Source organism: Sphingomonas endolithica, from assembly GCF_025231525.1.
GTDB classification, from domain to species: Bacteria; Pseudomonadota; Alphaproteobacteria; order Sphingomonadales; family Sphingomonadaceae; genus Sphingomonas; species Sphingomonas endolithica.
The window spans coordinates 1,168,866-1,226,536 of the sequence record NZ_CP103057.1 but is presented as its reverse complement, the minus strand read 5'-3'; the positions used below and the strand labels follow the sequence as shown (position 1 = coordinate 1,226,536).

51 protein-coding genes and 1 tRNA gene (2 of these 52 cut by a window edge) are annotated in these 57,671 nt (G+C 65.7%); 27 read left to right on the top strand and 25 right to left on the bottom strand.

The genetic code is table 11. From position 1 onward, the window contains the following. The 3 genes in view from NV382_RS05795 to NV382_RS05785 are tightly spaced (each overlapping or abutting the next) and all read left to right on the top strand, a layout consistent with a single transcriptional unit that may run on beyond the window. Positions 1 to 926, top strand: the final stretch of a protein-coding gene (locus NV382_RS05795; protein WP_260599566.1) for a TonB-dependent receptor. It extends 1,405 nt beyond the left edge of the window; the window shows 926 of its 2,331 coding nt (coding positions 1,406–2,331); its start codon lies off the left edge, out of view; the stop codon is at positions 924 to 926. Further along, positions 923 to 1,699 (top strand): PepSY-associated TM helix domain-containing protein, encoded by a 777-nt coding sequence (locus tag NV382_RS05790; RefSeq protein WP_260599565.1) that lies wholly within the window; start codon positions 923 to 925, stop codon positions 1,697 to 1,699. Before NV382_RS05795 ends, NV382_RS05790 begins: the two co-directional genes overlap by 4 nt. Then, positions 1,666 to 2,265, top strand: coding sequence for a PepSY domain-containing protein (locus tag NV382_RS05785; RefSeq protein ID WP_260599564.1), 600 nt, complete (start codon positions 1,666 to 1,668; stop codon positions 2,263 to 2,265). The genes NV382_RS05790 and NV382_RS05785 overlap by 34 nt, the downstream gene beginning before the upstream one ends. 485 nt (positions 2,266 to 2,750) lie before the next feature. On the opposite strand, the gene NV382_RS05780 is transcribed toward NV382_RS05785, so the two are convergent. From NV382_RS05780 to NV382_RS05765, 4 genes are all read right to left on the bottom strand, one after another. Beyond that, entirely contained in the window at positions 2,751 to 4,814 is a 2,064-nt protein-coding gene (locus NV382_RS05780) for a M13 family metallopeptidase (protein ID WP_260599563.1), read from the bottom strand. Positions 4,815 to 5,156: 342 nt separating this feature from the next. After that, on the bottom strand, positions 5,157 to 6,323 hold the full coding sequence (locus tag NV382_RS05775) for an endonuclease/exonuclease/phosphatase family protein (RefSeq protein WP_260599562.1): 1,167 nt from the start codon (positions 6,321 to 6,323) through the stop codon (positions 5,157 to 5,159). Between the two features lie 60 nt (positions 6,324 to 6,383). After that, a complete protein-coding gene (gene acs / locus NV382_RS05770; protein WP_260599561.1) occupies positions 6,384 to 8,327 on the bottom strand; it encodes an acetate--CoA ligase in 1,944 nt (647 codons plus the stop codon). Between the two features lie 117 nt (positions 8,328 to 8,444). Next, a complete protein-coding gene (locus tag NV382_RS05765; RefSeq protein ID WP_260599560.1) occupies positions 8,445 to 9,212 on the bottom strand; it encodes a sulfite exporter TauE/SafE family protein in 768 nt (255 codons plus the stop codon). Between the two features lie 161 nt (positions 9,213 to 9,373). Between NV382_RS05765 and epsC the strand changes: the two genes are divergently transcribed. Both epsC and NV382_RS05755 read left to right on the top strand, forming a co-directional pair. Further along, positions 9,374 to 10,048, top strand: coding sequence for a serine O-acetyltransferase EpsC (epsC, locus tag NV382_RS05760; protein ID WP_260600324.1), 675 nt, complete (start codon positions 9,374 to 9,376; stop codon positions 10,046 to 10,048). Continuing rightward, on the top strand, positions 10,048 to 10,392 hold the full coding sequence (locus tag NV382_RS05755) for a DUF2794 domain-containing protein (RefSeq protein WP_260599559.1): 345 nt from the start codon (positions 10,048 to 10,050) through the stop codon (positions 10,390 to 10,392). The genes epsC and NV382_RS05755 overlap by 1 nt, the downstream gene beginning before the upstream one ends. Positions 10,393 to 10,508: 116 nt before the next feature. Here the strand turns inward: NV382_RS05755 and NV382_RS05750 are convergent, their stop codons facing one another. The 10 genes from NV382_RS05750 to NV382_RS05705 form a co-directional block, all read right to left on the bottom strand. Next, positions 10,509 to 11,579 (bottom strand): hypothetical protein, encoded by a 1,071-nt coding sequence (locus NV382_RS05750; protein ID WP_260599558.1) that lies wholly within the window; start codon positions 11,577 to 11,579, stop codon positions 10,509 to 10,511. Positions 11,580 to 11,782: 203 nt separating this feature from the next. Then, positions 11,783 to 12,682, bottom strand: a complete 900-nt coding sequence (locus tag NV382_RS05745) for an SDR family NAD(P)-dependent oxidoreductase (protein WP_260599557.1) — start codon at positions 12,680 to 12,682, stop codon at positions 11,783 to 11,785. A 96-nt stretch (positions 12,683 to 12,778) separates the two neighbouring features. After that, positions 12,779 to 13,096: a hypothetical protein gene (locus NV382_RS05740; protein ID WP_260599556.1), complete on the bottom strand. Its 318-nt coding sequence runs from the start codon at positions 13,094 to 13,096 to the stop codon at positions 12,779 to 12,781. A 98-nt stretch (positions 13,097 to 13,194) separates the two neighbouring features. Continuing rightward, positions 13,195 to 13,887, bottom strand: coding sequence for a phosphate regulon transcriptional regulator PhoB (phoB, locus tag NV382_RS05735; RefSeq protein WP_260599555.1), 693 nt, complete (start codon positions 13,885 to 13,887; stop codon positions 13,195 to 13,197). 2 nt (positions 13,888 to 13,889) lie between these two features. Next, positions 13,890 to 14,582, bottom strand: coding sequence for a phosphate signaling complex protein PhoU (gene phoU / locus NV382_RS05730; RefSeq protein WP_260599554.1), 693 nt, complete (start codon positions 14,580 to 14,582; stop codon positions 13,890 to 13,892). A gap of 13 nt (positions 14,583 to 14,595) precedes the next feature. Then, positions 14,596 to 15,354 (bottom strand): phosphate ABC transporter ATP-binding protein PstB, encoded by a 759-nt coding sequence (gene pstB / locus NV382_RS05725; RefSeq protein WP_260599553.1) that lies wholly within the window; start codon positions 15,352 to 15,354, stop codon positions 14,596 to 14,598. Beyond that, complete coding sequence (pstA, locus tag NV382_RS05720) at positions 15,354 to 16,652, bottom strand: phosphate ABC transporter permease PstA (protein ID WP_260599552.1); 1,299 nt, start codon at positions 16,650 to 16,652, stop codon at positions 15,354 to 15,356. The genes pstB and pstA overlap by 1 nt, the downstream gene beginning before the upstream one ends. Next, positions 16,645 to 18,021, bottom strand: a complete 1,377-nt coding sequence (pstC, locus tag NV382_RS05715) for a phosphate ABC transporter permease subunit PstC (protein WP_260599551.1) — start codon at positions 18,019 to 18,021, stop codon at positions 16,645 to 16,647. Before pstC ends, pstA begins: the two co-directional genes overlap by 8 nt. A gap of 121 nt (positions 18,022 to 18,142) precedes the next feature. Further along, on the bottom strand, positions 18,143 to 19,198 hold the full coding sequence (locus NV382_RS05710) for a substrate-binding domain-containing protein (protein ID WP_260600323.1): 1,056 nt from the start codon (positions 19,196 to 19,198) through the stop codon (positions 18,143 to 18,145). 116 nt (positions 19,199 to 19,314) lie between these two features. After that, positions 19,315 to 20,553: an ATP-binding protein gene (locus NV382_RS05705; RefSeq protein ID WP_260599550.1), complete on the bottom strand. Its 1,239-nt coding sequence runs from the start codon at positions 20,551 to 20,553 to the stop codon at positions 19,315 to 19,317. Positions 20,554 to 20,648: 95 nt separating this feature from the next. On the opposite strand from NV382_RS05705, the gene NV382_RS05700 reads away from it, so the two are divergent. The 6 genes from NV382_RS05700 (at position 20,649) to NV382_RS05675 (ending at position 23,896) form a co-directional block, all read left to right on the top strand. Beyond that, positions 20,649 to 21,050, top strand: a complete 402-nt coding sequence (locus NV382_RS05700) for a hypothetical protein (RefSeq protein WP_260599549.1) — start codon at positions 20,649 to 20,651, stop codon at positions 21,048 to 21,050. 14 nt (positions 21,051 to 21,064) lie between these two features. Beyond that, complete coding sequence (locus NV382_RS05695) at positions 21,065 to 21,337, top strand: HPr-rel-A system PqqD family peptide chaperone (RefSeq protein WP_260599548.1); 273 nt, start codon at positions 21,065 to 21,067, stop codon at positions 21,335 to 21,337. Further along, positions 21,334 to 22,194, top strand: a complete 861-nt coding sequence (locus NV382_RS05690; protein WP_260599547.1) for an HprK-related kinase A — start codon at positions 21,334 to 21,336, stop codon at positions 22,192 to 22,194. Before NV382_RS05695 ends, NV382_RS05690 begins: the two co-directional genes overlap by 4 nt. Beyond that, positions 22,194 to 23,204 carry a nucleotidyltransferase domain-containing protein gene (locus NV382_RS05685; RefSeq protein WP_260599546.1) on the top strand — a complete coding sequence of 337 codons (1,011 nt, stop codon included), beginning with the start codon at positions 22,194 to 22,196 and terminating at the stop codon, positions 23,202 to 23,204. Before NV382_RS05690 ends, NV382_RS05685 begins: the two co-directional genes overlap by 1 nt. A gap of 116 nt (positions 23,205 to 23,320) precedes the next feature. Further along, positions 23,321 to 23,530, top strand: coding sequence for a hypothetical protein (locus NV382_RS05680; protein WP_260599545.1), 210 nt, complete (start codon positions 23,321 to 23,323; stop codon positions 23,528 to 23,530). A gap of 45 nt (positions 23,531 to 23,575) precedes the next feature. Then, complete coding sequence (locus NV382_RS05675) at positions 23,576 to 23,896, top strand: hypothetical protein (protein WP_260599544.1); 321 nt, start codon at positions 23,576 to 23,578, stop codon at positions 23,894 to 23,896. 138 nt (positions 23,897 to 24,034) lie between these two features. On the opposite strand, the gene NV382_RS05670 is transcribed toward NV382_RS05675, so the two are convergent. Continuing rightward, positions 24,035 to 24,715, bottom strand: coding sequence for an HAD-IA family hydrolase (locus tag NV382_RS05670; protein ID WP_260599543.1), 681 nt, complete (start codon positions 24,713 to 24,715; stop codon positions 24,035 to 24,037). Positions 24,716 to 24,776: 61 nt separating this feature from the next. On the opposite strand from NV382_RS05670, the gene glmU reads away from it, so the two are divergent. The 6 genes from glmU (at position 24,777) to NV382_RS05640 (ending at position 34,207) form a co-directional block, all read left to right on the top strand. Continuing rightward, positions 24,777 to 26,168 (top strand): bifunctional UDP-N-acetylglucosamine diphosphorylase/glucosamine-1-phosphate N-acetyltransferase GlmU, encoded by a 1,392-nt coding sequence (gene glmU / locus NV382_RS05665; RefSeq protein WP_260600322.1) that lies wholly within the window; start codon positions 24,777 to 24,779, stop codon positions 26,166 to 26,168. A 31-nt stretch (positions 26,169 to 26,199) separates the two neighbouring features. After that, positions 26,200 to 28,023 (top strand): glutamine--fructose-6-phosphate transaminase (isomerizing), encoded by a 1,824-nt coding sequence (glmS, locus tag NV382_RS05660; RefSeq protein ID WP_260599542.1) that lies wholly within the window; start codon positions 26,200 to 26,202, stop codon positions 28,021 to 28,023. A 246-nt stretch (positions 28,024 to 28,269) separates the two neighbouring features. Then, positions 28,270 to 30,198, top strand: a complete 1,929-nt coding sequence (locus tag NV382_RS05655) for an alpha/beta hydrolase family protein (RefSeq protein ID WP_260599541.1) — start codon at positions 28,270 to 28,272, stop codon at positions 30,196 to 30,198. Positions 30,199 to 30,306: 108 nt separating this feature from the next. Then, positions 30,307 to 31,050, top strand: a complete 744-nt coding sequence (gene otsB, locus NV382_RS05650; protein ID WP_260599540.1) for a trehalose-phosphatase — start codon at positions 30,307 to 30,309, stop codon at positions 31,048 to 31,050. Then, complete coding sequence (locus NV382_RS05645) at positions 31,047 to 32,843, top strand: glycoside hydrolase family 15 protein (protein ID WP_260599539.1); 1,797 nt, start codon at positions 31,047 to 31,049, stop codon at positions 32,841 to 32,843. Before otsB ends, NV382_RS05645 begins: the two co-directional genes overlap by 4 nt. Continuing rightward, a complete protein-coding gene (locus NV382_RS05640) occupies positions 32,840 to 34,207 on the top strand; it encodes an alpha,alpha-trehalose-phosphate synthase (UDP-forming) (protein ID WP_260599538.1) in 1,368 nt (455 codons plus the stop codon). Before NV382_RS05645 ends, NV382_RS05640 begins: the two co-directional genes overlap by 4 nt. A gap of 24 nt (positions 34,208 to 34,231) precedes the next feature. Here NV382_RS05640 and NV382_RS05635 read toward each other — a convergent pair whose 3' ends face one another. From NV382_RS05635 to uxuA, 4 genes are read right to left on the bottom strand one after another with little or no spacing between them, the layout of a single operon-like run. Continuing rightward, complete coding sequence (locus NV382_RS05635) at positions 34,232 to 35,536, bottom strand: MFS transporter (protein ID WP_260599537.1); 1,305 nt, start codon at positions 35,534 to 35,536, stop codon at positions 34,232 to 34,234. 31 nt (positions 35,537 to 35,567) lie between these two features. Then, positions 35,568 to 36,950, bottom strand: a complete 1,383-nt coding sequence (locus NV382_RS05630) for a mannitol dehydrogenase family protein (protein ID WP_260599536.1) — start codon at positions 36,948 to 36,950, stop codon at positions 35,568 to 35,570. Continuing rightward, positions 36,947 to 38,359 carry a glucuronate isomerase gene (gene uxaC, locus NV382_RS05625; protein ID WP_260599535.1) on the bottom strand — a complete coding sequence of 471 codons (1,413 nt, stop codon included), beginning with the start codon at positions 38,357 to 38,359 and terminating at the stop codon, positions 36,947 to 36,949. Before uxaC ends, NV382_RS05630 begins: the two co-directional genes overlap by 4 nt. Continuing rightward, entirely contained in the window at positions 38,356 to 39,522 is a 1,167-nt protein-coding gene (uxuA, locus tag NV382_RS05620) for a mannonate dehydratase (RefSeq protein ID WP_260599534.1), read from the bottom strand. The genes uxaC and uxuA overlap by 4 nt, the downstream gene beginning before the upstream one ends. Positions 39,523 to 39,645: 123 nt before the next feature. Between uxuA and NV382_RS05615 the strand changes: the two genes are divergently transcribed. Continuing rightward, on the top strand, positions 39,646 to 40,572 hold the full coding sequence (locus tag NV382_RS05615) for a sugar kinase (protein ID WP_418066762.1): 927 nt from the start codon (positions 39,646 to 39,648) through the stop codon (positions 40,570 to 40,572). Between the two features lie 172 nt (positions 40,573 to 40,744). Here NV382_RS05615 and NV382_RS05610 read toward each other — a convergent pair whose 3' ends face one another. Both NV382_RS05610 and NV382_RS05605 read right to left on the bottom strand, forming a co-directional pair. Then, a complete protein-coding gene (locus NV382_RS05610) occupies positions 40,745 to 43,744 on the bottom strand; it encodes a TonB-dependent receptor (RefSeq protein WP_260599532.1) in 3,000 nt (999 codons plus the stop codon). A 154-nt stretch (positions 43,745 to 43,898) separates the two neighbouring features. Continuing rightward, positions 43,899 to 44,645, bottom strand: a complete 747-nt coding sequence (locus NV382_RS05605; protein ID WP_260599531.1) for a FadR/GntR family transcriptional regulator — start codon at positions 44,643 to 44,645, stop codon at positions 43,899 to 43,901. 259 nt (positions 44,646 to 44,904) lie between these two features. On the opposite strand from NV382_RS05605, the gene NV382_RS05600 reads away from it, so the two are divergent. The 7 genes from NV382_RS05600 (at position 44,905) to NV382_RS05570 (ending at position 52,818) form a co-directional block, all read left to right on the top strand. Continuing rightward, on the top strand, positions 44,905 to 46,296 hold the full coding sequence (locus NV382_RS05600) for a 3-keto-disaccharide hydrolase (RefSeq protein ID WP_260599530.1): 1,392 nt from the start codon (positions 44,905 to 44,907) through the stop codon (positions 46,294 to 46,296). A gap of 14 nt (positions 46,297 to 46,310) precedes the next feature. Then, the gene (locus NV382_RS05595) at positions 46,311 to 47,621 is read left to right on the top strand and encodes a Gfo/Idh/MocA family protein (protein ID WP_260599529.1); all 1,311 of its coding nucleotides are present in this window, start codon (positions 46,311 to 46,313) and stop codon (positions 47,619 to 47,621) included. A 5-nt stretch (positions 47,622 to 47,626) separates the two neighbouring features. Beyond that, positions 47,627 to 48,481: an FAD:protein FMN transferase gene (locus NV382_RS05590; protein WP_260599528.1), complete on the top strand. Its 855-nt coding sequence runs from the start codon at positions 47,627 to 47,629 to the stop codon at positions 48,479 to 48,481. Next, positions 48,478 to 49,755 carry a Gfo/Idh/MocA family protein gene (locus tag NV382_RS05585; protein ID WP_260599527.1) on the top strand — a complete coding sequence of 426 codons (1,278 nt, stop codon included), beginning with the start codon at positions 48,478 to 48,480 and terminating at the stop codon, positions 49,753 to 49,755. The genes NV382_RS05590 and NV382_RS05585 overlap by 4 nt, the downstream gene beginning before the upstream one ends. A 13-nt stretch (positions 49,756 to 49,768) precedes the next feature. After that, positions 49,769 to 50,923, top strand: coding sequence for a Gfo/Idh/MocA family protein (locus NV382_RS05580; protein ID WP_260599526.1), 1,155 nt, complete (start codon positions 49,769 to 49,771; stop codon positions 50,921 to 50,923). Positions 50,924 to 51,078: 155 nt separating this feature from the next. Then, complete coding sequence (gene fghA, locus NV382_RS05575; protein ID WP_418066760.1) at positions 51,079 to 51,906, top strand: S-formylglutathione hydrolase; 828 nt, start codon at positions 51,079 to 51,081, stop codon at positions 51,904 to 51,906. A 24-nt stretch (positions 51,907 to 51,930) separates the two neighbouring features. Then, positions 51,931 to 52,818, top strand: coding sequence for an ROK family protein (locus NV382_RS05570; RefSeq protein ID WP_260599525.1), 888 nt, complete (start codon positions 51,931 to 51,933; stop codon positions 52,816 to 52,818). A 155-nt stretch (positions 52,819 to 52,973) separates the two neighbouring features. On the opposite strand, the gene dinB is transcribed toward NV382_RS05570, so the two are convergent. Beyond that, positions 52,974 to 54,074, bottom strand: a complete 1,101-nt coding sequence (gene dinB, locus NV382_RS05565) for a DNA polymerase IV (RefSeq protein WP_260599524.1) — start codon at positions 54,072 to 54,074, stop codon at positions 52,974 to 52,976. Between the two features lie 149 nt (positions 54,075 to 54,223). Between dinB and NV382_RS05560 the strand changes: the two genes are divergently transcribed. After that, positions 54,224 to 54,300, top strand: a tRNA-Pro gene (locus NV382_RS05560). Between the two features lie 67 nt (positions 54,301 to 54,367). Here NV382_RS05560 and NV382_RS05555 read toward each other — a convergent pair. Then, positions 54,368 to 54,772, bottom strand: coding sequence for a PRC-barrel domain-containing protein (locus NV382_RS05555; RefSeq protein WP_260599523.1), 405 nt, complete (start codon positions 54,770 to 54,772; stop codon positions 54,368 to 54,370). Between the two features lie 50 nt (positions 54,773 to 54,822). Then, on the bottom strand, positions 54,823 to 56,091 hold the full coding sequence (locus NV382_RS05550) for an MFS transporter (RefSeq protein WP_260600320.1): 1,269 nt from the start codon (positions 56,089 to 56,091) through the stop codon (positions 54,823 to 54,825). A gap of 110 nt (positions 56,092 to 56,201) precedes the next feature. Between NV382_RS05550 and NV382_RS05545 the strand changes: the two genes are divergently transcribed. Beyond that, positions 56,202 to 56,726, top strand: coding sequence for a hypothetical protein (locus NV382_RS05545; protein WP_260599522.1), 525 nt, complete (start codon positions 56,202 to 56,204; stop codon positions 56,724 to 56,726). A 659-nt stretch (positions 56,727 to 57,385) separates the two neighbouring features. On the opposite strand, the gene NV382_RS05540 is transcribed toward NV382_RS05545, so the two are convergent. Continuing rightward, positions 57,386 to 57,671, bottom strand: partial view of a polyhydroxyalkanoic acid system family protein gene (locus tag NV382_RS05540; RefSeq protein ID WP_260599521.1) — the 3' portion only. The gene runs 17 nt beyond the window's last position; 286 of the gene's 303 nt are visible here — the last part of the coding sequence; its start codon lies off the right edge, out of view — the gene reads right to left on this strand; its stop codon occupies positions 57,386 to 57,388.

The window sequence follows — 57,671 nt, the reverse complement described above, 5'->3', positions numbered from 1 at the left end:
CCGAAGATGCGATCGGCCTCGGCGCCGATACGCTGCTGACGATCGGGCTGCGCGCCGATTGGTGGCGCGCTTATGATGGCGGGCTGACGTCCCGCGCCACGACTGGCGCATCCGCCGGACAACTCGTCACGCAGCGTTATGTGGCGCGCACCGACAGTGCGATTAGCCCCAAGCTGGCGCTGAAGCATAGTTTCGAGAATGGTTGGGCGGCGGAATTGAGCCTGGCGCTCGCCACCCGCTTTCCCACCGTCGGCGAACTGTTCCAGGGATCGCTCAACGGCGACGGCACGTTCAATCGCGACAGCTTCGATCCGAACCTCAAGCCCGAGAAGAGCCGTGACGCGAACCTGCTGGTGCGCAAGCGCCTCGGCCCGGCGACGATGACGGGAAGCCTGTTCTACCAGCGGATCAGCGACGCGATCTTCAGCTATGTCGGCTTCAACCAGGCCGGGGTGTCGACATCCGCGTTCAAGAACATCGACGTTACGCGGCAATATGGCGCGGAGCTGATCGCCGAGGTGAAGGATTGGCCGTTCTCGGGGCTCGACGTCGACGCCAATGCCGCCTGGCTCGATGCGGTGACGGTGCGCAACGCCGATGACCGCGCGTCGGAAGGCGTGCAATTCCCGCGCATCCCGCGCTGGCGGCTGAACGGCAATCTGCGCTGGCGGCTGATGCCTGCGCTGCAGGCGGTGGTGGGCGTGCGCTATGCCAGCCGGCCCAACACCGATATCGACGGGCTGCAGCGCGGCGACGCTTACGGCTATACCTCCGAACTGTTCGCGCTGGACGTGAAGGCGAATGTGGATGTGGCGACAAACCTGCGGCTGTCTGCTGGCGTGAACAACCTGACTAACGATCGCGCGTGGGTGTTCCATCCTTATCCGCAGCGCACGTTCCTGATCGAGGCGGGAGTGAAGCTATGAGCGTCAAACCGGCGGGCACGCGTTGGTACAATGCGGTGTGGCGCTGGCATTTCTATGCCGCGATGCTGTGCGTGCCGTTCGTCCTTTGGCTGGCGACGACCGGCGCCATCTATACCTGGAAGCCGCAGATCGAGGCCTGGATCGACCGGCCGTACGATCATCTCGCGGTTGCAGCGCCGGTGGGGGCGGATGCGCAGGTCGCCGCTGCACTCCGTGCGGTGCCCGGATCGCGGCTGCACAAATACACGCTGCCGGAGGCGCCGGGGCAGGCGGTACGGATCATCGTCGCAACTGGTGGGGACGAGACGCTCGCCTATGTCGATCCCGCCACTGCCAAGGTGCTGAAGACGGTGCCGGTCGAATCGCAGTTGATGCGCGTGATCTTTCACCTGCACGGCGATCTGCTGGTCGGCGATCCCGGCAGCTATCTGGTCGAGCTTGCCGCCTGCTGGGCGGTGGTGATGATCCTGACCGGCCTGTATCTGTGGTGGCCGCGTGGCGGCACGGGGCTGGCCGGCATCGTCTATCCGCGGTTGCGCGGCGGGCGGCGGCTGTTCTGGCGCGATCTGCATGCGGTATCGGGCATCTGGGTGTCGCTGCTCGCGCTGGGGCTGATCCTGACCGGCCTGCCCTGGGCCAAGGCCTGGGGCAGCTATTTCGCGGCCGCGCGGCAGGTGACCGGCACCGCGGACGGCCCGGTCGACTGGCCGACCGGCCCGCGCCCGCCGGCGAGCGCGCGATGCTGGGCGACCATGCCGACCACAAAGGCATGACGATGGGGCACCAGGCGGCGGCACCGGGCGAACTCGACCGCGTGATCGCGCGCGTGGCACCGCTCGGCATCGCGCCGCCCGTGCTGATCGCGCCGCCAGCGGAGCAGGCGAGTGTGTGGACGGTCACCTCCGACGCCGCCGATCGCCCGCTGCGCACGCGGCTGACGGTGGATGGCGCGACCGGTCGCGTGCTGGAGCGCCGCGACTTCGACCAGCGCCACTGGGTCGACCGCGCCGTCGGCTACGGCATCGCCGCGCATGAGGGGGCGTTGTTCGGCCTGGCCAACCAGTTGCTCGGCACGGTGACGGCGTTGCTGCTGATCACGCTGGCGGTGTCGGGGACGGTGTTGTGGTGGCGGCGGCGGCCGGTGGGATTGCTGGGCGCGCCGATCCCGTTGACGCGGCCGCGCTTCGGGGCGGTGCTGATCGCGGCGGTGGTGGTGCTCGGCGTGCTGATGCCGTTCTTTGGGGCGAGCCTGATGGTGGTTTTATTGGTCGAGCGGTTCGTGCTGCGGCGGTCCTCTGCCGGACGCTGGCTGGGGCTGCGGCAGCTTAGCGGGCGATGACTTGGGGTAAACTTACCCTCCGGTTCGTCTTGAGTAGCCCCTTCGGCTGCCTGCAAGGGCAGGCGCTCAGGACAGGCATCGAGTGGCGCGAAGCGTGTATCGAGAGGGCGATCGAAGGACAGGCGGCACCGCGCTCCAAGGTGCTTCGATACGAGCCCTCGATACGGCCTTCGGCCTACTCGGTCTCTACTCAGCACGAACGGGTGGATGTGAAATCATGATGCTTTAGCCTGCACCATTGCTCCCCGGTGGAGGACGGGGCCCAGGCGGGCAGGTCGTGGTGACTGAGCACAGCGCGCGCCATCTGCGTTCCGCGACTGGGCCCCGGCCTTCGCAGGGGAACACAGGCGTTGGGCATTGGACAGGCCGGGGCGGGAGTGAATCCCGCCCCGTCGGCCGATCGCTCTCGCGTCGCCGGCCGGCCGTTCGGGTGGCCGCGCTTTGCGCGGCACTGGCGATTAGCTTTCGCTAATCGCCTCGCTCCGTTACCAAATGTGCACGCGCTCCGCCGGGGCCAGATACAGTTTGTCGCCCGGTTTCACGTCGAATGCCGTGTACCAGGCATCCACGTTCCGCACGATGCCGTTGACGCGGTAGAACGGTGGCGAATGCGGATCGCTCAGCAGGCGGGCTCGTGCCGCACCTTCGCGCAGCTTCGACTGCCATGCCTGGGCATAGGCCAGGAAGAAGCGCTGGTCGCCGGTCAGCCCGCCGATCACCGGTGCCTTGCCGTGCGCCGCCTGATATTGCTGGTACGCGGCATAGGCAGTCTCGACGCCACCTAGATCGCCGATATTCTCACCCAGCGTCAGTGCGCCCTTGATGTGCGTGCCGGGGATCGGCTCATACGCATCATATTGCTTCGACAGTGCCGCGGTGCGCTCGGTGAAGGTCTTGCGCGCTTCGGGCGTCCACCAATTCTCGAACTTGCCGGTCGGGCCGAACTGGCTGCCCTGATCGTCGAAGCCGTGGCCCATTTCATGGCCGATGATCGCGCCGATCGCGCCGTAATTGACCGCGGCATCCGCCTTGGGATCGAAATAGGGCGGTTGCAGGATCGCGGCGGGGAAGGTGATCTGGTTGGCGAGCGGGTTGTAATAGGCATTCACCGTCTGCGGCGTCATGTCCCACAGCGTGCGATCGACCGGCTTCTTCAGGCGCTCCAGATCCAGATTGTGCTGGAATTCGCCCGCACGCAGCGCATTGCCGACCTGATCGTTGCGGTCGATCTTCAGCGTCGAATAGTCGATATACTTGATCGGGTGGCCGATCCGCGGATCGAACGCGGCGAGCTTGGCCAGCGCCTGCGCCTTGGTTTTGGCATCCATCCAGCTGTTCGCCTCGATGCGCTGCTTGTACGCGGCGCGCAGATTGGCGATCAATTCGCTCATCTTCGCGTCGCTCTCCGGCGGATAGTGGCGCTTGACGTAAATCTCGCCGACCGATTCGCCCATCACGCCGTTGACGAGATTGATGCCGCGCTTCCACCGCGCGCGCTGCGATGGCTGGTCGTTCAGCGTCTTGCCGTAGAAAGCGAAGGTCGCATCGTCGAACGTCTTGGGCAAAACGGGCGCGGCCGAAACGGCGAGGCGGAACTTCATCCAGTCCTGCCAGGTCGACACCGGCGTCGCGGTGAAGATCTTGCCGAGCTCGGTCAGCGCGGTCGAATTGCTCATGATGACGATCGGATAAGCGCCATAGCCCGCGGTGTTCAGCAGCAGCGGCCAATCGAAATCCGGCGCCAGCGCCTTGCGCTGCTCGGCCGTCATCGGCTTCAGCATCGCCACCAGGTCACGTGACTGCTCGGGCGACCATTGCACCTTGGCCATTGCGGTTTCCAGCGCGATGATCTTGTCGGCACGCGCCGCTGCGTCGGGGATGCCCGACAGGGTCAGGATCTGCGTCACGTAAGCGCGATAGGCGGTGCGGAACGCGTCGTACTTGGCGCCGGGCAGGATGTAGTAATCGCGCCCGCCCATGCCCAGGCTGCCCTGGCCCGCAGCGACGGTGTAGCGCGTCGGATCCGACGGATCGGGCAACTGGCCGATCTCCACCGGGCTGGCATAGCCGACGGTCGAAAACAGTGCCTGCAGTTTGGCCTTGTCGTTCGCGGCGTCGATCTTGGCGAAATACGGTTTGAGCGGGATGGCACCCCGCTTGGCGATCGCCGCCTCGTCCATGAAGCCGGCATACAGATCGCCCAACTGCTTTGCGCCGGCGCCCGTCGTCGCCGGGTCGCGCGCCGCATCGGCGAGAATGTCGCGTACCTGCAATTCGGCCTGATCGACCAGGATCACGCCGGGGCCGGCCGACGTCCGGTCTGCCGCGATCTCGGTGCGCGCATCCCAGCCGCCGTTGGCGAAGGTCCAGAAATCGTCGCCCGGCTTCACGTCGGGCTTCTGCGCGGTGAGGTCGACACCGAACGTGCCGTATTTAGGCCCCGTCGCGGCGGCTGCGGTCGGCGCGGGGGCCTGCTGCGCCATGGCAGGCATGGTGACTACGAGAGCCGCAACCGCGGCAGACAGGTGTAAGGCCAGAGAAACGCGCATGAATTGCCCCCTATAGGTGTATTGCCGTAGCGTAAGAGTGTGACGGGCGTAGCGCAATCGACAATCAGGTGCTTACGCCGGAGTGCGTTTGCGTTTGCGTTGGCCAAGCCGGCACCCCGATTCGTTCGGCAACTATCCCTTTGAGACATGGATCGTCATCCCCGCGAAAGCGGGGATCCATAGTGGCGGGCCTGGCGGCTGAAATGCAGGCGTTCGAGTATATGGATCCCCGCCTGCGCGGGGATGACGGCGAATTACTTGTTCGAAGGCTACAACCGCCGAACAGGTCCGGCGTGACGGTCGTTGCGCTGAACTGCGGGTCACCGCCAACGGCGATCCGCCCTACGGCTTCGGCACGTCCGCCTTGCCGCCGGCGATCGCCCCCAGATACTGCTCGCTGAAATCGGTCGCGATCTCGATCCACAAGGGATGATGGTCGGACATCTGCCAGGTGCGCCATTTCTTGTAGATCGCCTCGGGCGTCTTGGCCTTGCTCTTGCTGTCCTTGTCGAGATCCTTCTTCGGCAGCACATCGGCGTAGAGTGCCAGATCGGCGTCGGTGAAGACGTCTTCGAAGATATCGACCATGCCGCCACCCAGCACCTTGAAACGGTCGTCCTTCATGCGCACGGCGATCTGGTCGTAGAAATGCTGGCCGAGCTTGCGCACCTTCTTGCCGTCTATCTCCGGCGGCACGACGAAGCCTTCGGATTTCAGCGCCTGCATGGTTTCGTGTTCGGGGCTGACGACGTTGAAGTCGCCGAGCACGATATAATTCTCGACCGTGCCGCGTTGCCGCTCCGCGGCGCGCGCGGAGGCGCGATCCTGGCGGTCGGCGAAGAATTTCACCAGCGACGCGATCTCGCCGATGCGCCGCTTGAGCGCAGGGCCCGAGGCCGCGCCGTAATAGAGATGCGCGGTGCATAGGCTGAACTGGAACCAGCCGGACTGGAACGCGACCAGGAACGGGCTGCGCGCGAATTGCAGGTGTTTCTCTTCCTTGGTCACCGGCGTTGCCGCGGCCATGTCCTTGGGCGGCTTGATCGTCTTCTCGGCGACGATCAACTGCCCGTCGGGCAACACGATCTCGCCCGCGATTCTGCGGAAAAATACCTTTTCGGTGTTGTAGACAAAGGCCATGCGCTCGCCATTGCCGCCGTCGCCTTCGGTGATGTCGGTGGCGATATAGGTCCATTCTCGGCCCAGGATGCGCATTACCCGGTCGAGCGCCTCCATGTCCTCATTCACCTCCTGCACCGCGATCAGATCGAAGGCGGAGAGTATTTCGGCGATGTAATAGAAGCTTTCGGTGCGGCGCGGGCCGAAGCCGAACTTGTTCGAATCGAAATCGCGAATGTTCCACGTCGCCAGCAGCAGGGAGGCATCGCCCTTGCGCTGCCGCAGCGGCTCTAGCCTGGCGCGCATCTTGAGCAATCGGTCGGCACAATGCCGCGCGCCTGCTGCGTCATCGCCAAAGTCGCGCCTGATCCCCGCATACATGTTCGACATGACAGACCCCCGCCCAGTTCATTTCGACCTGCCGTTTACCACATCTTTGCCGCCAAGTATTCAGCCGACCACGCGGTTCTCGATCAAATCGTCGACCACCGCCGGATCGGCCAGCGTACTGGTGTCGCCCAGGCTGGATACATCACCCTCGGCGATCTTGCGCAGGATGCGGCGCATGATCTTGCCGCTGCGCGTCTTGGGCAGGCCGGGGGCGAACTGCAATTTGTCCGGTGCTGCGATCGGGCCGATCTCCTGTCGCACCCATTTGATCAGGTCGGCGCGCAGATCGTCCGATGCTGCGGCGCCCGAATTGAGCGTGACGTAGGCATAGATGCCCTGGCCCTTGATGTCGTGCGGCATGCCGACCACCGCCGCCTCCGCCACCTTGGGGTGCAGCACGAGCGCGGATTCCACCTCGGCGGTGCCCATGCGGTGCCCGGATACGTTGATCACGTCGTCCACCCGGCCCGTGATCCACCAATAGCCGTCCTCGTCGCGCCGTGCCCCGTCGCCGGTGAAATACTTGCCCTTGTAGGTGCTGAAATAGGTCTGGAAGAAGCGTTCGTGATCGCCCCACACGGTGCGCATCTGCCCCGGCCAGCTGCGCGCGATGACGAGGTTGCCCTCCGCCGGCCCGGTCAGCACCTGTCCTTCGGTATCGACCAGTTGCGGATCGACGCCCGGCATCGGCTTGGTCGCGCTGCCGGGCTTCAGGGCGGTGGCCCCGGGCAGCGGCGCGATCATCGTCCCGCCGGTCTCGGTCTGCCACCAGGTATCGATGATCGGGCAGCGGCCGCCGCCCACGACATCGTGATACCAGCGCCATGCCTCGGGGTTGATCGGCTCGCCCACGGTGCCGAGCAGCTTCAGCGAGCCGCGGTCGGTCGCATGCACGAAGGCGTCGCCTTCCTTCATCAGCGCACGCAGCGCGGTCGGCGCGGTGTACAAGGTGTGCACCTGGTGGCGGTCGACCACTTGCCAGATGCGGCTGGCGTCCGGCCAGGTCGGCAGGCCTTCGTACATCAATGTCGTCGCGCCGTTGGCGAGCGGCCCGTACAGGATATAGCTGTGCCCGGTCACCCAGCCGAGATCGGCGGCGCACCACCACACTTCGCCCGGGCGATAGTCGAACGTCAATTCGTGCGTCAGGCTGGCCCACAGCAGATAGCCGCCGCTGCTGTGCAGCACCCCCTTGGGCTTGCCGGTCGATCCAGAGGTGTAGAGGATGAACAGCGGGTCCTCTGCGCTCATCGGCTCGGGCGGGCAGGCGGCCTCCACCTGCGCCGCGGCCTCGTGATACCAGACATCGCGATCGGCCCGCATCGTCACGTCGCCGCCTGTCGCGCGCACGACGATCATCGTCTGCAGCGCCGGCGCGCGCTCGGCGGCGGCATCGGCATTGGCCTTGAGCGGAATGCGCTTGCCGCCGCGGCGGCCCTCGTCGGCGGTGATCAGGATCGCCGAGTCGCAATCGGTGATCCGCCCGGCGAGCGCCTCGGGCGAGAAACCGCCGAACACCACCGAATGAATCGCCCCGATCCTGGCACAAGCGAGCATCGCAAACGCCGCCTCGGGGATCATCGGCATGTAGATCGTGACCCGGTCGCCCTTCTTGGCCCCCTGCGCCTTCAGCACGTTGGCGAAGCGGCACACTTCGGCATGGAGTTCGCGGTAGGTGAAGCGGCGCGGCTGTTCGGAGGGTTCGTTCGGCTCCCAGATCAGCGCCACCGTGTCGGCGTTCTTGGCAAGGTGTCGGTCGAGGCAGTTGGCGGCGACGTTCAGCTTGCCGTCGGCGAACCAGTTGATGTGGAAATCCGCCTCGTCGAACGACCAGTCGCCGGCGATCTCGGGCCGCTTGATCCAGTCGAGCCGCCGCGCCTGCTCCAGCCAGAAGCTGCCGGGATCGGCGAGCGACCGGCCGTACAGCCGATCATAGCCCTGCGTGTCGAACCGGGCCTGCTTCGCCCAATCGGCGGGTACGGGGTAGACGTCCTGTTCGGCCACACATGCTCTCCTACAGCTTCCACTTTGCCGGTGGAGATGGGGGGCTGGCAAGTGCGGCGTAGCGCCGGGTGCGAACAGTTGGCAGCTGCCCAGCTACTACACGCAGCATCGCCCGCCTCAGAAGATCGCCTGGTACAGATTGAACAGGCTGGTCAGCGTCAGGATCACGCCGACCAGGAACATCAGCCGCTGCGCCGGGACGCGCTTGGCCAGGATCGCGCCGAACGGTGCGGCGATGACGCCGCCGATCAGCAGGCCGACGGTCGCCTTGGTGAACGCCTCCCAGCCGAGCTGCGTGATGAACGTCGCCGAGATCGTCGTGGTGAGGAAGAATTCCGCCGTGTTGACCGTGCCGACTGTCATCCGGGGCGAGGCGCCCTGCACCAGCAGGTTGGAGGTCACCACCGGCCCCCAGCCGCCGCCGCCGGCCGCATCCAGGAACCCGCCGACCAGCCCCAAGGGCTCGACGATCTTGGGCTGGCGTTCCTTGGGCGGGTAATGCGTCGATCGCCACAGCAGGTACAGGCCGATCGCGGCCAGATAGGCGAGGATGTACGGCTTGACCGTATCCGCCTTCAGGTTGGACAGCACATAGGCGCCGAGCACGCCGCCGATCACGCCCGGCACCATCAGCCGGAAGAACATCTTCCAATTGACGTTGCGATGGAGCGTGTGGCTGATGCCCGAGACCGCGGTGGTGAACGTCTCCACAGTATGCACGCCGGCCGATGCCAAGGCAGGGGGAACGCCCAGCCACAGCAGCAGGGTGTTCGAGATCACCCCGAAGGCCATACCCAGCGCGCCATCGACCATCTGCGCGGCAAAGCCGACGGCGATGAAAGGCAGCAGGGATTCCAGCGTCGCGACCGTCAGATACGAGCTCAAGGCAATCCCCACATCATCGTCCAGCCTGCCCGATTGCTTAATCCGTCAAAGCCTACAAGCAAGATAGGGTTTACGGCCAGAAACTTATGGGCGTGCTGGCGCTTTAATTCGGGACGCGGGACGCTTAGATAGTCTGCTGCGCAACAGGGGCGATGACGACAATGGGGCTGATCGCCTATCTCGATTCGATCAAGGCGCGCGATCCTGCGCCGCGGTCGCGACTCGAAATCCTCACCTATCCCGGCGTGTGGGCATTAGGGTATCACCGCATCGCGCACCGCTTGTTCAAGGCGCGGTTGTTCTTCCTGGCGCGCGCAGTGAACCATTTCTCACGCTTCCTGACCGCGATCGATATCCATCCCGGGGCGACGATCGGGCGCAACTTCTTCATCGATCACGGCTTCGTGGTGATCGGCGAAACGGCGTTGATCGGCGACAACGTCACGATCTATCAGTGCGTGACGCTGGGCGGCACCAGCCCCGACAACGGCATTGCCGGCAAGCGCCACCCGACCTTGTCGGACGGCGTGATCGTCGGCTCGGGCGCGCAGGTGCTGGGGCCGATCGTCGTCGGCAAGGGCGCGCGCATCGGCGCCAATGCCGTGGTGACGCGCGAGGTGCCGCAGGGTGCGGTGATGGTTGGTATCCCGGCGCGCGCCACGATGGTGGAGGGCGGCCGCAAGGCGCCGGACTTCCTCGCCTACGGCACACCGTGCAGCGAGATGTTCGATCCGGCGACGCAGAAGGTGGAACTGCTGCGCTGCGAACTGGAGACGATGCGCAAGCGGCTCGATGCCCTGCTCGCGGAAAACGAGGACCTGCGGGACCGCGCCTGATGGGAGTGGTAACACCCTTTCCGGTGCCACCGCGCGTCGGAGCGCAGGTCGGCTTCGAGCGTGCCGAACTGACGCGCATCCTCGATCTGTACGGACGCATGGTCGCGGCGGGCAATTGGCGCGATTACGCGATGGATCTGGGGCGTGACGCGGCGATCTTTTCCGCCTTCCGGCGCACCGCCGAGCGGCCCGAATTCCGGATCGAGAAGCGTCCCGCCTTGCGCAACCGCCAGGGCATGTGGGCGCTGATCGGCGAGGCGGGCGTGGTGCTGAAACGGGGCCACGATCTGGCCGCCGTGCTGGCGCCGGTCGAGCGCCGCTTGATGAAGCTGGTGTCGGACTGAGTATCTTCCCCTCCCTGAAAGGGAGGGGGCAGGAGTGGGGCGGTCCTTTCCGCAACATGGGTGGGTGCCAAACCCACCCACCCCCGACCCCTCCCTTTTCAGGAAGGGGAGAAGCATCAGGCGCTGGCCGGCACCATCGCCGACACCGGCGGCAATCGCTCCGCCACACTGCCCAGCGTGCCGACCACCCGCCGCCGCATCGGGTGCCAGAAGGCCGACAGCGTCAGCAAGGCCGATCCGATCACCAGCGCGGTGAATGCCCAGGCGAGTTCCACGGCGCCGGCCGTCTCGAACAGCGACGAGAGGGCGTACAGCACATAGGCCAGGCTGGAGACGAGCAGCGCCCGCCGGTCGACCGCCAGTGCGATGAAGCCGAAGGCGAGGTACAGCGCGATGACGATCAGCGCCATGCCGCCGCCGATCGGCCCATCGAACACGCCGAGCAGGTTGAACAATGCGTGTGCGATCATCGGCGCTGCGGCGAGATGCAACCAGAAGGCTACGTCCGATCGCCGCGTGCGCCGTTCGCGGTCGCTCATGTCCCAGCGCATGGCAAAGGCGAACATCGCGATCCCCGCCGCCAGCACCAGCCAGATGAATACCCGCTGCGCTTCCGGCACGAACCCCACGACCAGCGCCATGACCACGCCGACCACCGCCACGGCACCTGCCGCGACGGTGATCGGCACCATGAAGCGCCGCCAGTGTAGCCATGCCGCAGTCGCGGTGATCGCCGCGATCACTGCCACGATCGCGCTCAGCACGATTTCCGGTCGGCCCGGCGACACACTCTTGGCGAAGGTCTCCACCGCCTGCGCGTCGAGCGCGAGCAATCCGGCCAGCGCCGCGGCGACACCGCCGATAAAGCCGATCAGCAACACAATCGAGGGCAGCGCCATCCGCCGCTGGCGCGTGAAGAATTCCGCCAACCCCCAACTGACCACCGCCACGGCAACCCCGCCCATCGGCCGCGTGATCGACTGGCCGAGCCAGGCGACACCCAGCAGCACGGCGATCGCCGCGATCGAGACGAAGATGTCGTTGAACCCGGTCAGCAACCGGAAGCTTTCCTCGTCCACCGCCGGTGTGTGGCGGGTGGCGGCGATATGGTTGCGCAACGCCGCTGCCGCGTCGGGGCTGAGCGCCCCGGCCGTCACCGCGCCGTCTATGTCGCTTTCGCTATACATGGTCGATCCTCCTGTTGCCGGCAGGAGAATGACATGGGTGCGTTAGTTTGGCAATACACCTGATCCTCCGCTCGGGGAGGGGGACCGTTCGCGCCTTCACGCGAAGGGTGGAGGGGGGTGCCGGCTACGCAACTGTAGCGTTGCCGGCGAACCCCCTCCATCAGCCTGCGGCTGCCACCTCCCCCTGCCGGGGAGGAGCGAGATCAGCCGCCTTGCAGCTTCTTCAGGATGCTCATCGACTGTTCCGCTCCATTCTGCGGCACGAACTCGCCGGTGCGGTCGGTGATTTCGGCCCAATGCGCCGCGATTCCCTCGGGCGACAGGTCGTCGCCGCTCAGCAGCGCGCCCTGAGTCAGCGTGACGTACGCCGCCTGGAACACGCCGGCACCCGCGCCGATGATCATGTTGGTCGGTGCGTCTTCCGACACCAGATACAACGCCGCCGGGGCCACCTTGTCGGGCGAGAAAGCGGCGAACGCTTCGGCCGGGAAGATGTCCTCGGTCATGCGCGTGCCCGCGGTCGGGGCGATCGTGTTGACCTTGATGTTGTTCTTGGCGCCTTCGATCGCCAGCGTCTTGGTTAGACCCGCCAGGCCGAGCTTGGCCGCACCGTAATTCGCCTGGCCGAAATTGCCGTACAGGCCGGTCGAGGAGGAGGTCATCAGCAGGCGGCCATAATTCTGCGCGCGCATCGTGTCCCACACCGCCTTGGTGACGTTGGCCGAGCCGTTCAGGTGCACGTCGATGACGAACTTGAAATCGCCCGGCTCCATCTTGGTGAAGCTCTTGTCGCGCAGCACGCCGGCATTGTTGATGACGATATGAACGCCGCCCCAGGCCTCCTTGGCCCTGGCGATCATCTCAACCATCTGTTCGTACTCGGTCACGCTGCCGCCATTGGACATGGCGGTGCCGCCGGCGGCCTCGATCTCCTCGACGACCTTCAGCGCCGCGTCGCTATGGCCGTTGCCGTCGCGCGATGCGCCGAGATCGTTGACCACGACCTTCGCACCGCGCTTGGCGAGCTCGAGTGCATAGGCCCGGCCCAGGCCGCCGCCGGCGCCGGTGACGATGGCGACCTTGTCGTCGAAACGAATGGACATGAAAAAAGCGCTCCCATGAGATGGTGAGCGCTTCCTAGGCGATCGGTCGCCAGTGGCAAGAGGGCGGGCGCCGCACGGCGCCCGCCCATTCAGTCGTTACTTACCGCCGCGCTGGATGCAGCTGTCGGTCACGGTCTTCGAGCAACGCGGATAGCTCGCCTTGGGGGCAGGAGCCGGGGTCGCCGTCGGCGCACCCATGGTCGGTGCCGCGCCCGTGGTCGTGGTGCTGGTGCTCGTCGTCATCGTATCGCTCGTCGATGCCGGTGCCTGCGCTGCGGGGTCGGCAGCCGTGTCGGTCGGCGGAGTCTGCGATGCCGGATCGCCGGCAGGAGCCTGCGTGGTCTGGTCGGCCGGGGCCGTCTGCGCGACGGCGGGCGCGGCGAACGCCAACGCGGCGATGAGCATGATCTTCATGAGGTCTTCTCCTGTGAAAAACGAAACGCCAGCATGGCGTTGCGGGTCAAACGCACATCCTGCGTCATGGCTCCATCGTTACGATAACGATTCGTCTCTCAGGTGCCGGTGTCCAGCGCATAGCCGGCCGAGCGCACCGTCCGGATGATGTCAAGCCGATCCTCGCCGTTGATCGCTTTCCGCAGCCGCCGGATGTGCACGTCGACGGTACGCGACTCGATATCGCTGTCATGCCCCCACACCGCATCGAGCAGCCGTTCGCGACTGAACACCCAGCCGGGATGCTCGAGGAAATGCTTCAGCAGCCGGAATTCGGTCGGCCCGAGCGGGATCACCTCGCCGCCGCGCCGCACCTTGTGGCCGACGGTATCCATCTCGATATCGGCATAGGTCAGCTGCTCGCCGGCCAGCGCCGGGCGCACGCGCCGCAGCACCGCGCCGACCCGGGCGACCAACTCACGCGGGGAGAACGGCTTGGTGACGTAATCGTCGGCGCCGGTTTCCAGACCGCGCACGCGGTCCTCTTCCTCGCCACGCGCCGTCAGCATGATGATCGGCACGTTCTGCGTCTCGGGCATGCGGCGCAGGCGGCGGCATACTTCGATTCCCGACAGGCTCTCGACCATCCAGTCGAGCAGCACGATATCGGGCGTCTTTTCCTTGGCGAGGAGCAGCGCTTCCTCGCCATCGGGCGTGTGCGCGATCTCGAAATCCTCGCGCTTGAAATGATAGACGAGCAGTTCGGCGAGCGCCGCATCGTCTTCCACCAGCAGCATTCGTGCGCGTGCCATATTCAGATCTCCATCGCGGTCGTCGCGCCGCGATCGCGTTCTACCATGTGCTGCCCGGTGGCGGCGAAATAGACCATTTCGGCGACGTTCGTCGCATGATCGCCGACGCGCTCCAGGTTCTTGGCGACGAACAGAAGATGCGCGATCTGTCCGATCGTCTTGGGGTTCTCCATCATGTGCGTGACGAGAACGCGGAACAGGCTGTTGTAGAAATCATCGACCTGGCGGTCGCGCTTGCACACGTCGAGCGCGGCCTCGGCATCGCGCGCGGCAAAGGCGTCGAGCACATCGTGCACCATGCTGATCGCCAGATTGGCCATGGCGGGCAGGATCGACAGCGGTTCGAGATCGCCGTGATTGTCGATCAGCGGCACGCGCTTGGCGATGTTCTTGGCATAATCGCCGATCCGCTCGATCACGCCGCCGATCTTGATCGCCGCGACCACCTCGCGCAGATCGTCGGCCATCGGCGCGCGCAGTGCGATGATCTGCACCGCGAGCTGCTCGACCTTCATCTCGATCGCGTCGATTGTCTTGTCGCCGGCGACGATCTGCGCCGCGGCATCCAGATCGTGACGGGTGAGCGCCTGGATCGAGTCGCCGATCGCCTGTTCGGCCAGGCCGCCCATCTGCGCGATCAGCGCGCGAAGCTCGCCGATATCCTCGTCGAACGCCTTTACGGTATGTGTGTTCACAGGTCCGTTCCTCTCAGCCGTAGCGGCCGGTGATATAGTCTTTCGTGCGTTCCTGGCGCGGGTTGGTGAAGATGTCCGACGTGTTGCCGTATTCGACCAGGGTGCCCAGGTGGAAGAAGGCGGTACGCTGCGAAACGCGCGCCGCCTGCTGCATGTTGTGCGTCACGATGACGATCGCGTAGCGACCTTTCAGCTCGTGGATCAGTTCCTCGATCCGGGCCGTCGCGATCGGGTCCAGCGCCGAGCACGGCTCGTCCATCAGGATGACCTCGGGATCCACCGCGATCGCGCGGGCGATGCACAGCCGCTGCTGCTGACCGCCCGACAGCGCGGTGCCGCTTTCGGTCAGCCGGTCCTTGACCTCTTCCCACAAGCCGGCGCGCTTCAGCGACTTCTCGACCACGCCGGCAAGATCGCTCTTGCTGCTGGCAAGGCCGTGGATGCGCGGGCCATAAGCGACGTTCTCGAAGATCGACTTGGGGAACGGGTTTGGTTTCTGGAACACCATGCCGACGCGTGCGCGCAGCTGCACCACGTCCATGTCGGGCGAATAGATGTCCTCGCCGTCCAGCCGGATATCGCCGGTCACGCGGGCGCTGGCGACGGTGTCGTTCATGCGGTTGAGCGTGCGCAGGAACGTCGATTTGCCGCAGCCCGACGGCCCGATGAACGCGGTCACGTTATCGCGGTCGACATCGATCGACACGTCGTTGATCGCCTGCTTCGCGCCATAGAAGACGTTGACGTGTTGCGCGGACATCTTGGTGTTCATTACCAGCGGGTCTCGAATTTGTTGCGGAGGTAGATGGCGAGCCCGTTCATCGCGAGCAGGAAGACGAGCAGCACGATGATCGCCGCGCTGGTCTTCTCGACGAAGCCGCGATTGACCTGATCGGACCATAGGAAGATCTGCACCGGCAGCACGGTCGAGGGATCGGTCAGCCGCTCGGGCGCGGAGACCATGAACGCGCGCATGCCGATCATCAGCAACGGCGCCGTCTCGCCCAGCGCCCGCGCCATGCCGATGATCGTGCCGGTCAGGATACCGGGCAGCGCCAGCGGCAGGACGTGGTGGAACACCACCTGCACGGGCGACGCACCGATGCCGAGGGCGGCGTCGCGGATCGATGGCGGCACGCTCTTGATCGCGTTGCGCCCGGCGATGACGATCACCGGCATGGTCATCAGCGCGAGCGTCAGCCCGCCGACCAAAGCGGCCGAACGCGGCAGGTTGAACAGGTTGAGGAACACCGCCAGGCCGAGCAGGCCGAAGATGATCGACGGCACGGCGGCCAGATTGTTGATCGACACCTCGATCAGGTCGGTCCAGCGGTTCCGCGGGGCATATTCCTCGAGGTACAAGGCCGAGAGCACGCCGATCGGAAAGGCGAGCAGCAAGGTGACGAGCATCGTCATCAGCGATCCCTTGAGCGCCCCCCAGATGCCGGCAGTCGTTGGATCGGTGGAGTCCGCGCCGGTCAGGAACGCTGGGTTAAACGCCGTCGACAACAGGCCTTGCGCCTTCAGCCGCGCGACCGTCGCTTCGCCCTCAGGCGTGCCTTGCGCCTTGGCCGCGATGTCGATCGCGTCCGATGCCGGCACCGCGATCGTTGCCACGCCACGCAGCAATGTCGGATCGCGCTTCACTGCTTCGCGCACGCGCAGCCAGGCACCGTCAGACAGCAATTTATAGCCATCCTTGCCGAACTGCGCCGTGGCGGCGGCATCCGTTGCGCCTTCGATCCCCGAGGCGGCGAGCGCGAAATCGGCACCCGGCCCGCGCAGCCGCTGCGGATCGAGCGTCAACCCGGCGCGGGGAAAATCGATCTTCAGCTGCAATTGCGTCTGCGTGAAGCCGCCAATGCCGTTGGAGAGCATGGTGATCAGCAGGAACGCCAGGAACCCCGCCGACATGACGACCGCCGCCAGCCCGAACAGCCGGAAACGGCGCTCGGCGGCATAGCGCTTGCGGATGCGGCGCTGCATCGAGTGCGTGCGCCAGTCCGTCGGCGCGCGTTCGGCGGGCTCTGCCGAGCCGGTCGGCAGCTGGGGAACGAGCGTTTCACTCATAAGCTTCGCGGTACCGCTTCACGACGCTCAAGGCGACGATGTTGAGGAGCAGGGTAATGACGAACAAGGTGAGCCCGAGCGCAAAGGCGGCGAGCGTCTTGGGGCTGTCGAACTCGGCCTCGCCGGTCAGCAGGTCGACGATCTGCTTGGTCACCGTGGTCGTGCTGGCAAAGGGGTTGAGCGTCATCGTCGCCACGCCGGATGCCGCCATCACGACGATCATCGTCTCGCCGATCGCGCGGCTGATCGCCAGCAGCACGCCGCCGACCACGCCGGGCAATGCTGCGGGCAGCAGCACCTTGCGGATCGTCTCGGAACTGGTGGCGCCCATTGCCAGGCTGCCGTCGCGCATCGAGGCGGGGACGGCGGCGATCGAATCGTCGGCCATCGAGGAGACGAACGGGATGATCATCACGCCCATCACGAGGCCCGCGGCAAGCGCACTTTCGGAACTCGCCCAGCTGACCCCCAGCGCCACGCCAAGGTCGCGCACCGCCGGTGCGACCGTCAGCGCAGCGAAATAGCCGTAGACGACGGTCGGCACGCCGGCGAGCATCTCGAGGATCGGCTTCATCCAGCGTCGCACGCGCGGCGCGGCATATTGCGTCAGGTAGATCGCGCTCATCAGGCCGAACGGGATGGCAACGATCATCGCGATCACCGCGCCGATGAAGAACGTCCCCCAGAACAGCGGCACGGCGCCAAGCGATGCGCCCGGATCCTTGGCCGAGATGACCTGCGGGCTCCAATGCGTGCCGAACAGGAAATCGCCGATCGGTACGATCCGGAAGAAGCGCACCGATTCGAACAGCAAGGACGCGACGATCCCGACGGTGGTGAGGATCGCGATCAACGATGCCGCGAGCAGCAGCAGCATGACGACGCGTTCGATCCGGCTGCGCGCGCGGAAGCCGGCGCGGACCCGCGTATAGGCCCAGGCCCCGGTCGCAAAGGCGAGCAACAAGGCGACCGCACTGCCGATCCAGTCGAAATATGACTGCGCCGCTTCGTATTCGGGCTCCAGCGTCTCGGCCAGCGGATGGAACGCGCCGAAGCTGCGGTCGCTCGCCAGGTTGCGCGCCTCGGACAGGATCGCCGCCCGCTCAAAGCCCTTGGGCGGCAATTGCGCCGCCGCCGGTGCGGTCAGCACGCGATTGGTGACCAGGGCGGGGGAGGTGAACGACCATGCGGCAATGAACAAGGCGGCCGGCAGCACCGTCCACAAGGCGACATAGGTGCCCTGATGCGACGGCAAGGAACTGAAGCGCGCATTGCTGTCACGCCGGAAACTGACCGCACGGACACGGGCGGAGAGCCAGCCGATTAGTCCAAGCCCGGCGATGAGGAAGAGGAGGGTGAGTGCAGACATTAGTAAACGCTTCTTTCGGAACCAAGCAGTTCCCCTGCGAAAGCAGGGGTCCAGAGCCCAAAGCGCAGCGCCTGTGATCCTGGGCTCCGGCCTTCGCCGGAGCACGTTGCAATAAGTCTCGTCACTTCAAATCCGCCGGGTTCAACGCCGTGTGACTTGCCACCACGGCAGTGGCGGCGGCGCGCACCTGGGGTGGCGAGGCGATCAGCCCCTTGGCGGTCAGCGGACCACCCGGGTTCCATGCCGCGACATAGGCCTTGAGGAAATTGGCCAGCCCCGGGATCGCGGTCAGGTGCGCCTTCTTGACGTAGATGAACAAGGGGCGTGACCCAGGATATTGCCCATCGGCGATCGTCGCATAGGTCGGCACGACGCCGCTCAGCGGTACGCCGTTCACGCTGTCCTTATTTTCTTCGAGATAGGAATAGCCGAAGATGCCGATCGCATTGGGGTTCGACTGCAGCTTCTGGACGATCAGATTGTCGTTCTCGCCGGCATCGATATAGGCGCCGTCCTCGCGAATGCGCGTGCACAAGGCGGCATAGGCGTCCTTGTCCTTGTCCTTCAGCGCCTTTGCCTGCGGCGCGATCGTCTCGCAGCCTTTGTCGAGGATCAACTCGGTCAGCGCATCGCGCGTGCCGCTGGTCGCCGGCGGGCCATAGACCTGGATCGGCGTCGCCGGCAGCGCCGCATCGATATCATGCCAGGTGCGGTAGCGGTTCGGGGTGCCGCCCGGCGTCGCGGCAAGTGCCTGATACACCTGTGCCGGGGTCAGCTGCAGCTTGGGCCCGTTCTTCGCCTCGGCGAAGGCGATGCCGTCCAGCCCGACCTGTATTTCCAGAATGTCGCGCACGCCGTTCTTGGCGCAGGTGGCATATTCGGACGCCTTCATGCGGCGCGAGGCGGCGACGATGTCGGCAAAGTTCGCGCCGATCCCGCCGCAGAACAGCTTCACACCGGGGCCTGTACCGGTCGATTCGATCACCGGCGCCTTGATGCCGACTCCGGCATTGACGAACTGTTCGGCGACGATCGTGGTGAAGGGGTAGACGGTCGACGATCCGACCGCCGTGATGTGGTCGCGCGATCCAGCCCCGCCGCCGCTCGCCTGATCCTCACATGCCGACAGCGCGATCGGCAGGGACAGCGCGGCACCGGCGACAATCAGGGTTTTCAGCACGGGCACGAAATCGACACGAAGCGTTTCTCCGGGGGAAGGTCGCCAAGTATGGTCCGATCGGCCTGGCGAGGGGTCGGGTACACCGCCTCACCGTCGCCAGTGTGACACTTGCGTTACGTTTTGATGACAACGCTCGGGTTAGCGGTGCTTTCGGCATGTACCGGCAGTAAGATCGAGACTGTCGTGCCGGTCCCGACGACGCTGGCGATGTCCAGCCGACCGCGGTGCCGCTCGACGATATGCTTGACGATGGCCAGGCCCAGGCCGGTGCCGCCGGCGGCACGGCTGCGGCCGGCATCGACACGGTAGAAGCGTTCGGTGAGTCGCGGAATATGTTCGGCCGCGATGCCGTCGCCCTGGTCGGCGACGGCCAGGCGCACCATGCCGGTGCGGTCCTGTCGCAGCGTCACCGCCACGCTCGTGCCCGGCGCGCCGTATTTGATGCCGTTGCCGATCAGGTTGTGGAGCATCTGACTCAACTGCACGCGGTCGCCCGCTACAGCCGGCACGGCAGGCGCGATGTCCAGCATGACGTCGCTGCCGGCAAGTTCGGCGCGCACTTCCGCGATCAGTGCGGCGAGATCGACGGCGCGGTCGGGCAGGCGGTATTTTTCCGCCTCGATCCGGCTGAGCGAGATCAAATCCTCCACCAGCCGCTGCATGCGCCGCGCTTCGTTGTCCATGATCGTCAAAAACCGGTTGCGGATGCCTGGATCGTCCCCTGCGTCGTCGCTCAGCGTCTCGATATAGCCCAGGATCGAGGCCAGCGGGGTGCGAAGCTCGTGGCTCGCATTGGCGACGAAATCGACCCGCATCCGCTCGGCCGCATAGTTTCCGGTCTGGTCGATCAGGTGAACGATGCGCTGGCCGGGCGTGCCGTTCGGGCGGGCGCTTTGCACGACGCGCATCTGCCAGCGCTGATCGAGCGTACCCAGCCCGACCAGGTCGATCGGTGCCGATACGGCCGGATCGAGCGGCCCGACCAGCCGCTCCGCCGCGGCGGGATGGCGGATCGCCAATCGCACGTCCTGTCCGACGATGTGCCCGCCGAGCAGCGCGCGCGCCGGCGCATTGGCCTGTGCCACGGTGCTGCCGCTGACGATCAGGATCGGCTCGACGATCGCCTCCAGCACGTCGCCGAGGCCTGTCACCGGGGCTTCCGTCGGCGGTGGCGTGGGGGCTTCTTCCACGGTCGTCTCGCTCGTGCCGGCGGCGGCGAGCACGGCGGCGATCCCGCCGACCAGTGTCACCAATGTCGTCTGAACGTCATGGCTGAGCAGGAACACCGCCGCCGCGGCGAGCGCCACGATGCCGATTGCGGTAAAGGTACGAACGCCAAAGCCATGGATCATGCCGCTTCCTTAGCGCAATCGTACTTAACCGGGATAGCGCCGCTTGCCAGTGTTTGGCGAATATGGAAGGGCTAAGGGTGGAAAGGGCTGGGGCCATGCGCGACGAACATCCTCTCGATACCGCCGATCACGGCGCCACTCGCCGCCGCGCGCTGATGCTCGGTGCCGTCGGCGCGGCATCGGTGATTTCGATCCGCCCTGCGCTTGCCCAGACCAATGCCTCGGTGCTGACCTGTGAAATCCCGGTGCCCGACGCCGGGCGCGCCGGATCGGCGATCGCTGCCGACGGATCGGTGGTGCCGGCGGGCACGGCCGGCTCCTTCCCGACGACCGGCAAGGTGTTCAAGGGTGAGCAGGTGAAGCAGGCACTGTCCGGCGGGCAGTTGCCCGGCACCGATTACGAGACGAGCCGCGCCTACACCAATTACATCCGCAAGCTGCAGTCGGGCACCAGCGGCTTCACCTGCTTTGCGTCGCTGCAGATGCCCCGCGGCTGAAACGACGGCGTCGCGTGACCCTGTACCGGGCGTGCCGCGTCGAAACGTTGTGCATCGATTGGCTGGACGATTTCACGCTGGTCTATCACCGGGCGTCCGGTATCACGCATCTGCTGACCGCGCCCGCGCCTGAGATCATCGCTATCCTGGGCGAGGCGGGGATGACGCTCGCAGCACTTGGCCAGCGATTGACCGCCGAATTCGACATCGACGATCTGACCGAGGCAGCGTTGGCGGCGCGGCTCGCGGAGCTTGTCGCAGCGGGTCTGGTCGAGGCGCGCGCATGAGGCATGTCTTCACCGTGCGCATCGGCCCGGTCGGTTTCCGCGTCGGCTCGGACTGGCGCGCGCCGATCGAACAATTGACCGATCTATATGCGGGCTATCCGCAGCCGGAGGACGGCGTGCCCGACTTCACCGTCCGCCTGTTCGCGCGTCGGCCGTGGCGGCGGGTGGTACGGCCTTCGGTGATGATCGGCGGCGACTATATCCTGCCCGACGCCGCCCCGTTGCCGCTCGCGCAAGGGCTGCTGGCCGCGGAAATGGGCATGAACCTGCAGATGGCGCTGGGGCAGCGCCGCTATCTGCTGCTGCATGCTTCGGCAGTCGAGCGTGATGGCCGTGCGCTGTTGATGACCGGCGTGTCGGGCGCGGGCAAATCGACGCTCGCGGCATTGCTGTCGCACCGTGGCTGGCGGCTGATGGGCGACGAGTTCGCGCTGCTCGACCCGCAGACCGGGCTGATCCACGCCTTTCCGCGGCTGGTCAGCCTGAAGAACCAGGCGATCGGCGTCGTCGAGCGCGCGGTGACCGGCGCACGGTTCGGGCCGCTCTTGGCAGGAACGCCCAAGGGCGACATCCGGCATATGGTGCCCGACGCCGCCGCCGTAGCGGCGATGGCGATCCCGGCCGCGCCTGCACTGCTGCTATTTCCCAGCTTCGGCCATGCGCTCGCCGCCCGCGACGTGCCGGTCAGCGAGGCATTCGTGCGACTGACCCAGGCATCGACCAATTATGTCGCGATGGGCGAGCGTGGCTTCGGGGCGCTCACTCGCCTGGTCCAGGCGATTCCAGCGCAGGCGATCGACTATCCCGACACAGATCAGGCGATCGCCGCGGTGGATGCCGCCTGGGCGGCGCTGTGATGGCGTGGGCCGCCGACGGGTGGCTGCTCGCGCGCGTGCTGCGCTCGCCCAGCGCCGTTGCCGGGCTGGATGCCGCCGGCTGGACCGATCTGCTGGCGATCGCGCGTGCGGAGCAGTTGATCGGCACGCTGGCCTTTCGCTTGAACGGCCTCGACCTTCCGCCGTCCGTGGTCCGGATCCTCGCCGATGCGCGTGCCTCTGCCGATCACGGGCGCACGCTCGCCTTGTGGGAGGCCGAGGCCGCGCGGCGCGTGCTGGCCCCGCTTGGCGTGCCGGCGGTGCTGCTGAAGGGCACTGCGTTCGTCGCGGCGGGGTTGCTGGCAGGGGAGGGGCGGTCGATTGGGGATCTCGACATCCTGGTGCCACGCGATTCACTCGATGTGGTCGAGCAGGCACTGCTTGCAGCGGGGTGGGAGTGGGTGAAGCCCGATCCGTATGACGATGCCTATTACCGGCAATGGATGCACGAGCTGCCGCCGCTGATCCACCGCGACCGCGATCGGATGATCGACGTACACCACACCATCCTGCCGCTCACGGCGCGGATTACGCCGGATGCGACGGCGTTGCTGCGCGACAGCGTGGAACTTTCGCCCGGGCTGCGCACGCTCTCGCCCAACGATATGCTGATTCATGCCGCGGCGCACCTGTTTGCCGATGGAGATCTCGCCGGTGGCATGCGCAATCTGTGGGACGTGCATTGCCTGGTGAGCGAACACGGCACGGCCGGGCTTGTTCAGCGGGCCGAGCTGCATGGCCTGGCCCATGAAGCGTCGCGCGCGTTGCGCCTGGCGGCGGCGCTGTATGGCGAGGGTAGCGCGCTGAGCTGGGCCGACCGGCTTTACTTGCGCCGGCTGACCGCGCGGGACGGCTGGGGGCGACGGACGCGCCCGGTGCTCCGCCAGGCATTCTACATCCGCTCGCACATGCTGCGCATGCCACCGGCGATGCTGGCGCGGCACTTGTGGACCAAGTGGCGGGGCGGGGGCGCGGGGCCGCAAACCGGCTGATCCGCCGCCTGACCGCCGCACGCCCGACATGTCCGCAAGCTGACTGGCGGGTTCAGCACCACGTTATGCTTCGTGGCTTATGTTCTCCTCCTTGGTGATTTGAGGAAGGGCGTGTCATGGCCAACAAGAAGTGGACCGATGAGGATGCGCAGGAATTGCGCACACGCGTCGCTGCCGGAGAGACCGTGCCGATGATCGCAGCGCAGATGCAACGCTCGCAGGAAGCGACGCGTGCGCGCATGCAGATGATGGGGCTGACCAAGCCGCGGCAGTTCCGGGCCGTCCGCAGCGACGATTGTTTGGTGCCTGAACTGACGGAACAATAATCGCGAGCCGCTGTTACACACGCGTTACGAACAGGGAGAATCAACATGTCCGATTACAGGAACGATACCACCGAAACCGTCGTCGTGAAGCGCCGTAGCGGCGGTACCACGCTGGCAATCGTGCTGGTCGCCGCGATCGTGATCGTCGGCCTGCTCTTCGCCACTGGCTTTTGGAGCGCAGACGTCAAGCAGGGCGCGATGCCCGAGGTATCGGTCAAGGGCGGCGAACTGCCCAAGGTCGATATGGATTCCAAGGAAGTCGTTGTCGGCACCAGCAAGACCAAGGTCGAAGTGCCCAAGATCAAGACGGAGACCGAGACGGTCGACGTGCCGACGGTCGGCGTCAAGGACAATGGCGAGAAGTAAGCGCTGCCGATTGTGAGAATATGACGGCCTCCCCCTGACGGCGGGGGCCGTTTCGTCGTGTTCGAGGCTTAGGGTTCGATGACTTTTATGGCTCCGACGGCTGGCGTGAAGTTATTGTGCTCTATGTGCCGGCGTTCGTCAGGGCGCCTCGCCGAGCCGTTTTAGCGCCGGGATCAACTCGGCATAATCGTCGATGATCGCGTCCGCGCCCAACTCGCCGACCGGTTGGAGCAGGAAGCCGAAGCTGACCGCGATGCCGGGTATGCCCGCGTTGTGCGCGGCCATGATGTCGTAGATCGAATCCCCGACGAACGCCGCGCGCCCGCCACCCAGCCGGCGGATCATCTCGTCGATCGGGGCACGGTTCGGCTTGGCCAGGCCCTTGCCCATCGTGTCGCCCCCGATCAACGTCGCGAAACGATCGAGCAGCTTCAACTCGGTGAGCAGTGCGCGCGCGAAGCTTTCGAACTTGTTGGTTACGACCGCCACTTTGACGCCCATCGCGTCCAGCTGGTCGAGTGTGTCGATCATGCCCGGATACGGGGTGGTGTGCACCGACAGATGGGCTTCGTAATAGCCGAGCATGCGCTTGTAGAAGCCGTCAAACTCTGCGGGCCGGCATCCGCCGGTCGCCTCCAGCCCCTGCATCAACATATGCTTGGCACCGCCGCCGATCATCGTCTTGACCTGTTCGACCTGCAGCACCGGCCGCCCGGCGAAAGCGAGGGCATGGTTGACTGCCGCAGTCAGGTCGCCCGACGTGTCCAGCAGCGTGCCGTCCAGGTCGAAGCCCAGGATATCGAAAGGGAAATCGATCATGAACCGGCCTCCTGACAGCATCGCTCTGGAAATGCCAATCCTGTCGTGGCAGGGCGAGCAAATGAGCCAGTCAGCGCAGATCGAGCCCCATAGCGACGCACGCCGTGCCGTCGCCGCGATCATCCTTGCCGCGGGCAAGGGCACGCGGATGAAGTCGGATCTGCACAAGGTGCTGCACCCGATCGCGGGGCGCCCGATGTTGCTGCATCTCGCCGCCGCCGTCGCCGAACTCGGCGCGGCGCGCACCGTGGTGGTGACGGGTGCCGGCCGTGCGCAGGTCGAGGCGGCCGTGGCGCCTCTCGGCATCGCGACGGCGGTACAGACGGAGCAACTCGGCACCGCGCATGCCGTGCTGCAGGCGCAGGCGGCACTCGCGGGCTTCGATGGCGACGTGATGATCCTGTACGGCGATGTGCCGTTGGTCGGTGCCGCGACGATGCGTCGCATGCTCGACCGGTTGGGGGAGGACGACGCGCCCGCAGCAGCCGTGCTCGGGTTCAGGCCGGAGATGCCGGGTGCCTACGGCCGGATCATCGCCGATGCCGGTGGCCGAATCGTCAAGATGGTCGAGGCCAAGGACGCAAGTGCCGACGAACTGGGCGAGACATTGTGCAATTCGGGGCTGATGGCGGTGCGCTCGTCGGACCTGTTCGCGCTGCTGGCTCAGGTCGGCAACGACAATGCGGCGGGCGAATTTTACCTGCCCGATATCGTTATGCTCGCCGCGGCTGCCGGACGGTCGTCGGTGGTGATCGAAACGGATGCGGATGAGGTAGCGGGCGTCAACAGTCGCGGCGAACTCGCCGGTGTCGAGGCGCACTGGCAGTCGCTGCGCCGCGCACGTGCCATGGCCGAGGGGGCAACGCTCATCGCGCCGGACACGACATGGTTCGCGCACGATACGGTGATCGGACGCGACGTGGTGATCGAACCGAACGTGTTCTTCGGGCCCGGCGTCACCGTGGCCGACGGCGCGATCATCCACGGCTTCAGCCATATCGAAGGTGCCACGATCGGTGCGAATGCGGAGGTCGGCCCCTTCGCCCGCCTTCGCCCCGGCGCGGTGATGGGCGAGCGATCGAAGGTCGGCAATTTCGTCGAGATGAAGAAGACGATGCTCGGCGCCGGGGCCAAGGCCAACCACCTGACGTATCTGGGCGACGCCGATGTCGGAGCCGGGGCCAATGTCGGGGCAGGCACGATCACCTGCAATTATGATGGCTTCTTCAAGGCGAAGACGGTGATCGGCGAGGGGGCGTTCATCGGTTCGAACAGCGCACTCGTCGCCCCGGTGACGATCGGCGCCGGCGCGATCGTCGCGGCGGGGTCAATCATCACGTCCAATGTCGAGCCCGACGCACTGGCACTGGCACGCGGCCGGCAGGAAGCACGTTCCGGCTGGGCGAAGCGCTTCCGCGCTGCCATGGCGGCCAAGAAAGCTCAATCAAAATAGCACGCTGCGGCGCTGCTGGAGAAGAACGAAGATGTGCGGAATTGTCGGTATATTGGGCAAGGGCCCGGTCGCGGATCGCTTGCTCGATGGGCTCAAGCGGCTCGAATATCGCGGTTATGATTCGTCGGGCATGTGCACCGTGCATGACGGCCAGTTCGATCGCCGCCGCGCGCCCGGCAAGCTGGTCAACCTTGCCCGGCGTCTGGCGGAGGACCCGCTACCCGGCGACAGTGGCATCGCACACACGCGCTGGGCAACGCACGGCGCCCCAACCGAGGACAACGCCCATCCGCATATCGTCGGTGACGTCGTGCTGGTGCACAACGGCATCATCGAGAATTTCAAGCCGCTGCGCGACGAACTGATTGCCGAGGGCCGCGAATTCCTGTCGCAGACCGACACCGAAGTCGTCGCCCATTTGATCGACCGCGAATTGTCGCGCGGCTTCAAACCGCGTGAGGCGGTCGCCAACGTGCTGCCGCGGCTGCACGGCGCGTTCGCGCTTGGCGTGATGTTCAAGTCGGAACCCGATCTGCTGATCGGCGCCAGGCTCGGTGCACCGCTGACCGTCGGGTACGGCGATGGCGAGAATTTCATCGGCTCCGACGCGCTGGCGCTGGCCCCGCTGACGCAGCGCATCGCCTATCTCGAGGAAGGCGACTGGGCCGTCGTCACCCGCGCGCATGTCCAGGTCTATGACAAGGACGATCAGCCGGTCGAACGCCCGATCGTCAACTCGGGCGCCTCCGGCCAGTTGATGGACAAGGGCAATCACCGCCACTTCATGCAGAAGGAAATCTACGAGCAGCCGGTGGTCGTGGCGCAGACGCTGCGCTCGTATCTCCGCCCGCTTGAAGAACAGGTCGCACTGCCGGACATGGAATTCGATCTGGCGGGCGTCGAGCGCGTCGCGATCGTCGCATGCGGCACGGCCTATTATGTCGGCATGATCGGCAAATACTGGATCGAGCAACTCGCGCGCGTGCCCGTGGAAATCGATTTCGCCAGCGAATTCCGCTATCGCGATCCGGTCTTCACCCCGAATATGCTCGGCATCGTCATCTCGCAATCGGGCGAGACCGCCGACACGCTGGCGGCGCTGCGCCACATGAAGGAATCCGGTCTCACCACCGGCGGGATCATCAACGTGCCGACCAGCAGCATGGCCCGCGAGGTCGACCTGCTGCTCCCCACTCATGCGGGGCCGGAAATCGGCGTCGCCTCGACCAAGGCATTCACCTGCCAATTGGCGGTCATGGCGGCGCTGGCGGTCAATCTCGCCCGCGCCAAGGGCAAGCTCAGCCGCGAAGAAGAGCGCGAGATCGTCCATCACCTGCGCGAGGTGCCCGAGGCGATGAGCAACGCGCTTGGCCACGACGCCGAGATCGAGGCGATCGCGCCCAAGATCGCGGCGGCGCGCGACGTGCTGTATCTCGGCCGTGGTCCCGAATATCCGATGGCGCTGGAAGGTGCGCTGAAATTGAAGGAAATCAGCTACATCCACGCCGAGGGCTATGCCTCCGGCGAGATGAAGCACGGACCCATCGCGCTGATCGACGACAGCGTGCCGCTGATCGTCATTGCCCCTTCCGGCCCGCTGTTCGACAAGACGGTGAGCAACATGCAGGAAGCGCAGGCGCGTGGCGCGCAGGTCGTCCTGATCTCGGATGCCGAGGGCATCGCCCAGGCCGGCGAGAACACGATCGCGACGATCGAGATGCCCAAGGTCCACCCGCTGATCGCGCCGCTCGTCTATGCCGTGCCGGTGCAGTTGCTCGCCTATCACGTCGCGGTGTTCAAGGGCACGGACGTGGATCAGCCGCGCAATCTTGCCAAATCGGTGACGGTCGAATGATGGACCATCGGTGGCCTAACGGCCGCCGAGCATCCCCGGACGACGGGGAGTTGACGAGGCTGACGACGACCTCCTCGTCCTGAAGAACGCCTGGTAACGGTTTGCCGGTCCCCGCGTCTACGCCGCTAGCCGACGATCCCCGGCCGCTGGATGTATCTCCAAAAACTGATCTACGGCCGGCTGCCACTGCTTGCGCAGCGCCGTCGCTCCGGGCAGATTGCGATCGGGGTAAGAGGGGGATCTAGGATGCGGAATCATGGCCGACTGCTGCTGACGCTGGCGCTCGTTCCAGTCGCGGGGCAGGCACAGCAAACCGACAAACCAGCGGCGGCCCCGGTGCACTATCCCACCGAAGTGTTCGCGCAGGTGCCGGCGTTCGAGCGACCGCAGCTCTCGCCGAACGGCAAGGCCATGGCCGCCAAGATCGCGATCGCCGGCACGCAATATTTCGCGATCATGCCGGTGGAGGGCGGCAAGCCGCGCCTGATCGGCACCGGCGATGTCGATCTCAACTGGTGGCGCTGGGTCAATGACGAGTGGCTGGTGATCGGCGTCGGGCAAGTCGTGCCGGTGGGGGGCGACGAATGGTATGTCAGCCGTGCCTTCGGCGTGCCGGCGAATGGCGGCAAGATCGTGAAGCTTGCGTCGGCCGATGCCGGGCAGAACGCCGACGATGTGATCTGGTACGCCGATGACGGCAGCCCACGCGTCCTGATGGCATCGCAGACCGCCATCTATCGTAACGAGCCGGGCTTCTGGCCGCACGTCGAAGAAGTGAACGTCTCGACCGGCAAGAGGAAGATCGTGCAGCAAGGCCGCGAGGGCGTGTGGAACTGGTATGCCGATGGCGGCGGTACGGTGCGCATGGGGATCGGCGTCAGCGACGATGGGCGCAGCCGCCGCGTGCTCTACCGGGATACCGCACGAGACGCTTTCCGGGTGATCGACCGTGCCCGCACGCACAAGGAAACGCTGACCGTGCCCAGCCTGTTTCTCAAGGAGCCGGGCAAGGCGCTGACGATCAGCGACGACGAGGGTGGCTACTCCGCGCTTTACGAACTCGACGTAGCCACGCTCAAGCGCGGCAAGCAGCTGTTCGCGACCAAGGGCTTCGATATTGCGGGGCTTCGCCGCGACGCGAGCGGCTACGATTATGTCGGCATCGACGTATTGCAGGATCGACCGGGCGTGGTGTGGACCGATCCCGAAATGGCGGCGATGCAGAAGACGATCGCGGCCAAGATCAAGGGTGGCTCTCCGCGCATCGTCTCGCTCAGCCGAGACCGCAAGACGGCGATGGTCGAAGTCGGCGGCGCCGACGCGCCGGGCGGGTTCTTCCTGTATCAGGCCGCCGGCGAGACGATGGACCAACTGAGCGTGAACAATGCCGCAATCGGGCTGAAGCGGGTCCATCCGGTGCGCACGATCCGCTACAAGGCGAAGGATGGGCTCGAGATAGCGGCGGTGCTGACATTGCCTCGTGCGGACACCAAGAACGCCGCGCTGATCGTGATGCCGCATGGCGGGCCGTTCGCGCGCGATGCGGAGGATTGGGACTGGTGGACGCAGTTCCTGGCCGATCGCGGCTATGCCGTTGTCCAGCCCAATTATCGCGGCTCGTCGGGCTACGGCACCCCTTTCACCGAAAAGGGCCAGAACCAATGGGGTCTGGCGATGCAGGACGATCTGAACGATGCGGTGACGGCGCTTGCCAAGGAGGGGATCGCCGATCCCAAGCGGGTGTGCATGGTCGGCGCGTCATATGGCGGCTATGCGGCGATGCGCGCGGCGCAGCGCGACGGGAAGCTCTACCGCTGCGCCGTGTCCTATGCCGGCGTGTCCGATCTCAACCGGATGAAGCGGCATGACAGCAGTTTCCTGTTTGCCGGCGCGCGGCAGGATTGGCTGAAGATGCAGGCACCGGACCTGAAGGGTGTCTCGCCGGGCAATTTCGCCAAGGATTTCTCCATCCCGATGCTGATGGTGCACGGCAAGAAGGACCGCGTGGTGCCGATCGTGCAATCGCGCGAGATGGTGGAGGAGCTGCGCGCCGCGCGCAAGGACGTGACCTATATCGAACAGCCCGCCGCCGACCATCACTTCACCCGTAGCGAGGATCGGCTGCAGTTCCTGAAGGCGCTGGAGACGTTTCTGGCCAAGCATAACCCGGCTTGATGCAGTTCGTCACCGACGGGTAGCACGGCAAGCGTGCTGATCCGCCGCGATTTGGCAACATCTTCGCAGGTGCGAAACGAATCTCGGGCGGGTAGCGTTATCCGACATATGCAATCGATCCACCTTCCCGAACCGCCTTCGGCGTTGCTCGACGATGCCAGCCTGTTCCTCGATTTCGACGGCACGCTCGTCGAACTGGCCGACCGACCCGACGCGGTGCACGTCGATGCCGCGTTGGCGACATTGCTCACGCGGCTGCGCGTGCGGTTGGAGGGGCGGGTCGCGATCGTCAGCGGGCGGTCCATCGCGCAGATCGACGGGTTCCTGGGAGCAGCATTGGACGGCATTGCGGTGGTCGGCAGCCACGGGGCGGAGATCCGCACCGCTGGGGACGATGTGGTGCGGCCGGAGCGGCCGGCGACGATGCTGGAGGCGGAGCGTGCCTTTGGCGAGCGGTTCGGTGGCAATCGGGGCGTGGTGATCGAGGTGAAGTCGTTGGGCGTGGCGATCCATTACCGGCTCGCACCGGAAATCGAGGAGGAGGCGATGGCGCTGGTCGCCTCCTTTGCCGCGCAGGATGGGCTGGCGGTGCAGCATGGCAAGATGATGAGCGAGTTGCGTGTGGCGGGTCACGATAAGGGTACGGCGATAATGGCCTTAGCCGAGACGGCGCCGTTTGCGGGGCACATGCCGGTATTTGCCGGCGACGACCTGACCGACGAGACCGGCTTCGTCGCCTGCGCGCACGCAGGCGGGGGGGGCATTCTTATCGGTGCGGCACGCGCGACCGCGGGTACATGGCGGGTGGCCGACGTGCCCCAATTTCGCAACTGGCTGGAGCAGGCGGCATGACGGCGACGATGGATCTCTGGCCGATCGGCAATTGCCAGGTGTCGGCATTGGTGGACCGTAACGGTCGCTTCGTGTGGGGATGTTTGCCGCGCGTTGATGGCGATCCCGCTTTCTCCTCACTGCTCGACGATTCACCACGCGCTGGCGAGGGGGCGTTCGGCTTCTGGGAGATCGACCTGGAAGGCTCGGTCGAGACTACCCAAGAATATCTGCGCAACACGCCGGTGCTGGTGACGCGCCACACCGATGCGGATGGCAATGCGATCGAGGTGGTCGACTTCTGCCCGCGTTTCCGGCGGCACGACCGGATGTACCGCCCGGTGGCGTTCTGTCGCATCGTCCGCCCTGTGGCCGGATCGCCACGAATCCGCGTGCGGCTGCGTCCGGCGACGAATTGGGGCGCGGCGCGGGCGGAGCGGACGCGTGGGTCGAACCATGTGCGTTATCTGCTCGACGGCGGCACGGTGCGGCTATCGACCAATGCGCCGGTCGGCTGGATCGAGGAGGAGCGACTATTCCGCGTCGAGCGACCGCTACATTTCTTTCTGGGGCCGGACGAAAGCTTTACCGACGAATTGTCGGCCGCCATGGATGCGATGCTTAAGCGCACGATCGACGAATGGCGCCACTGGGTGCGGGGCCTCGCGACACCGGTCGAATGGCAGGCGGCGGTGATCCGGTCAGCAATCACGTTGAAGCTGTGCCAGCACGAGGAGACCGGCGCGATCGTTGCGGCGCTAACCACGTCGATTCCCGAACATGCCGGATCGCAGCGCAATTGGGACTATCGCTACTGCTGGATCCGCGACGCTTATTATACCGTGCAGGCGCTCAACCGGCTGGGCGCGCTCGATGTGCTGGAGGGGTATCTAGAATATCTGCGCAACATCGTCGACAATGCCGCGGGCGGGCATATCCAGCCGCTGTACGGCGTCGGCGGCGAGGCGATCCTGACCGAACGCGAGGCACCGGCACTGTCAGGCTATCGTGGCATGGGGCCGGTGCGCGTCGGCAACCAGGCGTACGAGCAGGTGCAGCATGATGCCTATGGCCAGATCGTGCTGTCTAACGCGCAGGCCTTTTTCGACCAGCGCCTGTTCCGCATGGGCGGAACGGCCGACTTCGAGGCGCTGGAGCCGATCGGGGAGCGCGCCTGGGCGTCGTACGACAAGGCAGATGCGGGGCTGTGGGAGCTGCGCACGAAGAGCCACGTCCACACCTATTCGGCCGCGATGTGCTGGGCGGCGTGCGACCGGCTGGCCAATGTCGCGGCGGTGCTCGGGCTGGATGAACGTGCGGTCTTCTGGCGAGAGCGCGCCGATACGATGCGCGCGACCATCGAGACTGAGGCCTGGCGCGAGGACACGCAGCGTTTGTCGGCGACGTTCGGCGGCGACGATCTCGACGCCAGCCTGATCCAGTTGCTCGACCTGCGCTTCGTGGCACCGAACGATCCGCGCTTTCGTGGCACCCTTGCGGCGGTGGAGGAGGGCTTGCGGCGCGGGTCGCACATGCTGCGCTATGCGATCCCCGACGATTTCGGCATGCCGGAGACCGCGTTCAACGTCTGCACCTTCTGGCTGATCGAGGCGCTGCACGCGACCGGGCGAATCGGCGACGCGCGCGAGTTGCTGGAGGAAATGCTCTCGCGGCGCACCGTCGCTGGCTTGTTGTCCGAGGATATCGATCCCGAGACCGGCGAATTGTGGGGCAATTACCCGCAGACCTATTCGCTGGTCGGGCTGATCAATTCAGCCGTGTTGCTGAGCAGGCCATGGGGCGACGTCCGGTGAGCCGCCTGATCGTCATTTCGAACCGGGTGCAGGCACCAACCGAGAACGAGACGGGCGGCGCGCAAGGCGGGCTGGCGGTCGCTCTCAATGCCGCGCTGGCGGAAGGCGAGGGCATCTGGTTCGGCTGGTCGGGCGATACCGGCGAGGATAATTCGCTGCGCTTCGCCACCTATGGCGGGGTGACGTCCGCGGTGATGGACCTGTCCGAGCAGGACGTCGACGAATATTATAACGGCTACGCCAATCGCACCTTGTGGCCACTGTTCCACTTCCGTCTCGGCCTGACCGAGTTCGAGCGCGATTTCGCCGGCGGCTATGAGCGCGTGAACCGCGTGTTCGCCGAGCGCATCCGCCCGCACATCGCCGAAGACGATCTGGTCTGGGTCCATGATTATCACATGATCCCGCTCGGCTGGCTGCTCCGTCAGCAGGGCGTCACCAATCGGATCGGCTTCTTTCTCCACATACCCTGGCCGCCGACGCGGCTGCTGGTCGCGCTGCCCGATCACCGGCGGCTGGTGGAATCGATGTTCGCGTACGACGTGGTCGGCTTCCAGACGGAGGAGTGGCTGGAAAGCTTTTGCCACTACGTCACGCATGAAATGGGCGGGGTGCTGGGCGACGATGACACGGTGACGGTCGGCGGACGGACGATCCGCGCCATTGCCTGCCCGATCGGCATCGAGACCAAGGACTTCGTCGAGATGGCGAACGGGCCTGAGGCGCGTGCGGCGCAGATGCGGCAGCTGGAAAGTGCGGTCGGCCGCAGCCTGATCGTCGGCGTCGATCGGCTGGATTATTCGAAGGGACTGCCGGAGCGTTTCGCCGGCTATGAGCGCTTCCTGCAGAATTATCCCGATCGCCAGGCACTCGTCTACCTGCTGCAGATCGCGCCGCCGTCGCGCAGCGCCGTGCAAAGCTACCGCGACATCCGCGCCAATCTGGAACAGATGTCGGGGCGCATCAACGGCGCTTATGCCGATACGGATTGGGTGCCGATCCGGTACGTCAATCGGGGTTATCCCCGTGCGACGCTCGCCGGCATCTACCGCGCGGCCCGGATCGGGCTGGTCACGCCGCTGCGCGACGGGATGAACCTGGTCGCCAAGGAATATGTCGCGGCGCAGAGCCCGCATGATCCGGGTGTGCTGATCCTGTCGCGCTTCGCCGGTGCGGCGGCGCAGCTCGACCAGGCATTGCTGGTCAATCCGTACAGTGCCGAGGACGTGTCCGACGCGATCGACAAGGCGCTACGCATGCCGAAGGCGGAGCGGATCGAGCGCTGGCAGGCGATGTTCGACAATGTGACGGCCGAAGACGTGATCTGGTGGCGGCGGCGGTTTCTGGACGTGCTGACGGCTTGATCGTGAGGGGTAAATCTACCGCCTTCAAAGCGCGGCCGGGGGCGGCGCCGCATCGTCGAGGCGCGGCAGAAGAAGGTGCACGATCAGCAGCGCGACGAAATAGGCGCTGCCCGTCCAGATGAAGATGGGAACGTAGCTGCCGACCGTCTCCAGGACCTGCCCGACATAGCGCGCCATGATCATGCCGCCGATGGCGCCCGCGGCGCCGCCGATGCCCATGACGGACGCGACCGAACTCTTCGGGAAGGTGTCGGACACCATGGTGTAGAGGTTCGACGACCACCCCTGATGCGCGGCGGCGGCGAGCCCGATGATGGCGACCGCAGCGGTCAGGCTGGACACGCTGCTGGCGAACATGATCGGCAGGACGAGGATGGCCGATGCGAGCAACGCCAGCTTGCGGCCGGCATTGATGCTGTAGCCGCGCTTGATCAATGCCGACGACAGCCAGCCGCCGCCGATGCTGCCGACATCGGCAAGCAGATACACCGCGATCAATGGCGGGCCGAAGGTCTTCAGGTCGAGCCCGTGTCGCTTGGCGAAGAAGTCGGGCAGCCAGAACAGGAACAGGTACCATACCGGGTCGGTGAGGAATTTCGCACTGACGAACGCCCAGGTGCCGCGATAGCGGAACAGCTTGCGCCACGCGATCGGCGCGGTGCCGGCATCATTCTCCTGATCCGCGCCGATATAGGCCAATTCCTGCGCCGACACGCTCCTGTGCCGTTCCGGCGCGCGGTAGAAAGCGAGCCATGCCGCCAGCCAGACGAAGCCGAGCAGCCCGGTCACGACGAACGCGGCGCGCCATCCATAATTGATCGCGATGACCGGTACGAAGAGCGGTGTCGCGATCGCGCCGACATTGGCGCCGGCGTTGAGGATGCCCGCGGCCAGCGCGCGTTCCTTCTTGGGAAACCATTCGGCCACCGATTTGATCGCAGCAGGAAAATTCCCGGCCTCGCCCAAACCCAGCGCGAAGCGCGCCAGCGAGAAGCCGCTTGGACTGCGTACCAACGCGTGCGCCAGCGCGGCGAAGCTCCACAGGGTGATCGCCGCGGCATAACCGAGCTTGGAGCCGACCCGGTCGATCAGCGGCCCGCAGGCGAGCAGGCCGATCGCATAGGCCGCCTGAAACCAGAAGACGATCATGCCGTAATCGATCTCGGACCAGCCGAGTTCGCCCTGCAGCGTAGGCTTCAGGATGCCGATGACCTGCCGGTCGATATAGTTGATCGTCGTGGCGAAGAACAATAACGCGCAGATCACCCAGCGGACGTTGCCGCCCGCCTTTGCCGGGCCCTGGGGCCTCGCCTCGATCGAACCGTCCACGCTCGCTCTCCCGCTGCGGTTTATCCGCTTGTTATTCTGTGTCGAATCTCGTCAGCGCCTGATCGAGCAAGGCCCGGTCATGGGCGTTCGGCCGCCAGTGGCCGCCCAGCAGTCCGCGCTCGCCGAACATCGCATCGACAATGCCGGCGCGGCCAGCGGAGGACCATGCGGCGGCGAGGTCTGCCGCGCGCGGATCGTCGATCGGGCCGCGGACGTAGATCAGCCACGCAGACAGCGCATCGAGGGTTTCGGGGCATGCTCGCCCGCGTGCGGCGTTGGCATCGAGCGAAGCCAGCCAGCGCTGTGGGATCTTTTGCGATCCGTCGCTGGCGATCTGGCGCAGCGCATGGGGCAAAGCAGGGTTGGCGAACCGCTTCAGCAACGCCTCGGCATAAGCGCGCAAATCCTGGCCCGGCGCGGGATCGAAGCTCGCCACGGCCTCGTCGCGGATCAGCCGCTCGACCGCCTGGCCGATCACCGGATCGCCTATTGCCTCATGGGCATAGCTGAGCCCGGCGAGCAGCCCGCGATAGGCCAGCGCGGAATGCGCACCGTTGAGCATGCGCAGCTTTGCGGTCTCGTAGGGGGCAACATCGGCGACCAACTGCGCGCCGACCGCGTCCCAGCGCGGGCGGCGGCCGGCAAAGCGGTCCTCGATCACCCATTGCGCGAAGGTTTCGGTCACGATCGCGGCGTCGTCGCGCATGCCCAATTCGGCTTCGACGGCGTCGAGATCGGCAGCGGTGATCGCCGGCACGATCCGGTCGACCATCGTCGACGGGCAGGTGCATTCGCCGGCGAACCAGGTGCCGAGTGCCGGATCGACATGATCGAGCCACGCGCCGAGCGAGGCGGCGAGTATGCCGCCATTGTGGGCAAGATTGTCGCACGACAGAAGCGTCAGGCCGGCCATCCCGGCCGCACGTCGATCCGCAAACGCCTGCGCGAGATGATGGTAGATCGTCCCACCCGCACGATCGACGGCGGCGATGTCGAGCGTGCCGTCGCTGCGGCGATGATAGCCCTTTTCCGTCACGGTCATGGTGACGATCGCGACATCGGGCGAGGCAAGTGCGCGCCGAAGCTCGTCCTTGCCGTCCGATGCGACCACAACGTCGCGGACAGCACCGATCAGCCGCGACCCTGTCCCGGTCGCCGCCTTTACGGTGACGGTGTACAGACCGTCCTGCGGCGCCAGCGCCTCCCGCACCGCCGGCGATCGCAGCGATGCACCGATGATCGCCCAATCGCGATCCCCGGCCGACATTGCCGCATCGGTGAACACCGCCTGATGCGCGCGGTGGAACGCGCCGATCCCGAGATGGACGATGCCCGTGCGCTGTGCAGCCCGATCATAATCGAAGCGGGCAACGTCGGTCGGCAGCCGGTCGATCGTGGCCGCCGACAGCCTCACAGCCGATAGGCCCGGCGTACCAGCCCGACGGTGAGCTCGTGCGCCAGCTCCGCGGCTTCCCAATCCGCCAGCCGGTGCTCGGCGACAAGGCGGGCGAGAAACGCGCAGTCGACCCGGCGCGCGACATCGTGGCGTGCCGGGATCGACAGGAACGCGCGCGTGTCGTCGTTGAAGCCGACCGTATTGTAGAAGCCCGCCGTCTCGGTGGTCATCTCGCGGAAGCGGCGCATGCCTTCGGGCGAATCATGGAACCACCAGGCGGGCCCGAGCCGCAGGCACGGATAATGGCCGGCAAGGGGTGCCAACTCGCGCGCATAGGTCGATTCATCCAGCGTGAAGAGGATGATCGTCAGGTCCGGCTCGTTCCCGACAAGGTCGAGCATCGGCCGCAGCCCGTTGACGAAGTCGATGCGCCCAGGAATGTCGGCACCGCGATCGCGGCCATGGGTGGCGAACAGCCGGGCATTGTGATTGCGGACGCTGCCGGGATGGATCTGCATCACCATGCCGTCGTCGACCGACATCCGCGCCATCTCGGTCAGCATCTGCGCGCGGAACAATTCGGCATCGGCGGCGGTCACGTCGGGCGCGATCACGCGCGCGAACAAGGCTGCTGCCGCGCCGGCATCGAGGTTCGCCGTCTGGGCGGTGGGGTGACCGTGATCCGTCGCGGTCGCCCCGGCAGCCCGGAAGTCCGCACGCCGCTTGCGATGCGCGGCGAGATAGCCGGACCAGCTCCAAACGTCCTCGCCGGTCAGTTCGGCGAAGCGTGCCATGGTCGGGCGGAACGCCTCGTGCTCGACGTCGATCACCCCGTCCGGGCGATAGGTCGTCGCGACGCGGCCCTGCCAGCCCGAGGCACGGATCGCGCGGTGCGCGTCGAGCGGATCGTCGGCACCCTCGGTGGTGGCGAGGAACTCGATCCCGAAGCGATCGAACAGCGCGCGGGGCCGGAATGCATCGCTGGCGAGCCGCTCGCCGATCCGGTCGAAATACAGATCGCTGGTCGCGGCATCCAAAGCGACGTCGAACCCCAAAACCTCGGCGAATACGTGGTCGAGCCACAGTTGCGAGGGAGCGCCGCGGAACAGGTGATAATGGCTGGCGAAGGTGCGCCACGCCTCGCGCGGGTCGGTATCGGGTGCCCCCTCGCGTGACGGGACGCCGAGCCGCGCGAGATCGATGCCCTGGCTGTAGAGCATGCGGAACAGATAATGGTCGGGCGCCAGCAACAGGCTGGTCGCGTCGCGCCACGGTGCGTCGGTGGCGAACCAGCATGGATCGACATGGCCGTGCGGCGAGACGATCGGCAGCCCGGCTGCCTCGGCATAGAGCGCGCGGGCGATCGTGCGCTGGTCGGGATCGCTGGAGAACAGCCGATCCGGCGAGAGGTGCAGCGGGCGGGTCATTGCAACGCTGCCATGTGCGCGATGCCGCGTTCCAGCCCGCGCAGTTCCGCCAGCCCGCGCATCCGCCCGAGCAGCGAATAGCCCGGCAGCGTCACTTTCGACAGATCGTCGAGCATCTGGTGGCCATGATCGGGTCGCATCGGGATCGAGCGCCCCTCGCGAATCTGCAGCCGGTGGATCGCGGCGACGAGCGCGACCATGTCGGCATTGCCGGCGAGATGCGCCGCCTCGTGGAACGCGCCGTCCGGTTCACGCTGGACCGAGCGGAGATGCAGGAAGCCGATCCGATCGCCCAGCCGATCGATCATGCCCGGCAGATCGTTGTCGCCGCGCGCGCCGAACGATCCGGCGCAGAAGCACAGGCCATTTGACCGATTGGGCACGCGGGCGAACAATGCCGCCACATCCGCCTCGGTGCTGACCACGCGCGGCAGGCCGAACAGCGCGAACGGCGGGTCGTCCGGATGCACGACAAGCTGGATGCCGAGATCGTCCGCCACCGGACACACCGCCTCCAGGAAAGCTACATGGTTGGCGCGCAGCGCCTCGGCATCCACATCATCATATTGCGCCAGCGCGTCGCGGAACTGGGCGGTGGTGAAGGTCTCCTCGCTGCCCGGCAGGCCCGCGATGATCGTCCGTTCGAGCCGGTCACGCTCCTCTTGCGTCATCGCATGAAACCGGCGCGCGGCACGGTCGCGCAAAGCGGGGGTGTAATCCTGCGCGGCGCCGCCGCGTTGCAGGATGTGCAGGTCGTAGACCGCGGCGGCCTCCAGCTCGAAGCGCAAGGCAAGCGCGCCGTCGGGCATCGGCCAGGCCAGGTCGGTGCGGGTCCAGTCGATCACCGGCATGAAATTATAGGTCACGGTGCGGATGTCGCACGCCGCGAGATTGATCAGGCTTTGGCGGTACCGTTCTGTCAGCCCGTCCCAATCCGCCGCCCGTGTCTTGATGCCCTCGTGCACCGGCAGGCTTTCCACCACGGACCAGACGAGCCCGGCGGCCTCGATCCGGGCCTTGCGCGCGGCGATCGCCTCGCGCGGCCACACGTCGCCATTGGCGATCTGGTGCAATGCTGTCACGATTCCCGTCGCACCGGCTTGGCGGATATCGCGTAGACTTACGGGATCATTGGGGCCGAACCAGCGCATCGTTTCGGTCATCATCACTCGTCAGCTACCCCTCTCCGTCCGCGCTGACTTAAGGTCTCTTTTATCGCGATCGAGATCTATCTAGCATCGCGTAATCTGGTAGGCCAGATACAAAGAAGTGGTCAGGCCATTTGTATGGGAATGAAATGCATGATCCTGGTGCTCGGTGAAGGCATGCTGGAATTGTCGCGCGCAAGTGCGGACGGCCAGGGCTGGTCGCTCGGCCATGGCGGGGACACGCTCAACACCGCCGTGCATCTCGCGCGGCTTGGCGACCAGGTCGCGTTCGTCACCGCGCTCGGCAGCGATCCGTTCAGCCTGACGCTTCGCACCGATTGGACAGGCGAGGGGCTGGACCTGTCGCTGTTGCGTACCGATCCCGATCGTCGGCCTGCGCTGTATGCCATCACGACCGACGCGGATGGCGAACGCAGCTTCACCTATTGGCGCAGCGACAGCGCGGCGCGGTGGATGTTCGCGCTGGGCGACAATGCCGATCTGCTGGCTGCGGGCGCGACGGCAGAGCTGCTGTACTTCTCCATGATCAGCCTCGCCATTCTGCCGCCGGGGGGGCGCGAGACGCTGTTCGAGTTGTGCGCGCGGGTACGGTCGGGCGGCGGCCGGGTCGCCTTCGACAGCAATTACCGGCCGGCTTTGTGGGAAAATGTCGAGGTGGCGCGCGCCGCGCACCTGCGGGCGATCGCGGTCACCGATATCGGCTTGCCGACGCGCGAGGACGAACATGCCTTGATCGGTCTTGATGATCCCGCGGCGATCGACCGGGCGTGGCGCGACCACGGCGTCGGCGAGGTCGTCGTGAAGCTTGGCGCAGATGGTTGCTTTGCGAATGGCGCGATCCGCCCCGTGCCAGCGCCGATCGCGGCGATCGACACGACGGGGGCGGGGGATGCGTTCAACGCCGGGTATCTGCACGCGCGGCTGGCAGGCCGTTCGGTCGAGGACAGCGTGATGGCCGGGCACCGGCTCGCCGGATACGTGATCGGCCGGCGCGGCGGGATACCGGCGATCTCGGCCGACGCGCGTTATGCGGATTTGCGATAGCCGCTGGGGTGGGAATGCCGACAATCTACGGTCGCCGTCACCCCGGACTTGTTCTGGGGTCCACCGTGCCGCACGCTCCGCGTTCAAGAAGTCATCGGCATCGTAAGCCGCTTGGTGGACCCCGGAACAAGTCCGGGGTGACGGCTTTGGGCGGAACTAGAGTGCCGTCGCGTTAAAACTGGAAGTTCACCGCCAGCGCATAGGTCCGCCCGAAATACGACGTGTACAGCGGGTCCTTGCGCACCGTGTCGACGGTCAGGCGGTTGGTCTCGTTGGTGATGTTCGACACTTCGGCGATCAGCTTGATATTGTCGCTGATGTTGTACGAGGCCGAGGCATCGACGAAGATCGAGCTGGCGTTCGAGGTCGAATCCGCGTCCACCGAACCGCTCGGCACTGCGGTGAGGAACGCGGCGCGATAGTTCACCGTCGACCGGATGCTGAACTTCTTGTCCTCGTAATACAGCGTGCCGCTCGCCGTCTCGGGCGAGAGGCCGACCAAAGGCGCGGTGCGCGACAGCGTCGGCGAGATGACGTAGTTGATGTTCGAGCGGACGCGCGTGAAATTGCCCAGCGCACCGAAGTTGCTGAGCGCACCTGGCAGAAAGCGGAACGGCAGTTGCACGTTGAGCTCGAAGCCGCGCAGGGGGCCGCCCGGCGTGTTGTTGCTGCGCTGAACGGTGAACAAATCGGTCGGGCGCAGCTGCGTGCCGTCGAGCAGCGTCAGCGGCAGGCCGATATCCTGGAACGCGACCGACTGGCTCGTCGTCTGGATGTACGTCTCGATATTCTTGTAGAAATAGGCGACCGAGATCAGCGAGCCCGGCGCGAAATACCATTCGAGCGCGGCATCGAAGGTGTTGGCGCGGATCGGTTCGAGGAACGGGTTGCTGAACGACGCGGTCTGGATGACCAGGTTGGCGGAGCCCGCCGGGATCAACTGCCCGTAAGCCGGACGCGACATAACGCGGGCGGCGGAGGCGCGTGCGATCAGGTTGGACGTGATGTCCAGCGCGAGGTTCGCCGATGGCAGCCAGTCCTCATATTTGCGGCTGACCTCCGAGATGACGAAGCGCGACGAGTAGAGCGATCCGGCCGGTGCCGCCGTGGTGATCGGGCCATAGGTGTCCAGGCTGGTACGGACGTAGCGCACGCCGGCATCACCGCGCAGCGCGAACGGCAACGTGTTCTCGGTGTTGAACTTGACCATGGCGTAGCCGGACCAATATTTCTCCTCGACGCCGCCGAACGTGCCCTTGGCGCATTCGATGGTGCAATAGACGTAGCTGTCGAGACCGACGGCGCTGCGGAACTTGTCGGGATCGATCGAAACGAAATCCTGTAACAGACCGTCGAGATTTTTGCCCACCCCCTTGGTCACCGAGGTGAAGCTCGATAGCGCGACGCCGGACGGCAAAGCGAGCGGCGTGTTGGTGGCGAGTTGCCGCTCGCGTGCGGTGTATTTGTTGGTGCGATACTGGCCGCCGACCTGCACCGTGAAATCCGGTGCCGCTTGCCATTCGCCGTTCAGTTCCACCGTCTTGCTGGTGATCGTGTTGCGGCGGATGAAGTTCGACAGCTGTCCGCGCTGATCGCCATTGGCCAATGGCGGGCCGTATTGGAACAGCGCCGCATTGGTGGTGTCGATGCCATACTCGATCTTCGGGATATCGGCGCTGTCGCGGAAATCGATCGCGAAGTCGCGGGTGTCGTTCGAGTCGATCGCCACTTGCAACCGATCGACGTCTAGCTTCGACTGATTGACGCCAGCCAGGCCGAAGACGCGGAACGTGTCGGAGAAGCGGTGATCGAGGTTGAGGTTCACCTGCCGATAGGTCGAGGTGAACCGCTCGTCCTGCATCTCGGACCGCAGATCGACGCCGTCGAATAAACCGTGGATCAACGATCCATTGTCGTCCACCTCGATGTCCCGAACGGACGTCAGCGGCTGGCCGTTGTTCGAGATCGCACGGCCGAACGACCGCGCGTCGAACATCTGGTCGAGGCGCTTGACCTTGAAGCGTGAATAGAGGCCATCGAGCGACACGTCGGTATCGTCGCTCGGCTTCCACTGCAGCGTCAGCGTACCGGCAAGACGCTCCTGGTTCTGGCTGCTCTTCACCGGGCGCGGCAGGCGCGGCAGGAACACGCCGCCGCTGGGGCGGCCGTTCACGCCGGTACGGCTCATGATATAGTCATACGCTGCCTTGGTGCTGGTGCGGGGGTTACCCGTGCTGCAATTGTTGGCATCCGCGCCGATCGCTACCCCGTTGGGCTGGGTATATCCGGCCGCGGGACTGGTTACCGGCGTGCCGTTGTAGACGTAGCCGACCGGCGTGCAGAACGGGAAGATAATTCCTGCATTGGCGGTGCCCGCCGGTTGCGCCAGACCGTAGACGGTGGTCGGCACGACATCGACGGCCGAATAGGCATATTCCTCGATATGCCGCTTCGAATAGGCGATGCTGCCGAGAATGCCGAACGTGTCGCCGAACTTCTTGGCGACGAGCGCGGACAGGCGCGGATCGGCCTTCTTGCTGATGTCGTTGTAGATGCCGCGTGCGGTGCCCGACAGGACGAAATCCTTGGGCTGGTCGAACGGCTTCGGCGCGCGCAGATCGACCGTCGCGCCTAGCGATCCCTCTTCGACATCGGCCGACAGCGTCTTGCGCACGGACAAAGCGGAGAAGATCTCGGTCGGGAAGGTCACGAAGTCGAACGAGCGCCCGGTGGCGACGCCGCCGCGAATGTCGCTGCCGCTGACCTGCGACACGCCTTCCATGCCGTTGATGCGCACGCGCGTGAATTGCGAACCGAGCCCGCGCACCGAGATGTTGCGACCTTCGCCACCATCGCCACGCGACAACGCGACGCCGGGGATACGCTGCATCGATTCGGCCAGGTTCGAATCCGGAAACTTGCCGATATCCTCGGCCACGATGCTGTCGATTGCGGCGGTTTCCTGCCGCTTCAGGTTCAACGCGCTGTTCAGCGAGGCACGGAAGCCGGTGACGACGATGTCTTCCTGTTGAGCGGTGTCCGGTTCGGGCGCGTCGGTGGTCGGGGCGGGTGGGTTAGTCGCTTGCTGCCCGGCGGCGGGTGCCGCGATCAGCAGACCAAGGACGCTCGTCGATACAAGCAGTGACCGCCAGTCGAAGCCGTTGCAGCTCATTTCCCTCTCCCCGACATGTTCGAGCATGCGGGTGTTCGCTGCTCGACGTGTTTATCGCCGGCGAGGTATTCCTCTGCCGCCTGGAGGGTCAGGTATCATTGCAGTTCAGATATGACAATATGGAATCATTTGGTCAGGCAATCCGCCTGACCAATCACACGGAGCGGCGGGCGAGGGCGCGGCGGCGCTGGTCGGTTGCGGCGCGTGCGCGTTCGACGGCCTCGGTCTCGGTGACGTTGAGCAGATGGTCGATCACGCGCGCGAGATGGTCGCGCATGGCATTGCGCGCCTCCACCGGCGATCGCGCTTCGAGCGCCCGCAGGATGCGACCATGCTCTGCCATCCGGCTCTCAGTGCCCAGGCTACCTGCCTTCAGCAGCACCTCGCGTGCCAGTGGCGAGCGAAAGCGCATGTCCCAGAAATCGGCCACCGCGGAGATGATGACGGCGTTGCCGGTCGCTTCGGCAATGGCGATGTGGAAGCGGCGATCCGCTTCCTCTGCCGCCTCATTATTCTCCTGCGCCATTTGCGCGAGCAGCGCGCGCAGTTCGGCTAGTTGCGGCTCGGTGATCTCGGTCGCGGCGACGGCAGCGACCTCTCCTTCGAGCAGGCGGCGCGCTTCGGTGATCTCGAACGCGCCGATATCGAGTTCCTTGTCCGCGTCGGCGGTGGAGTCGGCGAGCACGAACACGCCGGAGCCTTTGCGCGCCTCGACCATGCCCTTCATCTCGAGCGCGATCATCGCCTCCCGAATCGTCGGGCGGCTGACCTTGAACCGTTCGGTAAGGTCGCGCTCGGCGGGCAGGCGCGATCCCACCGGGAACGCCCCATTCGCGATATCGGTGATGATCGCCTGCACGATCTTGCGGTAAAGTTTACCGCCGCTTTCAGCCGGTTGCATGCGTTCCCTCATCCGATAGCGTCTGCAGCGACGTTCATCGCTCTCCTTCGCGCTACCCTGCCCAGCGTCAAGCGTGATGTCGATCCGTCCGGCCCTGATGTGCAGATTAAAATGTCTTACAATCCTATTGCATGTGGCCCGACCACAATTTACGACCTGTTTCAGGAGATGTCGAACGACAACAAATGTCGGCGACGAACGATGCGAGACGTGCGGGCGAAGGTCCGGGCCTCCTCGTGGAAAAGAGAAGGGGATCGCCGTGGCTCGAGGATTCGCAATATTCGCGTTGGCAGCCGCGCCGCTGGTCGTGCAGCCGTCCGTCCGCGCGGCGCCCCCGGCGCAGCGGACCAGCCAGGCGCAGGCGCCATGGCGCGACGTGACGCCGAAAAGCGGGCTGACCGGCTGGCGTGCGACCGGCGGCAAGGCGACCTATGAATTCGACAATGGCGAACTGGTCGGCCGCGCCGCCACGGGGGATACCAACAGCTGGCTGGTTTCCGATGCGCAATATGGCGACTTCATCCTGGAATTCGACGCAAAAACCGATCCGACGCTCAATTCCGGTGTGATGATCCGCGGGCAGAGCCGGCCCGATTATCGCAATGGGGTGGTACACGGCTATCAGGCCGAGATCGATCCGTCGTCGCGCCGCTGGAGCGGGGGCATGTATGACGAGCAGCGCCGCCAGTGGCTCTACACGCTCGGGCGCAACGAGGCGGCGCGGCGCACCTTCCGCTCGGGCGACTGGAACCACTACCGCGTCGAGGCGATCGGGACGCGGTTGCGCACCTGGGTGAACGGCGTGCCGGCGACCGACACCGTCGACGACATGGATGCGCGTGGGTTCATCGCCTTTCAGGTCCACGCCATTCCCGACGCGGCGGCGCCGCGCCGGCCCGAGGTGCGGTTCCGCGACGTGCGCATCATCACCGATGCGCCGGCACGCTATGCACTGCCCGCGACCGGGCTCGAGCAGCAGGGCTGGCTGTCCAATCGGCTGTCGAGCGGCGAACAGCGCGCCGGCTGGAAATTGCTGTGGGACGGCAGGACGGGTGCCGGCTGGCGCAGCGTCAAGGCGGCGGGCTTTCCGACATCCGGCTGGTCGATGGCGGGCGGCGTGCTGGCCGGCAAGGGTGGTGGCGGCGACATCGTTACGGCCCGCGAGTACCGCAATTTCGAGCTGTCGGTCGACTTTCGCCTGACGCCCGGCGCAAATAGCGGGATCAAGTATTTCCTCGATGCGGGCCGGTTGAAGAAGGGCGAGGGGATCGGGCTGGAATATCAGTTGCTCGACGATGCGCGTCATCCCGATGCCAAGATGGGCCGCGACGGCAACCGGACGCTCGCGTCGCTGTACGACCTGATCACCGCGCGCAACCTTTCGGATCCGGACAGCCCGGGCAAGCGGATCAATCCGCCGGGCGAATGGAACCGCGCGGTGATCGTGGTGCGCGGCAATCGTGTCGAGCACTGGCTGAACGGCTTCAAGATGGTCGAGTACGACCGCGGATCGCCGGCGTTCCGCGCGCTGGTCGCGCAGAGCAAATATGCCGACATTCCCGGCTTTGGCGAAGGCGGGCAGGGGCCGATCCTGCTGCAGGATCATGGCGGCGGGGTCGATTTCCGATCGATCAAGCTGCGCGAACTCTAATAGGGGATGGACCGATGGACCGTCGAACGATGATCAAGGGCGCAGGCGCCACACTCGCTGTCGCGATGAGTGCGCGCAGCTATGCCCGGATCAAGGGCGCCAACGACCGGCTGCGGGTCGCGGTAGTCGGCGTGAACGGTCGCGGGCAGGCGCATATGAGCGCGTTTAGCAAGCTGCCCAATGTCGAGATCACGCATTTTTGCGATGTCGACTCCGCCGTGCTGGCGAAGCGCGCGGCCGCCTTCGCCGCGAAAGGCCACGCCGCGCCCAAGACCGAGAGCGATTATCGCCGACTGTTCGACAGCAAGACGGTCGATATCGTGACCATTGCGACGCCCGATCACTGGCACGCCAAGCTGGCGATCGATGCGATGAATTCGGGGCATCACGTCTATTGCGAAAAGCCGATCGGGATCGCACCGGCCGAAGGCGAGGCGATGATCGCCGTGCAGAAGCGCACCGGCCGCCAGCTGCAGGTGGGCAACCAGCAGCGTTCCAGCCCGGAGACGAAGCAGTTGCTGGCATTGATCCAGGCTGGCGAGCTCGGCGACGTGTACGAAGCGCAGACCTGGTACGCGAACAATCGCGGCTCGATCGGCACAGGGCATACGGCCACGCCACCCGCCAATCTCGATTGGGACATGTGGCAGGGGCCGAGGCCGCGCGCGGCCTATCGATCGAACCTGGTACCCTATAACTGGCATTGGTTCTGGCAGTACGGCACCGGCGAGCTCTGCAACAATGCGATGCACGAGCTGGATGTCGCGCGCTGGCTGATGGGGTTGAGCTATCCGACGCGCGTCGAGGCGCAGGGGGCGAAGCGGTTCCATGCCGGCGACGATTGGGAGATGTACGACTCGCTGGAGCTTGGTCTGCATTATGACCAGGGTCGCACGATCCGCTGGGCCGGACAGAGCTGCAACGCGATGTTGACCTATGGCCGCGGGCGCGGCGTGCTGCTGCTCGGCACCAAGGGATCGGCGGTGGTCGATCGCAACGGCTTCGAGCTCTATGATCTGGCGGGCAAGTCGATCCGGCAGGTGATGGCGGCGGCGAGCTCCGAGACCACCGGCACGGTCGGTGAGGGCGCGCTCGACGTCTATCATGCCGGCAATCTGGTCGACGTGATCCGCGGCCGCGCCGGCGCGCTCAACTCGCCGATCGCCGAAGGGCATATCAGCACCACGCTCTGCCATCTCGGCAACATGGCCTATCGCACGAATAGTGGGCTGACGGTCGATCCGACGACCGGCAAGCCGACCAGCGCCGAGGCGCTGAAATTGTGGTCGGTGGCGTACGAACCCGGCTGGGAGGTCAAGGCCTGACCAGCGTGACGGCTCTGGCGGACGTCGAGCGTTTCGTGGCGATGGGGACGCGCATCGAAGTGCATCGCTTCGGCGCAGGCGCGGACGACGCGCTGGCCGCCGCGCGCCGCGCGATCGAAACGGTGGACGATGCGCTGACGATCCACCGGCCCTCGCCGACGACGGCGCTCAACGAGCGGTTGCTGGCGGGGCAGGAGGCGGCGATCGATGATGCGGTGCTGTTCGAGGCGCTGGTCGCGATCGACGCGGCGCATGCCGAAACGCTGGGGCTGTTCGATCCGACGGCCGATCGACGGTTTGGGGCGGTCGGCTGGGGCGATGTCACGTTTGATCGGGCGACCGCGCGGATTGCCGCAGCGCACCCTGTCGCGCTCGATTTCGGCGGGTTCGGCAAAGGCTTCGCGCTGGACCGCGCCTGCGCTGCGTTGCGCGCGGCAGGCGTCGGGTCGGCGTGCCTGTCGGCGGGCGAGAGTTCGATCGCGACCGTCGGCCAGCATCCGCTAGGCGGGGGATGGCCGTTCGCAATCCCGCATCCGTTGCTGCCCGGCCGGACGTTGATCGAGCTCGAGCTCGACGACGAGTCGCTGTCGATCTCGTCGACGGTGGGGGCGGGCACGCAGACGCCCGAACGCGCCGCGATGATCCGCCCGGGCAGCGGCGCGGCGGTGACGGCGGCGCGCTGCACAATCGTGGTCGACCGACTGGGCGCTTCCGCGGAGGCGATGAGTACCGCGCTGATCGTCGCGGATGACGCGCGCGCCGCACGCCTGATCGGTGCGCACCCGACACATCGTTTTCTGTTCGATCTTTCTCAGGAGGCGGGAATGCCCGCTCCATCAGGCAGGATGCAGGTACAATGACCGACCCCAAAATCACGGAGCGGGCGTTCGACCTGAGCCGGCGATCGTTCATCGATCGCGTGCTGATGACCGCCGCGGGAGCGGGGATGGCAGCGGCGGCGCCCTGGGCGAGCGCCGCGGTGGCGGCCGAACCGACCAAGAGCAATCCGGTGCGGCTCGGCGTGATCGGCACCGGCGATCGCGGCCGCGCGCTGATCCTGAACATCGCCAAGACGCGCAACTGCGTGGTGGTGGCGATCTGCGACTCGTATGCGCCGCATCTGGCGAAGGGGCGCGCGCTGGTCGATGCATCGGTGCGCAGCTTTGCCGACCATCGCGCAATGCTCGATGCGGGCGGGCTCGATGCCGTCGTCATCGCGACGCCGCTCGATCGTCATGCGAAACACTGTTTCGACGCACTCGATGCGGGGCTGCACGTTTGGTGCGAGAAGGCGATGGCGCGGACGATCGCGGATTGCGGCGCGATGATCACGCGCTCGCAGGCGGCGCGGAAAGTGCTGCAGATCGGGCATCAGCGCATGTTCCACCCGACCTATCTGAACGCGCTGAAGCGCGCGCGGGCGGGGGAGATCGGCACGCTGACACAGGTTCGCGCGAGCTGGCATCGCAATAACAGCTGGCGGCGGACGGTGCCGGGCGATGCGACCGACCGGCAGATCAACTGGCGGCTGTACCGCGACAGTTCGGCCGGGTTGATGACCGAGCTGGCGACGCACCAGATCCAGGTCGGCAACTGGTTCCTGGATGCGGTGCCGACGCGGGTGATGGGATCGGGCAGCATCTGCTTCTGGAAGGACGGGCGCGAGGTCTATGACCATGTCGCGCTGATCTACGACTATGCCGGCGGGCGGAAGCTGATCTACACCTCGCTGCTCAACAATGCGCGCTATGGCTGCGAGGAGCAGATCCAGGGCAGCCGGGGGACGATCGAGCCGGAGTTGGGCCGGATCTTCCAGGAGGTGCCGCCCAAGGTGCTGGCGTTGCAGCGCATGCACAAGGATGTCGCGCGCGGGCACAAGCGCACCGTGCCGATCGGCGGCGCGACCTGGTTTCCCGAGCTGCCTGTCACCACGCCTGGGGAGTCGCTCGGCTGGGGCGAATATGACGAGACGATGCTGCAGTTCGAGGGCTTCGGCGAGGCTGTGCGCGCTGGCAAGCCGTTGCCCGGGCTGCTCGCCCAGGCCTATCATGCGAGCGTCGCGTCGCTGCTCGGCGAACAGGCGATGGATCGTGGTGAAGCGCTGACCTGGCCGACCAATCTGGTTGCTGTTTGAGGAGGATGAAGCCGTGAGCGATACCGACCGCCGTACGCTACTTGGCCTTGGCCTGGCCGCCGGCATGGCCGGCTTCGCCGCCGACGCGCTCGCGCAATCCGCCACGCGCGGCGATGCGCCGACCGAAGGGGCGACGGCGCGCCCGGTGCCCGAGGCCAAATATCGCGTGCCGTTCGCGGTGATCGGGATGGACCACAACCATATCTACGGCATCACCGACGCGGTGATCCGCGGCGGCGGTGTGCTGACCACCTTCTATGCGACCGACCCCAAGCAGATTGCGATGTTCCAGAAGCGTTACGGCGGCGTGCCGCTGGCGCGGTCCGAGCAGGAGATTCTCGACAATTCTACGATCAAGCTGGTGTGCAGTGCCGCGATCCCGAGCTTGCGCGCGCCGCTCGGCATCCGCGTGATGCGCGCGGGCAAGGACTATCTCAGCGACAAGGCGGCGGTGACGACGCTGAAGCAGCTCGCCGACGTGCGCCGCGCGATCAAGGAGACCGGGCGCAAATACGCGATCATGTATTCCGAGCGGCTGGAGGTACCGGCGGCGGTGATGGCCGGGCAACTGGTGCATGACGGCGCGATCGGGCGCGTGATTCAGACCGTCAATCTTGCGCCGCACCGGCTGTCGGCGCCGAGCCGTCCCGACTGGTTCTGGGATACGGCGCGCAACGGCGGGATCCTGACCGATGTCGGCAGTCATCAGGCGGACCAGTTCGTTTTTCTCACCGGCAGCAAGCGCGCCAAGGTATTGGCTTCGCAGACCGGTAATTTTGGCAATCCCGATCATCCGAAGTTCGAGGATTTCGGTGACATGATGCTGAGCGGCGATGGCGGTTCAGGCTATGTCCGCGTGGACTGGTTCACGCCCGACGGCCTGCCGACCTGGGGCGACGGGCGGCTCTTCATCCTCGGCACCGAGGGCTATATCGAGCTGCGCAAATATGTCGACATTGCCGGGCGGCCCGACGGCAACCACCTGTTCATCGCGGATCGCAAGGGCGCGCGCTATCTCGATTGCTCTAAGGTGCCGCTGCCGTTCGGGCCGCAATTCGTCACCGATCTCGTCGAACGCACATCGCTGGCGCAGGATCAGGACGGCGCCCTGCTCGCGGCCGAACTGGTGCTGACCGCCGAGGCGCGGGCGACACGGGCGGTAAGATGACACAAGGCGCGGTGCCACTGAATGGTCCGCGGAAAACACAGGCTTCACTCGTTCCGGACTGGTGCATTGGCTGCTGTGCCAAGCCAGGTATTTGCGGCCGAGCGGATCTGGTTTAGATCGCCAGGCGAAGGGATCTCGATCTGACTCAGCTATCTTTGTCCGGCTCTCACGCGGCGTTCGGTGGTGTGCAAGGCATATACCGTCACGCGTCCACAGCGACCGGCACCGACATGACCTTTTCGGTCTATGTGCCGCCTCATGCGCCGGGCGCTCGTTTGCCTGTCCTGTGGTATCTCTCGGGCCTCACTTGCACGCACGCCAACGTCACCGACAAAGGCGAGTATCGTGCCGCCTGTGCTGAAGCGGGCGTGATCTTCGTTGCGCCGGATACGAGCCCGCGCGGCGACAACGTGCCCGATGACGACGCCTATGATTTCGGCAAGGGCGCCGGTTTCTATGTCGATGCGACGCAGGAACCATGGTCGGGCAATTTCCGCATGCGCAGCTATATCGAGGAGGAACTCCCTGCGCTGATCGCAGCGGAGTTTCCCGTCGACATGGCCCGGCAGGGCATTACTGGGCATTCGATGGGCGGCCACGGCGCGCTGACCATCGGGCTGCGCAATCCCGACCGCTTCAGGAGCATCTCGGCCTTCTCCCCCATTGTCTCGCCACTGCATTGCCCGTGGGGCGAAAAGGCGCTCGCCGGGTATCTCGGGGAAGATCGCCTGGCGTGGCGCGAATACGATGCCTGCGCCTTGATCGAGGATGGCGCGCGCGTGGCCGAACTGCTCGTCGATCAGGGTGATGCCGACCAGTTCCTGGTCGACCAGTTGAAGCCCGAGCTGCTCCGCGCCGCCTGCGCCGCGACCGGCATCGATCTCACGCTGCGCCTGCAGCCCGGCTACGACCACAGCTATTACTTCATCTCGACCTTCATGGCCGATCACGTGCGCTGGCATGCCGAACGCCTGGCGCGCTGATCGGCACGTGACGAGCGACCGCCAATGAGCGCGCCACTGATCGCCGGAGTCGAGCTTGGCGGCACCAAGTGCAACCTGATCCTCGCGCGCGGCCCCGATGATATTTGCGAGCAGGTCCGCATTGCGACCACGACGCCGGCCGAAACGCTCGGCAATATCGCCGCGGTGCTGGATCGGTGGACGGGGTATGACGCGCTGGGCATCGCCAGCTTCGGTCCGGTGTCGATCGATCCGGCGGCGCGCGATTACGGGCACATCACGGCGACGACCAAGCCCGGCTGGTCGAACACGGATGTGGCGCATCGACTCTCCAGGCCGAATGTTCCGACCGGGTTCAACAGCGACGTCGCTGGCGCGGCGCTTGGGGAAGGCCAGTGGGGCGCAGCGCGGGGGCTCTCGGACCATGCCTATATCACTGTCGGGACGGGGGTCGGCGTGGGCTTGGTCATGCATGGCGAGCCGACCAATGGCATGACCCATCCGGAACTTGGGCATGTCCGTACCACGAGGCTGCCGGGTGACGCCTGGCCTGGCATCTGCACGTTCCACGGCGACTGCGTAGAAGGGCCCGCCTCCGGCCCAGCGATCCAGGCGCGCACCGGCATCCGCGCGCCCGATCTGCCGCTCGACCATCCGGTGTGGGAAAGCGTCGCGCATACGCTGGCGCAATTGCTTCACACGCTGGTGCTGACCGGCATTCCGCGCCGCATCGTCATGGGTGGCGGCGTGATGACCGGCATGCCGCATCTGCTGCCGCTGATCCGCACGCGGCTGGTGGCCAGCCTTGGCGACTATGGTGCGACATCGTTGATCGAGCCGGTGGCGGAATATGTCGTGCCGGCGGCGCTCGGCAACAATGCCGGGCCGCTCGGGGCGGTGGTGCTGGGCCAGCGGGCATTGAGCGCCAGCTGAAGCACTACGACTTTCGCGTGATTTCTCCTCACCCGTTCATGTCGATCGAAGTCGAGACGCCGATCCCGGCGCCGGTGTCTCGACTTCGCTCGACACGAACGGTTTTATGCATGGCCCTACGCCTGGGGGCTGGACCCAACCCTTCGCTGGGGAGCTTAAAGCGGCAGCATCGCCTGTTCGCTCGGATCCGCCGCTTGATCCTCCTGGATCGCCGACAGTGTCAGCCCGAGCAGCCGCACGCCAGGTGAGACCGGGAGTAACGCCTCCAGCAGGATGACGCCCGCCGCCAGGAAGCCGGCACGGTCGGCGACCGGTAGCGCCGAAGATCGCGCCCGCGTGATCGTCCGGAAGTCGGCATAGCGCAGCTTGAGCGTCACGGTGCGCCCCTGCGCACCGCTGCGGTCGATCCGCACCCAAGCGGCATCCGCCACGCGCCCCAGCGCTTCGAGCAAGTCGGCGCGCTCGGTCAGGTCGCGGTCGAAGGTACGCTCCGCGCCGACCGATTTGGTCGGCCGATCCGGTCGCACCGGACGATGATCTACGCCGCGCGCGGCGCCGAACAGATATTCCGCACTGCTGCCGAAATGCTGCCGCAGCAACTCGATCGGTTGCGCGCGCAGATCGGCACCGCTCAGGATGCCGAGCCGCTCCATTCGGGCGGCGGTCACCGGGCCGACACCGTGGAAGCGGCGGACGGGCAAGGTGCCGACGAAGGCCGCGCCGCGTGCCGGCGGGATGACGCAGATGCCGTCCGGCTTGTTCTGGTCCGATGCCAGCTTCGCGATGAACTTGTTGTACGACACGCCGGCCGAGGCGGTCAGCCCCGTGTCCTTGCGGATGCGCGCCCGGATCTCCTCGGCGATCGCCTGTGCCGAACCCAGCCCGCGCACATCCTCGGTGACGTCGAGATAGGCTTCGTCGAGCGACAATGGTTCGATCAAGGCGGTATAATCGGCGAAGATCGCGCGGATCTGCTGGCTGACGCTGCGATATACGTCGAAGCGGGGGGGCACGAACAGCAAATCGGGACAGCGCCGCTGCGCGGTGACCGACGGCATCGCCGATTTCACGCCGAAGCTGCGCGCCTCGTAGCTCGCCGCCGCCACCACGCCGCGCGCCTGTGCGCTGCCGACCGCCACCGGCTTGCCGCGAAGTGACGGGTCGTCGCGCTGTTCCACGCTGGCGTAGAAGGCGTCCATGTCGATATGGATCACCTTGCGCTGCACAGGCGGGGAGGAAGGCGGCTCGCTAGACATGCCGAATGGGACATAAGCCTGCTGACCAGCCCGCACTAGGCCGGTGTCAGTGCGATTTTGGCGAAGACGGCGGTGTGGAAGTGCAGGAGTGCCACTTTCGACTTGATCGCGGTGGGCGGTGCCGCTAGGCGCTCCCACCTGCAATGTGTCGGGGCGTGGCGCAGTCTGGTAGCGCACTGGTCTCGGGGTCCAGGGGTCGTAGGTTCGAATCCTATCGCCCCGACCATTGCAGGGTTTCCACCCCGATGACTCGATAGCCCGTGCGTAACGGCGCCCGTGGGCGCCGTGGCCGATCAATAGCTCGATGGCGGTGGCGCGTCCGAGATGTGGCCCTCGACCGTCAGATCTTCCTTGGTCGCGCCGTAATAATTCGCCACACGGTCGGCATAGGCCTGGTCGAACACCGGCGCGTTGTTCGCCCAGCTGGGGCCACCCTCCAGCACGCGGCGGTCGATCGTCACGACATAGGCGTCAGCCGCTGGATCGAACGACATCAGGCTGAAGGGCAGGGGGTAATAGGCCTTGCCCATCCCTAGGAACCCGCCGATCGTCAGCACCGCATACATTGCTTGCCCATTACGCTTGTTGACCATGAAGGCATGGACGAAGCCGAGCTTGTCGCCATCGCGGCTCTTCACCGGCATCACGTCGGTCTTGTTCGACGAAATGAGCAATTGGGTAGGTTCTGCGCTGGCCATGATCATTTCCCTCGTGTCGCTATCGTAACAGACGAGCCGCAGCGCGGTTCCTAATCTTCCGCGATCAGGCTGGTGTGCTTGGTCTCGGGGAGCATCAGGAACGCGATCGTCGCCAGCCCCAGGAAGCCCGTCACGTACCAGTAGAAGCCCGCCTCGAACCCTGCCTGCTTGAACCACAAGGCGACATATTCCGCCGTGCCGCCGAACGCCGCATTGCCGATCGCATAGGGCAGGGCGACGCCCAATGCGCGGATATGGGCCGGGAACAGTTCGGCCTTCACCAAGGCGCTGATCGAGGTATAGGCGCTGAGCAGCATCAGCGGCAGCAGGATGATGGCGAACGCAGCCAGGGCGCTCTTCTCCACCGCCAGTGCGCTGAACACCGGCACCGAGACGCACATTCCGCCGATCCCGAACAGGAGCAGCATCGGCCGTCGCCCGAACCGGTCCGCCAGATGCCCGAACAGCGGCTGCGCCAGTATGTAGACGATTAGCGCCGCGGTCATCACCTGCGTCGCCGTCTGCACCGCGAAGCCGCTGGTGTTGACCAGGAACTTCTGCAGGTAAGTGGTATAGGCGTAGAAAGTGAGGCTGCCCCCGGCGCTGATCACCGCCACCAGCATGAATTCGCGCGGATGCGCCTTCCACAAGGCGGCCAGCCCCGATTTCGGGCGATCGGCCGCCATGTTCTGGAACGACTGCGTCTCTGCCAGGCGGCGGCGCAGCACATAGACGACCAGCGCCAGCAGCGCGCCGATCAGGAAGGCGATCCGCCACCCCCAGGCGGCCATGTCCTCCTTGCTCAACAACGCCTGCAGCGCGAGCGTGACGGCGAGCGCGGTCAATTGCCCGCCGATCAGCGTGACATATTGGAAGCTCGACCAGAAACCGCGATTCTCGCGCGTCGCCATTTCCGACAGGTACGTCGCGCTGGCGCCATATTCGCCCCCGACGGATAGGCCTTGCAGCATGCGCGCGAGCACCAGAATTGCCGGAGCGGCAATGCCGATCGAATGGTAGCCGGGCACGACAGCGATCATCATCGATCCCGCGAACATCAGGCCGACCGACAGCGCCAGCCCCGCCTTGCGGCCATGCGTATCGGCATAGCGGCCCATCACATAGGCACCGATCGGCCGCATCAGGAAGCCGACCGCGAACACCGCTGCCGTCCCCAACAGCTGCGCAGTCAGATCGCCCTTGGGGAAGAAGGTGGCGGCGAACACCAACGACAGCGACGAATAGGCATACCAGTCATACCATTCGACCAGGTTGCCGGCCGACCCGCCAACGATCGATTTCAGTCGCTTCACGTCCATCGCCGTGCGTCCCCCCCGGGCGCCTAGTTCGCCCAAGTGCGCGGCCAAGGGAAGGATTTTGTCGGCCATGGCCGGTTGAGCATGCGCGCCGCTTGCCGCATAGCGTGGTGATGCGTCTGTTTCCCGCCTTTGTCGTCTTGCTGCTGGCCGGCTGTAGTGCCGTACCCAAGCCCGCACCCCGGCCTGCGCCCCGCCCCATACCCGTTCAGACACAGGCGCCGCGACCAACGCCGCTGGCACAGGATTGGCGCGACTGGCCCTATACGCCGGGTGACTGGGTATATCGGCAAGATGCGCGGGGCTCGATCGCCTTGTTCGGGCTGCCGGGCGCAGATGCCGCCTTCACGATCCGCTGCGATACCGCAGCAAACGCGGTCTACCTCTCGCGCGCCGGATCGGCCACGGGCGCAACCGCGATGACGATCCGCACCTCGACCATGTTGCGCACGCTGCCCGCGCAGCCGACCGGCGGCACGCCTGCCTATATTGCGGCGGCAGTGCAGCCGCGCGACAGCCTGCTGGAGGCGATCGGCTTCAGTCGCGGGCGGTTCGTGGTGGAGCAGGCCGGGTATCCGACGCTGGTGATCCCGAGCTGGGCGGAAATCGAGCGCGTGACCGAGGATTGCCGCCGCTGAGCGGGGCCGCCGTGGTGCCGTCGGCAGCGATTTGGGCAGGCGAAAGAATCTGATCGAAAACGTTTTGAATTACAAGACTTGTATCGCGTGGTCGGATGACTCACATTCCGCTTCGTACCCAAGCAGGGTACGGTGTTTCAACAATGCGAAAGGAGGTGATCCGATGTCTCATGGTTCAGCAGTGGGTTCGGTTCGGTTCGTTCGGGGGACGCACGGCTAAGCGCATTGGGATGATGGCGGGGGGTATCTTCCCCCAGTCAACGCCGTCGTCCAGCCAGTGCTTGGCGGTTCGCATGGTCCTCCGGGCTGGAGCTTCCGGCCGCTGACCATGTCAGGAGGTTGCCGGGGTGTCGTGAGACCCCCGGCAGCCTCTTTTCATTTGTAGGAATTACTTAGAGCCGGGTGGGATGAGCCACATCCAATGTCACCCGATTGGTCGGCAGTCATAACGATCCAATTTCCATCGTCATCCTGAACTTGTTTCAGGATCCATGCGCGGTCAGTAACCACAAAGACGGTGTTACTTAGGCGAATGACCGCGCCTGGATGCTGAAACAAGTTCAGCATGACGGTACTTGCTTGGCGGGGATAAGGACCCAACAAGTCTGGGGTGACGACTTGGCTGGCCAGAAACTTACCGACTGCGGAGAAGCGCCTCCCTACTGCAACAGCTTGGGCGCTTCCTTGGCCAGCTTCGCGCGGATCTTCTCTGCGAACAGTGCGAGGAATGGTGGGAGGTCGATCGTCGCGTGGACGCGGTCTTCGAACACGTCGAGCTTGCTCGCGACGCGCTGTCCCATGCCTTCGATCGTAAAATAGAGCGTGTCGCCTTCCCAGCGGTGATCCTTGACCGTGCCGCCCGGCACAACCGCGGCGATCTTGTCCACGCCCTTGTCGAGCCGCGCACGGACGAGCTGGCGGCCGTGCTTGTGCGGGATATCCATG

Coding starts and splice junctions, on each gene's coding strand:
- NV382_RS05750 (WP_260599558.1), bottom strand. CDS start 11,579: ATGTATAGCGAAAGCGACATAGACGGCGCGGTGACGGCCGGGGCGCTC.
- NV382_RS05670 (WP_260599543.1), bottom strand. CDS start 24,715: ATGATCGATTTCCCTTTCGATATCCTGGGCTTCGACCTGGACGGCACG.
- dinB (WP_260599524.1), bottom strand. CDS start 54,074: ATGTCTAGCGAGCCGCCTTCCTCCCCGCCTGTGCAGCGCAAGGTGATC.
- uxaC (WP_260599535.1), bottom strand. CDS start 38,359: ATGACCCGCCCGCTGCACCTCTCGCCGGATCGGCTGTTCTCCAGCGAT.
- phoB (WP_260599555.1), bottom strand. CDS start 13,887: ATGGCACGCGCACGAATGCTGCTGGTGGAAGACGATGCGGCGCTCGCC.
- glmS (WP_260599542.1), top strand. CDS start 26,200: ATGTGCGGAATTGTCGGTATATTGGGCAAGGGCCCGGTCGCGGATCGC.
- NV382_RS05545 (WP_260599522.1), top strand. CDS start 56,202: ATGCGTCTGTTTCCCGCCTTTGTCGTCTTGCTGCTGGCCGGCTGTAGT.
- NV382_RS05680 (WP_260599545.1), top strand. CDS start 23,321: ATGGCCAACAAGAAGTGGACCGATGAGGATGCGCAGGAATTGCGCACA.
- pstC (WP_260599551.1), bottom strand. CDS start 18,021: ATGTCTGCACTCACCCTCCTCTTCCTCATCGCCGGGCTTGGACTAATC.
- NV382_RS05775 (WP_260599562.1), bottom strand. CDS start 6,323: ATGTCGAACATGTATGCGGGGATCAGGCGCGACTTTGGCGATGACGCA.
- NV382_RS05605 (WP_260599531.1), bottom strand. CDS start 44,645: ATGCAACCGGCTGAAAGCGGCGGTAAACTTTACCGCAAGATCGTGCAG.
- NV382_RS05740 (WP_260599556.1), bottom strand. CDS start 13,096: ATGAAGATCATGCTCATCGCCGCGTTGGCGTTCGCCGCGCCCGCCGTC.
- pstB (WP_260599553.1), bottom strand. CDS start 15,354: ATGAACACCAAGATGTCCGCGCAACACGTCAACGTCTTCTATGGCGCG.
- glmU (WP_260600322.1), top strand. CDS start 24,777: ATGAGCCAGTCAGCGCAGATCGAGCCCCATAGCGACGCACGCCGTGCC.
- NV382_RS05655 (WP_260599541.1), top strand. CDS start 28,270: ATGCGGAATCATGGCCGACTGCTGCTGACGCTGGCGCTCGTTCCAGTC.
- NV382_RS05755 (WP_260599559.1), top strand. CDS start 10,048: ATGGGAGTGGTAACACCCTTTCCGGTGCCACCGCGCGTCGGAGCGCAG.
- pstA (WP_260599552.1), bottom strand. CDS start 16,652: ATGAGTGAAACGCTCGTTCCCCAGCTGCCGACCGGCTCGGCAGAGCCC.
- NV382_RS05645 (WP_260599539.1), top strand. CDS start 31,047: ATGACGGCGACGATGGATCTCTGGCCGATCGGCAATTGCCAGGTGTCG.
- NV382_RS05570 (WP_260599525.1), top strand. CDS start 51,931: ATGAGCGCGCCACTGATCGCCGGAGTCGAGCTTGGCGGCACCAAGTGC.
- NV382_RS05555 (WP_260599523.1), bottom strand. CDS start 54,772: ATGGCCAGCGCAGAACCTACCCAATTGCTCATTTCGTCGAACAAGACC.
- NV382_RS05785 (WP_260599564.1), top strand. CDS start 1,666: ATGCTGGGCGACCATGCCGACCACAAAGGCATGACGATGGGGCACCAG.
- NV382_RS05610 (WP_260599532.1), bottom strand. CDS start 43,744: ATGAGCTGCAACGGCTTCGACTGGCGGTCACTGCTTGTATCGACGAGC.
- NV382_RS05700 (WP_260599549.1), top strand. CDS start 20,649: ATGCGCGACGAACATCCTCTCGATACCGCCGATCACGGCGCCACTCGC.
- uxuA (WP_260599534.1), bottom strand. CDS start 39,522: ATGACCGAAACGATGCGCTGGTTCGGCCCCAATGATCCCGTAAGTCTA.
- NV382_RS05790 (WP_260599565.1), top strand. CDS start 923: ATGAGCGTCAAACCGGCGGGCACGCGTTGGTACAATGCGGTGTGGCGC.
- NV382_RS05690 (WP_260599547.1), top strand. CDS start 21,334: ATGAGGCATGTCTTCACCGTGCGCATCGGCCCGGTCGGTTTCCGCGTC.
- NV382_RS05550 (WP_260600320.1), bottom strand. CDS start 56,091: ATGGACGTGAAGCGACTGAAATCGATCGTTGGCGGGTCGGCCGGCAAC.
- NV382_RS05745 (WP_260599557.1), bottom strand. CDS start 12,682: ATGTCCATTCGTTTCGACGACAAGGTCGCCATCGTCACCGGCGCCGGC.
- NV382_RS05675 (WP_260599544.1), top strand. CDS start 23,576: ATGTCCGATTACAGGAACGATACCACCGAAACCGTCGTCGTGAAGCGC.
- otsB (WP_260599540.1), top strand. CDS start 30,307: ATGCAATCGATCCACCTTCCCGAACCGCCTTCGGCGTTGCTCGACGAT.
- NV382_RS05585 (WP_260599527.1), top strand. CDS start 48,478: ATGACCGACCCCAAAATCACGGAGCGGGCGTTCGACCTGAGCCGGCGA.
- epsC (WP_260600324.1), top strand. CDS start 9,374: ATGGGGCTGATCGCCTATCTCGATTCGATCAAGGCGCGCGATCCTGCG.
- NV382_RS05685 (WP_260599546.1), top strand. CDS start 22,194: ATGGCGTGGGCCGCCGACGGGTGGCTGCTCGCGCGCGTGCTGCGCTCG.
- NV382_RS05705 (WP_260599550.1), bottom strand. CDS start 20,553: ATGATCCATGGCTTTGGCGTTCGTACCTTTACCGCAATCGGCATCGTG.
- NV382_RS05595 (WP_260599529.1), top strand. CDS start 46,311: ATGGACCGTCGAACGATGATCAAGGGCGCAGGCGCCACACTCGCTGTC.
- NV382_RS05615 (WP_418066762.1), top strand. CDS start 39,646: ATGGGAATGAAATGCATGATCCTGGTGCTCGGTGAAGGCATGCTGGAA.
- NV382_RS05780 (WP_260599563.1), bottom strand. CDS start 4,814: ATGCGCGTTTCTCTGGCCTTACACCTGTCTGCCGCGGTTGCGGCTCTC.